The 55,052-nt window shown below is 68.4% G+C and carries 54 protein-coding genes, 4 tRNA genes and 1 pseudogene (1 of these 59 only partly in view); 44 read left to right on the top strand and 15 right to left on the bottom strand.

Annotated elements, in window-relative coordinates; translation table 11 throughout:
- From AC6CH2_RS04695 to asnB, 5 genes are all read left to right on the top strand, one after another.
- Window positions 1–227: the final stretch of an acyl-CoA dehydrogenase family protein gene (locus AC6CH2_RS04695; protein ID WP_435395671.1), read on the top strand. 937 nt of this gene lie to the left of the window's left edge; only the last 227 of its 1,164 coding nucleotides appear in the window; the start codon falls outside the window, past its left edge; its stop codon occupies window positions 225–227.
- 219 nt (window positions 228–446) lie between these two features.
- The gene (locus AC6CH2_RS04690) at window positions 447–1,001 is read left to right on the top strand and encodes a GNAT family N-acetyltransferase (RefSeq protein ID WP_498268125.1); all 555 of its coding nucleotides are present in this window, start codon (window positions 447–449) and stop codon (window positions 999–1,001) included.
- The gene (locus AC6CH2_RS04685; RefSeq protein WP_498268124.1) at window positions 965–1,639 is read left to right on the top strand and encodes a glutathione S-transferase family protein; all 675 of its coding nucleotides are present in this window, start codon (window positions 965–967) and stop codon (window positions 1,637–1,639) included. Before AC6CH2_RS04690 ends, AC6CH2_RS04685 begins: the two co-directional genes overlap by 37 nt.
- Window positions 1,640–1,734: 95 nt before the next feature.
- A complete protein-coding gene (locus AC6CH2_RS04680) occupies window positions 1,735–4,029 on the top strand; it encodes a thiamine pyrophosphate-dependent enzyme (RefSeq protein ID WP_498268216.1) in 2,295 nt (764 codons plus the stop codon).
- A gap of 5 nt (window positions 4,030–4,034) precedes the next feature.
- Complete coding sequence (gene asnB, locus AC6CH2_RS04675; RefSeq protein WP_498268123.1) at window positions 4,035–6,011, top strand: asparagine synthase (glutamine-hydrolyzing); 1,977 nt, start codon at window positions 4,035–4,037, stop codon at window positions 6,009–6,011.
- A gap of 133 nt (window positions 6,012–6,144) precedes the next feature.
- On the opposite strand, the gene ygfZ is transcribed toward asnB, so the two are convergent.
- Complete coding sequence (gene ygfZ, locus AC6CH2_RS04670; RefSeq protein WP_498268122.1) at window positions 6,145–7,020, bottom strand: CAF17-like 4Fe-4S cluster assembly/insertion protein YgfZ; 876 nt, start codon at window positions 7,018–7,020, stop codon at window positions 6,145–6,147.
- A 30-nt stretch (window positions 7,021–7,050) separates the two neighbouring features.
- Between ygfZ and AC6CH2_RS04665 the strand changes: the two genes are divergently transcribed.
- The 23 genes and pseudogenes from AC6CH2_RS04665 (at window position 7,051) to AC6CH2_RS04555 (ending at window position 26,488) form a co-directional block, all read left to right on the top strand.
- Window positions 7,051–7,239, top strand: a complete 189-nt coding sequence (locus AC6CH2_RS04665) for a DUF1674 domain-containing protein (protein ID WP_435395666.1) — start codon at window positions 7,051–7,053, stop codon at window positions 7,237–7,239.
- Between the two features lie 98 nt (window positions 7,240–7,337).
- On the top strand, window positions 7,338–7,733 hold the full coding sequence (sdhC, locus tag AC6CH2_RS04660; RefSeq protein WP_435395665.1) for a succinate dehydrogenase, cytochrome b556 subunit: 396 nt from the start codon (window positions 7,338–7,340) through the stop codon (window positions 7,731–7,733).
- Entirely contained in the window at window positions 7,730–8,125 is a 396-nt protein-coding gene (gene sdhD / locus AC6CH2_RS04655) for a succinate dehydrogenase, hydrophobic membrane anchor protein (RefSeq protein ID WP_435395664.1), read from the top strand. The genes sdhC and sdhD overlap by 4 nt, the downstream gene beginning before the upstream one ends.
- Before the next feature lie 42 nt (window positions 8,126–8,167).
- Window positions 8,168–9,922 carry a succinate dehydrogenase flavoprotein subunit gene (gene sdhA, locus AC6CH2_RS04650; protein WP_498268215.1) on the top strand — a complete coding sequence of 585 codons (1,755 nt, stop codon included), beginning with the start codon at window positions 8,168–8,170 and terminating at the stop codon, window positions 9,920–9,922.
- 81 nt (window positions 9,923–10,003) lie between these two features.
- Complete coding sequence (locus AC6CH2_RS04645) at window positions 10,004–10,786, top strand: succinate dehydrogenase iron-sulfur subunit (RefSeq protein ID WP_031371457.1); 783 nt, start codon at window positions 10,004–10,006, stop codon at window positions 10,784–10,786.
- 103 nt (window positions 10,787–10,889) lie between these two features.
- On the top strand, window positions 10,890–11,312 hold the full coding sequence (locus AC6CH2_RS04640) for an MAPEG family protein (RefSeq protein WP_498268121.1): 423 nt from the start codon (window positions 10,890–10,892) through the stop codon (window positions 11,310–11,312).
- Window positions 11,309–11,992, top strand: coding sequence for a hypothetical protein (locus AC6CH2_RS04635; protein WP_498268120.1), 684 nt, complete (start codon window positions 11,309–11,311; stop codon window positions 11,990–11,992). Before AC6CH2_RS04640 ends, AC6CH2_RS04635 begins: the two co-directional genes overlap by 4 nt.
- A 23-nt stretch (window positions 11,993–12,015) precedes the next feature.
- Window positions 12,016–12,291, top strand: a complete 276-nt coding sequence (locus AC6CH2_RS04630) for an FAD assembly factor SdhE (RefSeq protein ID WP_498268119.1) — start codon at window positions 12,016–12,018, stop codon at window positions 12,289–12,291.
- On the top strand, window positions 12,242–12,688 hold the full coding sequence (locus AC6CH2_RS04625; RefSeq protein ID WP_498268118.1) for a hypothetical protein: 447 nt from the start codon (window positions 12,242–12,244) through the stop codon (window positions 12,686–12,688). Before AC6CH2_RS04630 ends, AC6CH2_RS04625 begins: the two co-directional genes overlap by 50 nt.
- A gap of 194 nt (window positions 12,689–12,882) precedes the next feature.
- The gene (locus AC6CH2_RS04620; RefSeq protein WP_498268117.1) at window positions 12,883–14,127 is read left to right on the top strand and encodes a lipoprotein-releasing ABC transporter permease subunit; all 1,245 of its coding nucleotides are present in this window, start codon (window positions 12,883–12,885) and stop codon (window positions 14,125–14,127) included.
- A gap of 85 nt (window positions 14,128–14,212) precedes the next feature.
- Window positions 14,213–14,884, top strand: a complete 672-nt coding sequence (lolD, locus tag AC6CH2_RS04615; protein ID WP_498268214.1) for a lipoprotein-releasing ABC transporter ATP-binding protein LolD — start codon at window positions 14,213–14,215, stop codon at window positions 14,882–14,884.
- Between the two features lie 2 nt (window positions 14,885–14,886).
- Window positions 14,887–17,271 carry a DNA internalization-related competence protein ComEC/Rec2 gene (locus tag AC6CH2_RS04610; protein ID WP_498268116.1) on the top strand — a complete coding sequence of 795 codons (2,385 nt, stop codon included), beginning with the start codon at window positions 14,887–14,889 and terminating at the stop codon, window positions 17,269–17,271.
- A gap of 27 nt (window positions 17,272–17,298) precedes the next feature.
- A complete protein-coding gene (locus AC6CH2_RS04605) occupies window positions 17,299–17,961 on the top strand; it encodes a MotA/TolQ/ExbB proton channel family protein (RefSeq protein ID WP_435395590.1) in 663 nt (220 codons plus the stop codon).
- A gap of 11 nt (window positions 17,962–17,972) precedes the next feature.
- The gene (locus AC6CH2_RS04600; protein ID WP_498268115.1) at window positions 17,973–18,422 is read left to right on the top strand and encodes an ExbD/TolR family protein; all 450 of its coding nucleotides are present in this window, start codon (window positions 17,973–17,975) and stop codon (window positions 18,420–18,422) included.
- Window positions 18,419–20,167, top strand: coding sequence for a lipid A export permease/ATP-binding protein MsbA (msbA, locus tag AC6CH2_RS04595; protein ID WP_498268114.1), 1,749 nt, complete (start codon window positions 18,419–18,421; stop codon window positions 20,165–20,167). The genes AC6CH2_RS04600 and msbA overlap by 4 nt, the downstream gene beginning before the upstream one ends.
- Window positions 20,164–21,207, top strand: a complete 1,044-nt coding sequence (gene lpxK, locus AC6CH2_RS04590) for a tetraacyldisaccharide 4'-kinase (RefSeq protein WP_498268113.1) — start codon at window positions 20,164–20,166, stop codon at window positions 21,205–21,207. Before msbA ends, lpxK begins: the two co-directional genes overlap by 4 nt.
- Window positions 21,208–21,402: 195 nt before the next feature.
- On the top strand, window positions 21,403–22,194 hold the full coding sequence (kdsB, locus tag AC6CH2_RS04585; protein ID WP_498268112.1) for a 3-deoxy-manno-octulosonate cytidylyltransferase: 792 nt from the start codon (window positions 21,403–21,405) through the stop codon (window positions 22,192–22,194).
- 2 nt (window positions 22,195–22,196) lie between these two features.
- Window positions 22,197–22,673 (top strand): low molecular weight protein-tyrosine-phosphatase, encoded by a 477-nt coding sequence (locus AC6CH2_RS04580; RefSeq protein ID WP_498268111.1) that lies wholly within the window; start codon window positions 22,197–22,199, stop codon window positions 22,671–22,673.
- Window positions 22,674–23,015: 342 nt separating this feature from the next.
- Window positions 23,016–24,863: pseudogene (gene uvrC / locus AC6CH2_RS04575) on the top strand (excinuclease ABC subunit UvrC); the annotation flags it as partial.
- 92 nt (window positions 24,864–24,955) lie between these two features.
- Complete coding sequence (gene pgsA, locus AC6CH2_RS04570; RefSeq protein WP_031371443.1) at window positions 24,956–25,531, top strand: CDP-diacylglycerol--glycerol-3-phosphate 3-phosphatidyltransferase; 576 nt, start codon at window positions 24,956–24,958, stop codon at window positions 25,529–25,531.
- A gap of 126 nt (window positions 25,532–25,657) precedes the next feature.
- A tRNA-Gly gene (locus AC6CH2_RS04565) sits at window positions 25,658–25,733 on the top strand.
- A 133-nt stretch (window positions 25,734–25,866) separates the two neighbouring features.
- Window positions 25,867–25,940 (top strand) — tRNA-Cys (locus AC6CH2_RS04560).
- 461 nt (window positions 25,941–26,401) lie between these two features.
- A tRNA-Leu gene (locus AC6CH2_RS04555) sits at window positions 26,402–26,488 on the top strand.
- A 131-nt stretch (window positions 26,489–26,619) separates the two neighbouring features.
- Here AC6CH2_RS04555 and AC6CH2_RS04550 read toward each other — a convergent pair.
- Entirely contained in the window at window positions 26,620–27,165 is a 546-nt protein-coding gene (locus AC6CH2_RS04550) for a GNAT family N-acetyltransferase (protein WP_498268110.1), read from the bottom strand.
- A gap of 5 nt (window positions 27,166–27,170) precedes the next feature.
- The gene (locus tag AC6CH2_RS04545; RefSeq protein WP_498268109.1) at window positions 27,171–27,737 is read right to left on the bottom strand and encodes a helix-turn-helix domain-containing protein; all 567 of its coding nucleotides are present in this window, start codon (window positions 27,735–27,737) and stop codon (window positions 27,171–27,173) included.
- Between the two features lie 366 nt (window positions 27,738–28,103).
- On the opposite strand from AC6CH2_RS04545, the gene AC6CH2_RS04540 reads away from it, so the two are divergent.
- The 3 genes from AC6CH2_RS04540 (at window position 28,104) to AC6CH2_RS04530 (ending at window position 30,570) form a co-directional block, all read left to right on the top strand.
- Complete coding sequence (locus AC6CH2_RS04540) at window positions 28,104–28,628, top strand: hypothetical protein (RefSeq protein WP_498268108.1); 525 nt, start codon at window positions 28,104–28,106, stop codon at window positions 28,626–28,628.
- Between the two features lie 7 nt (window positions 28,629–28,635).
- The gene (locus tag AC6CH2_RS04535; RefSeq protein WP_498268107.1) at window positions 28,636–29,007 is read left to right on the top strand and encodes a hypothetical protein; all 372 of its coding nucleotides are present in this window, start codon (window positions 28,636–28,638) and stop codon (window positions 29,005–29,007) included.
- 201 nt (window positions 29,008–29,208) lie between these two features.
- Window positions 29,209–30,570 (top strand): S8 family peptidase, encoded by a 1,362-nt coding sequence (locus tag AC6CH2_RS04530; RefSeq protein WP_498268106.1) that lies wholly within the window; start codon window positions 29,209–29,211, stop codon window positions 30,568–30,570.
- Between the two features lie 69 nt (window positions 30,571–30,639).
- Here AC6CH2_RS04530 and AC6CH2_RS04525 read toward each other — a convergent pair whose 3' ends face one another.
- Window positions 30,640–31,728: a M35 family metalloendopeptidase gene (locus AC6CH2_RS04525; RefSeq protein ID WP_498268105.1), complete on the bottom strand. Its 1,089-nt coding sequence runs from the start codon at window positions 31,726–31,728 to the stop codon at window positions 30,640–30,642.
- A gap of 233 nt (window positions 31,729–31,961) precedes the next feature.
- On the opposite strand from AC6CH2_RS04525, the gene AC6CH2_RS04520 reads away from it, so the two are divergent.
- Window positions 31,962–32,627 carry a hypothetical protein gene (locus tag AC6CH2_RS04520; protein WP_498268104.1) on the top strand — a complete coding sequence of 222 codons (666 nt, stop codon included), beginning with the start codon at window positions 31,962–31,964 and terminating at the stop codon, window positions 32,625–32,627.
- A gap of 50 nt (window positions 32,628–32,677) precedes the next feature.
- Here AC6CH2_RS04520 and AC6CH2_RS04515 read toward each other — a convergent pair whose 3' ends face one another.
- Window positions 32,678–32,971: a hypothetical protein gene (locus tag AC6CH2_RS04515; protein ID WP_498268103.1), complete on the bottom strand. Its 294-nt coding sequence runs from the start codon at window positions 32,969–32,971 to the stop codon at window positions 32,678–32,680.
- Window positions 32,972–33,194: 223 nt separating this feature from the next.
- Between AC6CH2_RS04515 and AC6CH2_RS04510 the strand changes: the two genes are divergently transcribed.
- The 5 genes from AC6CH2_RS04510 (at window position 33,195) to AC6CH2_RS04490 (ending at window position 37,680) form a co-directional block, all read left to right on the top strand.
- Window positions 33,195–34,016, top strand: a complete 822-nt coding sequence (locus AC6CH2_RS04510) for a right-handed parallel beta-helix repeat-containing protein (RefSeq protein ID WP_498268102.1) — start codon at window positions 33,195–33,197, stop codon at window positions 34,014–34,016.
- A gap of 233 nt (window positions 34,017–34,249) precedes the next feature.
- Window positions 34,250–35,233, top strand: a complete 984-nt coding sequence (locus AC6CH2_RS04505; RefSeq protein ID WP_498268101.1) for an NAD-dependent epimerase/dehydratase family protein — start codon at window positions 34,250–34,252, stop codon at window positions 35,231–35,233.
- A gap of 621 nt (window positions 35,234–35,854) precedes the next feature.
- Window positions 35,855–36,421: a hypothetical protein gene (locus AC6CH2_RS04500; RefSeq protein ID WP_498268100.1), complete on the top strand. Its 567-nt coding sequence runs from the start codon at window positions 35,855–35,857 to the stop codon at window positions 36,419–36,421.
- Window positions 36,421–37,122, top strand: coding sequence for an SDR family oxidoreductase (locus AC6CH2_RS04495; RefSeq protein ID WP_498268099.1), 702 nt, complete (start codon window positions 36,421–36,423; stop codon window positions 37,120–37,122). The genes AC6CH2_RS04500 and AC6CH2_RS04495 overlap by 1 nt, the downstream gene beginning before the upstream one ends.
- Window positions 37,123–37,290: 168 nt before the next feature.
- Window positions 37,291–37,680, top strand: a complete 390-nt coding sequence (locus AC6CH2_RS04490; RefSeq protein ID WP_498268098.1) for a nuclear transport factor 2 family protein — start codon at window positions 37,291–37,293, stop codon at window positions 37,678–37,680.
- 169 nt (window positions 37,681–37,849) lie between these two features.
- Here AC6CH2_RS04490 and AC6CH2_RS04485 read toward each other — a convergent pair whose 3' ends face one another.
- Window positions 37,850–38,197: a hypothetical protein gene (locus tag AC6CH2_RS04485; RefSeq protein WP_435395613.1), complete on the bottom strand. Its 348-nt coding sequence runs from the start codon at window positions 38,195–38,197 to the stop codon at window positions 37,850–37,852.
- 263 nt (window positions 38,198–38,460) lie between these two features.
- Here AC6CH2_RS04485 and AC6CH2_RS04480 point away from each other — a divergent pair, with 263 nt between their 5' ends.
- The 4 genes from AC6CH2_RS04480 (at window position 38,461) to AC6CH2_RS04465 (ending at window position 43,379) form a co-directional block, all read left to right on the top strand.
- Window positions 38,461–39,528 carry a diguanylate cyclase gene (locus AC6CH2_RS04480; RefSeq protein WP_498268097.1) on the top strand — a complete coding sequence of 356 codons (1,068 nt, stop codon included), beginning with the start codon at window positions 38,461–38,463 and terminating at the stop codon, window positions 39,526–39,528.
- A 172-nt stretch (window positions 39,529–39,700) separates the two neighbouring features.
- Window positions 39,701–40,990 carry a nucleotide sugar dehydrogenase gene (locus AC6CH2_RS04475; protein WP_498268096.1) on the top strand — a complete coding sequence of 430 codons (1,290 nt, stop codon included), beginning with the start codon at window positions 39,701–39,703 and terminating at the stop codon, window positions 40,988–40,990.
- Window positions 40,991–41,149: 159 nt separating this feature from the next.
- A complete protein-coding gene (locus AC6CH2_RS04470) occupies window positions 41,150–42,772 on the top strand; it encodes an FMN-binding glutamate synthase family protein (RefSeq protein ID WP_498268095.1) in 1,623 nt (540 codons plus the stop codon).
- A 361-nt stretch (window positions 42,773–43,133) separates the two neighbouring features.
- Window positions 43,134–43,379, top strand: coding sequence for a hypothetical protein (locus AC6CH2_RS04465; protein ID WP_498268094.1), 246 nt, complete (start codon window positions 43,134–43,136; stop codon window positions 43,377–43,379).
- 714 nt (window positions 43,380–44,093) lie between these two features.
- On the opposite strand, the gene arsC is transcribed toward AC6CH2_RS04465, so the two are convergent.
- From arsC to AC6CH2_RS04450, 3 genes are all read right to left on the bottom strand, one after another.
- Entirely contained in the window at window positions 44,094–44,459 is a 366-nt protein-coding gene (gene arsC, locus AC6CH2_RS04460) for an arsenate reductase (glutaredoxin) (RefSeq protein WP_498268093.1), read from the bottom strand.
- Between the two features lie 200 nt (window positions 44,460–44,659).
- Window positions 44,660–44,734 (bottom strand) — tRNA-Val (locus tag AC6CH2_RS04455).
- Window positions 44,735–44,875: 141 nt separating this feature from the next.
- Complete coding sequence (locus tag AC6CH2_RS04450) at window positions 44,876–45,730, bottom strand: hypothetical protein (protein ID WP_498268092.1); 855 nt, start codon at window positions 45,728–45,730, stop codon at window positions 44,876–44,878.
- Window positions 45,731–45,910: 180 nt separating this feature from the next.
- On the opposite strand from AC6CH2_RS04450, the gene AC6CH2_RS04445 reads away from it, so the two are divergent.
- On the top strand, window positions 45,911–46,315 hold the full coding sequence (locus AC6CH2_RS04445) for a phasin family protein (RefSeq protein ID WP_498268091.1): 405 nt from the start codon (window positions 45,911–45,913) through the stop codon (window positions 46,313–46,315).
- Between the two features lie 112 nt (window positions 46,316–46,427).
- Here AC6CH2_RS04445 and AC6CH2_RS04440 read toward each other — a convergent pair whose 3' ends face one another.
- Genes AC6CH2_RS04440 through AC6CH2_RS04430 form a run of 3 tightly spaced genes read right to left on the bottom strand, consistent with a single transcriptional unit; the run spans window position 46,428 to window position 47,995 of the window.
- Window positions 46,428–47,027, bottom strand: coding sequence for a dihydrofolate reductase family protein (locus AC6CH2_RS04440; RefSeq protein WP_498268090.1), 600 nt, complete (start codon window positions 47,025–47,027; stop codon window positions 46,428–46,430).
- 49 nt (window positions 47,028–47,076) lie between these two features.
- Window positions 47,077–47,703, bottom strand: coding sequence for a TetR/AcrR family transcriptional regulator (locus tag AC6CH2_RS04435; RefSeq protein ID WP_435395622.1), 627 nt, complete (start codon window positions 47,701–47,703; stop codon window positions 47,077–47,079).
- Window positions 47,704–47,737: 34 nt separating this feature from the next.
- Window positions 47,738–47,995 carry an acyl-CoA-binding protein gene (locus AC6CH2_RS04430; RefSeq protein ID WP_408953445.1) on the bottom strand — a complete coding sequence of 86 codons (258 nt, stop codon included), beginning with the start codon at window positions 47,993–47,995 and terminating at the stop codon, window positions 47,738–47,740.
- 152 nt (window positions 47,996–48,147) lie between these two features.
- On the opposite strand from AC6CH2_RS04430, the gene AC6CH2_RS04425 reads away from it, so the two are divergent.
- Window positions 48,148–50,136 carry an SDR family oxidoreductase gene (locus tag AC6CH2_RS04425; protein ID WP_498268089.1) on the top strand — a complete coding sequence of 663 codons (1,989 nt, stop codon included), beginning with the start codon at window positions 48,148–48,150 and terminating at the stop codon, window positions 50,134–50,136.
- 461 nt (window positions 50,137–50,597) lie between these two features.
- Here the strand turns inward: AC6CH2_RS04425 and AC6CH2_RS04420 are convergent, their stop codons facing one another.
- From AC6CH2_RS04420 to AC6CH2_RS04410, 3 genes are all read right to left on the bottom strand, one after another.
- Entirely contained in the window at window positions 50,598–51,623 is a 1,026-nt protein-coding gene (locus AC6CH2_RS04420; RefSeq protein ID WP_498268088.1) for a restriction endonuclease, read from the bottom strand.
- A 379-nt stretch (window positions 51,624–52,002) separates the two neighbouring features.
- Window positions 52,003–52,605 carry a phasin family protein gene (locus AC6CH2_RS04415; RefSeq protein WP_435396872.1) on the bottom strand — a complete coding sequence of 201 codons (603 nt, stop codon included), beginning with the start codon at window positions 52,603–52,605 and terminating at the stop codon, window positions 52,003–52,005.
- Window positions 52,606–52,761: 156 nt separating this feature from the next.
- The gene (locus AC6CH2_RS04410) at window positions 52,762–54,072 is read right to left on the bottom strand and encodes a patatin-like phospholipase family protein (RefSeq protein ID WP_498268087.1); all 1,311 of its coding nucleotides are present in this window, start codon (window positions 54,070–54,072) and stop codon (window positions 52,762–52,764) included.
- A gap of 93 nt (window positions 54,073–54,165) precedes the next feature.
- Here AC6CH2_RS04410 and AC6CH2_RS04405 point away from each other — a divergent pair, with 93 nt between their 5' ends.
- Window positions 54,166–54,981 (top strand): DUF8198 family protein, encoded by an 816-nt coding sequence (locus tag AC6CH2_RS04405; protein ID WP_498268086.1) that lies wholly within the window; start codon window positions 54,166–54,168, stop codon window positions 54,979–54,981.
- Window positions 54,982–55,052: the final 71 nt, after the last annotated feature.

The following is a 55,052-nucleotide window of genomic DNA, read 5'->3' as shown; positions in this document are numbered from 1 at the left end:
GCAACATGCAGCCGACCCAGGTCAGCCTGGCGAAGTGGAACAACTGCCGCATGGCCATCGACATCGCGCGCGAATGCCGCGACCTGCTCGGCGGCGCCGGCATCACCACCGAGCACGCGGCGATCCGTCATGCGCTGAACCTGGAGTCGGTGATCACCTATGAAGGCACCGAGACCGTGCACCAGCTGGTGGTCGGCCGCGAGTTGACCGGGATCAGCGCGTTCTGAGTGTTCGCTCCGTTTCCCGGGAGCTGGCGGTACTTTACTTCTCCCGCACGCGGGGGGAGGTGGCCCGAAGGGCCGGATGAGGCGCATGCGGTCCGGCGGCCTTGCACGCAGCCGACGCAGCCGACGCAGCCGGATCGCGCCCCTCATCCAACCCCTCTCTCATAAGCGGCGAGGGGCTACGACATGGCGAAGCTGGCGCAAGGGGAGAACCGAGCCGTGATGACGATTCCCGACATCGAACTGGAAACGCCGCGCCTGATCCTGCGCCCGCCGCGCCTGGACGATTTCGACGCCTGGGCTTCTTTCATGGATGCCGGCGACTACCTGCGCTACATCGGCGGGCCGCAGCCGCGGTCGGTCGCCTGGCGCGGCCTGATGTCGGTGATCGGTTCCTGGGCCGCGCTCGGCTACGGGTTCTTCTCGGTCTACGAAAAAAGCTCCGGGCGCTGGGTCGGCCGCCTCGGCCCCTGGCAGCCGGAGGGCTGGCCGGGCACCGAAGTGGGCTGGGGCATCGTCGAGAGCGAAGGCGGCAAGGGCTATGGCACCGAGGGCGCCGCCGCGGCGACCGACTGGGCGTTCGAGCATCTCGGCTGGAACGAGGTCATCCACACCATCGACGCCGACAACGCGCCGTCCAAGGCCGTGGCCGCCAAGCTCGGCTCGCGTTACCTGCGCCAGGATCGCCTGCCGGCGCCGGCCGACATGGAAGTGGAAGTCTGGGGCCAGACCCGCGAGGAATGGCGGGCGCGCCGCCGCTCGGGAACCGTCGCGTGATCACCGTTCACGGTTTTTCGCCCTCGGGCAATTGCCATAAACTGCGCCTGTTGCTCGAACAGCTCGGCGAACCTTACGCCTGGGTCGAAGTCGACAGCAGCCGCGGCGAAACCCATACGCCGCAATTCCTCGCTCTCAATCCCAACGCCAAGGTGCCGGTCGTCGAGTTCGACGACGGCCGCACGCTGAGCGAATCCAACGCGATCCTGTACTACCTCGCCGACGGCAGCCCGTTCCTGCCGAGCGACCGCTGGCAACGCGCGCAGGCGCTGAGCTGGATGAACTTCGAGCAGTACAGCCACGAGCCCTGCATCGCCGTGGCCCGTTTCATCGCCGGCTGGACCCCACTGGATTCGCCGCGGCGCGCCGAGCTGCCGTCGCTGCGCGAACGCGGCCATCGCGCGTTGGCGGTGATGGAGCGGCACCTGCTGTCGTACGATTGGTTCAGCGGCCCGGCCTACGGCATCGCCGACATCGCCTTGTTCGCCTACACCGACGTCGCCGGCCACGGCGGCATCGAGCTGGCGCCGTATCCGGCGATCAATGCCTGGCGCGCGCGGGTGCGCGCGACGCCGGGCTTCGTCGCCTTGCCCGATCCCGACCCGCAGGCGGCGCAGCGCATCGCGCAGACGCCATGACGGGTCCGGCCTGATTCTTCCTTGATGAGCCGGCCCGGCGACGGGCGGCGGAGTGTTCGATGTCAGCGCAACTGCAGTCTTCGATCTTCAACCACATGCCGAACTTCAACGCGGTGCCGAGCCCGATCCCGGCACGCATGAAGGGCCTCAACCGGGCCGAAATCTGCGACGCCAATTTCGTCGAGTTCGTCAAACAGTGGGACGGGCGCGCCGATGCGCGGCCGGCGCCGGACGAGGCGGTCCTGCCGGGCAGCGCGCTCGACGCGCGCGGCTTCCGCGAGTTGTTCGAGTCGCAGCTGATCAGCCGCCACCTCGACCTGATGGCGCGCGTGCTGCGCGTGCAGAACAAGGTCTTCTACACCATCGGATCCAGCGGCCACGAAGGCAATGCGATGGTCGCGCGGCTGACCCGCCACACCGATCCGGCGTTCCTGCATTACCGCAGCGGCGGCTTCATGGCCGAGCGGTTCCGCAAGCTGCCCGGCATGGACCCGGTGATGGATTCGGCGCTGAGTTTCGCCGCCAGCAAGGACGACCCGGCCTCGGGCGGCCGGCATAAAGTCTGGGGCAGCAAGCCCTTGTGGGTGCTGCCGCAGACCTCGACCATCGCCTCGCACCTGCCCAAGGCGCTCGGCACCGCGGTCGCGATCGAAACCGGCCGCCGCCTCGGCCACGCCTTGCCGATCCCCGACGACAGCATCGCCATCTGCTCGTTCGGCGATGCCTCGGCCAACCACGCCACTGCGCAGACCGCATTCAACGCCGCCGCCTGGACCGCCTACCAGAAGCTGCCGGCGCCGGTGTTGTTCGTCTGCGAAGACAACGGCATCGGCATTTCGGTCAAGACCCCGGGCGGCTGGATCGCCAACCGTTTCCGCAACATGGACGGCCTGGATTATTTCGCCGCCGACGGCCTCGACCTGGCCAGCGGTTACGCCGACGTGCAACGCGCGGTCGAACATTGCCGCCGCAGCCGCCGTCCGACCTTCCTGCACCTGCGCACGACCCGGATCATGGGCCACGCCGGCACCGACTTCGAGATCGAATGGCGGTCGTTCGAGGAATTGTGCGCGGTCGAAGCCAGCGACCCGCTGCTGCGCTCGGCGGCGATCGCGCTCGAGTCGGGGCTGATGTCGAAGCAGGACGTGCTCGACCTGTACGAGGCGACCCGCAAGCAGTGCTTCGCCGCCGCCGAGGAAGCCGACCGCCGGCCCAAGCTCGACCGCCTCGACGAGGTGATAGCGCCGCTGGCGCCGTACTCGCCCGAAGCGGTGCAGCGGGAAGCCAAGCGCGCCGATTTCGACGAGCGGCGCCTGCAGGTATTCGGCAGCGAGGCCAAGCTGCCCGAACAACAGCCGCCGCGCCATCTGGCGATCCAGATCAACAACGCCCTGCACGACTTGTTCGCCAAGTATCCGGAAACGCTGCTGTTCGGCGAGGACGTGGCGCAGAAGGGCGGCGTCTACACCGTCACCAAGGGCTTGCAGAAGGCGTTCGGCCCGCGCCGCGTGTTCAACACCCTGCTCGACGAGACCATGATCCTCGGCATGGCCCAGGGCTTCGCCAACGTCGGCCTGATGCCGATCCCGGAGATCCAGTACCTGGCGTATTTCCACAACGCCTGCGACCAGATCCGCGGCGAGGCGGCCTCGCTGCAGTTCTTCAGCAACAACCAGTACCGCAACCCGATGGTGGTGCGCATCGCAGGCCTGGGCTACCAGCGCGGCTTCGGCGGGCATTTCCACAACGACAACTCGATCACCGCCTTGCGCGACATCCCCGGCCTGGTGGTCGGTTGCGCCTCGCGCGGCGACGACGCCGCGACCATGCTGCGCACCCTGACCGCGCTGGCCAAGGTCGACGGCCGCGTTTCGGTGTTCCTGGAGCCGATCGCGCTGTACATGACCAAGGATTTGTACGAAGCCGGCGACGGCGCCTGGCTGACTTCGTATCCCAAGCCCGACGAGGCGATGATTCTCGGCGAAGGTCGCGTGTATGCGCCGCAGGACGGCAGCGGGGGCGACGACCTGGTGATCTTCAGCTACGGCAACGGCGTGCCGATGAGCCTGCGCGCGGCTCGCGAGATCGAGAAGCAGCACGGCTGGAAGGCGCGGGTGATCGACCTGCGCTGGCTGGTGCCGCTCAACGATGCCTACATCGCCGAACAGGCGCGCGGCGCCAGGCGCATCATCGTCGTCGACGAAGGCCGGCGCAGCGCCGGCGTCGGCGAGGGTGTGATCACCGCCCTGGCCGAGGCCGGTTTCGGCGGCGTGCCGTTGCAGCGCGTGGTCGGCGTCGACACCTACACGCCGCTGGCCGGCGCGGCCTTCCTGGTGATCCCCGGCGAAGACGACATCGTCCGCGCCGCCGACGCGCTCGCGAAGGGCTGACGGCCATGTGCGGACTGGCCGGCCTGCTGTGTCCGCGCACCGATATCGGCCACGAGCATCTGCTCGAACTGGCCGGCGCGATGGGCGAGGCCTTGCGTCACCGCGGTCCCGACGACGACGGCGTCTGGGCCGACGCCGCGCACGGCATCGCCCTGGCTCATAGCCGGTTGAGCATCCTGGACCTGTCGCCGCTGGGCCATCAGCCGATGGCTTCGGCCGACGGCCGTTACGTGGTCGCCTACAACGGCGAGGTCTACAACTTCGCCGCCCTACGCGAGGAATTGCTCGAGCGCGGCCATGCCTTCCGCGGGCACTCCGACACCGAGGTGTTGTTGGCCGCGGTGGTGGAGTGGGGCGTCGAACACGCGGTGGCGCGCTGCAACGGCATGTTCGCGATCGCTCTGTGGGATCGCCGCGAACGGGCGCTGTGGCTGGCCCGCGACCGGGTCGGCAAGAAGCCGCTGTACTACGGCTGGGCCGGCGACAGCCTGGTGTTCGGTTCCGAACTCAAGGCCCTGTGGCGACACCCGCAATTCGACAACGGCGTCGACCGCAACGCGCTGGCGCTGTTGCTGCGCTACGACTACGTGCCGGCGCCGTACGCGATCCACACCGGCACCTTCAAGCTGATGCCGGGCACCTTGCTGCGTTTCGACGCGGCCGCGGTCGCGCGCGGCCCCGCCGCGCACGATCCCAACCGCGACCAGCACCGGTACTGGCATGCGCGCGAGCGCATGGCCGCGGCCATCCGCCATCCGTTCGACGGCGACATCGACGCCGCCGAGGAACGGCTGGACGAGCTGCTGCGCGACGCGGTCGGCCTGCGCATGGTCGCCGACGTGCCGGTCGGCGTGTTCCTGTCCGGCGGCACCGACTCGTCGGTAGTGACCTCGCTGATGCAGGCGCTGAGCGCGAAGCCGGTGCAGAGCTTCACCATCGGCTTTCAGGGCTCGCACCACGACGAGGCGCCGCTCGCGCTCGAAGTCGCGCGTCACCTGGGCACCGCGCATACCGAGCTTTATGTCAGCGGCGCCGATGCGCTGGCGGTGGTACCGCGGCTGCCGGCGATGTTCGACGAACCCTTCGCCGACGCCTCGCAGGTGCCGACCGCGCTGGTCTGCGCGCTGGCGCGCAGCCAGGTCACCGTGGCGCTGTCGGGCGACGGTGGCGACGAATTGTTCTTCGGCTACACGCGCTACGAGCGCGCCTTGCGCAACCTGCGCCTGCAGCGGCGCGTGCCGGCGCCGTTGCGGCGCTGGCTGGCCAAGTCCGCGAGCGGCCATGGCGAGGCCTCGCGCGCCGGCGGTTTCGCCGCGTTCGCCGCCGAGATGGGCGCGCAGGGCATCGGCGATGTCTACCGCAACCGCATCGTGCGCTGGCGTTTCCCGCAGGCCGCGGTGCCCGGGTCGAAGCTGCCGGCGACGATGTACGACCTCGCCGAGCCGCTGGGCGGCCTGGGTACGCCAGCCGACGCGATGATGCTGGCCGACTACAGCGTGTATCTGCCCGACGACCTGCTGTGCAAGGTCGACCGCGCCAGCATGGCGGTCGGCCTGGAAGCGCGCGCGCCGTTGCTCGACACCCACGTCGCCGAATTCGCCTGGTCCTTGCCGCTGCAGTTCAAGCGCGGCGACGGCGGCAGCAAGTACCTGCTCAAGCGCGTGCTCAAGCGCTACCTGCCCGACGCCATGGTCGACCGCGGCAAGCGCGGCTTCGGCGCGCCGGTGACCCAGTGGTTGCGCGGCGACCTGCGCGAATGGGCGGCGGCCTTGCTCGACCCGCAGCGCCTGCGCGAGGAAGGCTATCTGGACGCCGACCTGGTCGGCGGCCTGTGGCGGCAGTTCCAGGCCGGCGAACGCCGCTGGCATACGCACCTGTGGAACGTGCTGATGTTCCAGGCTTGGCAGGCGCACTGGAAAGCCGAGCGCAACGAAGTCGGGCGCTCGGTGTGGATGTCGACCACCGGCGAAGGCGGGTTGTAGCGCGAGCGCAAGCCAGGCCCATGGGGCAGGAGCGGCGCAAGCCGCGACCGCGAACCTCTGTAATGCCGGCGCCGCCGCCTGCAACCCCGCGATCGCGGCCTGCGCCGCTCCGACTATCGGTAGCGCAACTTCTTCAGCGCGCGAAACCGCCCAGCAGCGGCACTTCCTCGACCGCCTGTCCGCCGATGCTGAGCGCCTGGTCCGGGCGTTCCAGCGGCAGCACCGCCAGGGCCAGATGGGTTCCGCCGTCGCTGGCCGCGGCGACTGCGCTGCCGAGCGCCGCGCTTTCGCCGCGCACTTCCATGCCGGGCTCGACCGGGGCGGCCGCGGCGAACGCCGCCAGACCGCGCTTGGCCTTGCCGAGGAAATGGGTGCGGGCGACGATCTCCTGGCCGGGATAGCAGCCTTTCTTGACGCTGAAGGCGCGCAGGCGTTCCAGCGAGAGCTGTTGCGGCGTCCATTGCTCGGCCTGCGAGGCCGGCAGGCGCGGCAGGCCGTGGCGCAGGTCGGCCAGCGTCCACTGGGCGGCCGCGGCCGGGTTCTCGGGCGCCGCGCTTGCGGTGGCGAGGATGCGCAGGCTGCGCGCGCCGCCGTCGCCGCTGAGATCCAGCTCGAGGCCGTGGTCGTCGTCGCCGCCCAGCGCCGCGCTGCGCGCCTGCGCCGGCGCGGCCCAGCGGCCTTCGGCGCGCAGGTCCTCGCGCACGGCGATGACCACCTTGCTGCGGAATACGAATCGTTTCAGCGCCTCGGCGATCGCCGCGGCGTCGGCGTCCGGGACCAGCAGCCAGACCCGCTGCTCGGACAGCCGAAGCAGGGCGAATAGCGCAATCAGGCGCCCTTTGGGCGTCAGCCAGCCGCTCCAGTGCCAATGACGGTCGGCGAGCGTCTTCACGTCATTCATGAACTGAGACTGCGCAAAGGCTGCTGCGTCGCGGCCTTCGAGGGTGATCAGGCGTTGGCCGGGCAGGGTAAACGCCTGTCCGTGCAAGGGGTGCGGGTTGTCAGGCATGGGGGCCGGGAATTAATATTTAACGCTGTGATGATAGGCGAAACCACCCCGGAAGCACCTTCGGACCTCCAGTCCGAGACCCCGGCGACTCCCGTACCGGATACGGGAGGCGATTCGTCTTCCGCCAAGGACGCTCGCAAAGAGCACGGTGGTCGCGAGGGTCCCGAACCGACCCGTTACGGCGACTGGGAAAAGAACGGCCGCTGCATCGATTTCTGATCCGACGTCCGACCGCTACCCCTCACGCCTCCACCCCACGCAGCGCTCACACGCTCCCCCGCCACGCGGCGCCGCCGCCCAGCTGAGATTGCCATCGCATGGCGAACCGCGAACGACCCCTGTCACCGCATCTGCAGGTTTACCGCTGGCAGATACAGATGGTGACCTCGATCCTGCACCGGGCCACCGGTATCATCCTAGCCGTCGGCGGTCTGCTGATCGCCTGGGCGCTGGTGTCGCTCGCGGCCGGCCCCGAAGCCTGGGCCCGGTTCACCGCCTGCGCCCGCTCGCCGCTCGGCTTTCTGGTCCTGTTCGGCTGGACCTGGGCCTTCGCCTACCACCTGATCAACGGCATCCGCCATCTGGTCCAGGACGCGGGCTACGCCTACAAGGTCGACACCTTCGTGCGCAACGGCTGGATCAGCGTGATCGGCAGCCTGGTGCTGACGGCGCTGATCTGGATCGTCGCCATGATGTCGCGAGGTGCCGCATGAGCGCGAACGACAAGCGTCTGCGCAACCCGCTCAAGACCGCGCGCGGCCTGGGCTCGGCGAAGGACGGCACCCATCACTTCGTGGTCCAGCGCGTCACCGCGATCGCCCTGATCGCCCTGACCCTGTACCTGCTCGGCCTGATCGTGTCGTGGATCGGCGGCGACTACGCCGCGGTGCGCGCCTCGGTCGCGCATCCCTGCAACGCGGTGCTGCTGAGCGCGTTCGTGGTGGCGATGTTCTGGCACGCCAAGCTCGGCCTGCAGATCATCATCGAGGACTACGTCCACACCCCGGGGCTGGCGATCGCTTCCCAGCTCACGGTGGTTTTCGTTTGCGTACTCGCGGCTCTCGCCAGCGTGCTCGCCATCATCCGCATCGCGTTGGGAGCCTGAGTCGTGGCCTCTGCCTACAAGATTCAAGAACACAAGTTCGACATGGTCGTGGTCGGCGCCGGCGGCGCCGGTCTGCGCGCCACCTTCGGCCTGGCCCAGAAGGGCTTGAAGACCGCCTGCATCACCAAGGTGTTCCCGACCCGCTCGCACACCGTCGCCGCCCAGGGCGGCATCTCCGCCGCGCTCGGCAACATGGGCGAGGACGACTGGCGCTACCACTTCTTCGACACCGTCAAGGGTTCGGACTGGCTGGGCGACCAGGACGCGATCGAGTACATGTGCAAGGAGGCCATCCCGGCCATCATCGAGCTCGAGCACCAGGGCGTGCCGTTCTCGCGCACCGACGAGGGCAAGATCTATCAGCGCCCGTTCGGCGGCATGACCACCAAGTACGGCGAAGGCCCGCCGGCGCAGCGCACCTGCGCCGCCGCCGACCGCACCGGCCACGCCATCCTGCACACCCTGTACCAGCAGTCGCTGGCGCACGACGCGCAGTTCTTCATCGAATACTTCGCTCTCGACCTGATCATGGACGAGACCGGCGCCTGCCGCGGCGTGCTCGCGCTCGACATGGCCGAAGGCACCCTGCATCTGTTCCGCGCCCAGGGCACGGTGCTGGCGACGGGCGGCTACGGCCGCGCCTATTTTTCGGCGACCTCGGCCCACACCTGCACCGGCGACGGCGGCGGCATGGCGCTGCGCGCCGGCCTCGGCCTGCAGGACATGGAATTCGTCCAGTTCCACCCGACCGGCATCTACGGCGCCGGCTGCCTGATCACCGAGGGCGTGCGAGGCGAGGGCGGCATCCTGCGCAACGCGAATGGCGAGCGCTTCATGGAGCGCTATGCGCCGAGCGTCAAGGACCTGGCGCCGCGCGACATGGTCAGCCGTTCGATGACCATCGAGATCCGCGAAGGCCGCGGCGTCGGCGAGCACAAGGACCACATCCTGCTCGACCTGACCCACCTCGGCCCCGAAGTGATCCACGAAAAACTTCCCGGCATCGCCGAGTCGGCGCGCATCTTCGCCAACGTCGATGTGGAGAAGGAGCCGATTCCGGTCATCCCGACCGTGCACTACAACATGGGCGGCATTCCGACCAACTACCACGGCGAAGTCGTGCAGTTGAAGAACGGCAACCCCGATGCGGTCGTGCCGGGCCTGTACGCGATCGGCGAAGCGGCCTGCGTGTCGGTGCACGGCGCCAACCGCCTGGGCTCGAACTCGCTGCTCGACCTCGTCGTATTCGGCCGCGCGGTGGCCAACCGCTGCGCCGAAACCATCACCCCCGGCGGCGCCCACGCCCGCCTGGCCGGCGATGCCTGCGACGAAGCGCTGGCGCGCCTGGACAAGCTGCGCAACGCCACCGGCAGCACGCCGACCGCGGTCATCCGCGACAAGATGCAGCGCACCATGCAAGCCGACGCGGCGGTGTTCCGCACCGGCGAGACCCTGGCCGACGGCGTGCGCAAGATGCGCGAGATCCACGCCTCGTTCGCCGACGTCAAGGTCAGCGACCGTTCGCTGATCTGGAACTCGGACCTGATCGAGACCTACGAGCTGTCGAACCTGCTCGGCCAGGCGCTGGCCACCATCGTCTCGGCCGAGAACCGCACCGAGTCGCGCGGCGCCCACGCCCGCGAGGACTTCGCCACGCGCAACGATGAGCAGTGGCAGAAGCACACGCTGTGCTGGGTCGACGAGAAGGGTACGACCAGCATCGACTACCGTCCGGTGCACAACTACACCTTGACCGACGACGTCGCCTACGTCCCGCCCAAGGAACGCAAGTACTGATCGGCGCTACGGCGCGCAGTTCCGCTGCGCGCCATTCACGCAACCCACCGCAGTACTGCCGCAAGCCGAGAGATCGCCAGCATGGCCGAATTCGCTCTACCCAAGAACTCCCAGATCCAGAAGGGCCGTCACTGGCCGACGCAGGGCGCCAAGCAGCCGCGTACCTTCAAGGTCTACCGCTGGAACCCCGACGACGGCCTCAACCCGCGCGTGGACACTTATGAAGTGGACCTCGCGACCTGCGGCCCGATGGTTCTCGACGCGCTGATCAAGATCAAGAACGAGATCGACCCGACCCTGACCTTCCGCCGGTCCTGCCGCGAAGGCATCTGCGGGTCGTGCGCGATGAATATCGACGGCACCAACACCCTGGCCTGCACCCGCGCGATCACCGATTGCGACAAGCCCGAGGTGCCGATTTATCCGTTGCCGCACATGTCGGTGGTCAAGGACCTGGTGCCGGACCTGACCCACTTCTACGCCCAGTACGCCTCGATCCGCCCGTGGCTGCGCACCCAGAGCGCGACCCCGTCGGACCGCGAGCGCCTGCAGTCGCCGGAAGACCGCAAGAAGCTCGACGGCCTGTACGAGTGCATCCTGTGTGCGTGCTGCTCGACCAGTTGCCCGAGTTACTGGTGGAACGGCGACCGTTACCTCGGCCCGGCGATCCTGCTGCAGGCCTATCGCTGGATCATCGATTCGCGCGACGAGGACACCGGTGCGCGCCTGGACGATCTGGAAGATCCGTTCAAGCTGTACCGCTGCCATACCATCATGAACTGCGCCCGCACCTGCCCGAAGGGCCTGAACCCGGCGCAGGCGATCGGCGAGATCAAGAAGCTGATGCTGGCGCGTCGCGTCTAAGCCCGGACGCATTGCCCGGTTCCAACCCACGACGGCGCCTCGGGCGCCGTCGTGCCGTCCAGCCAGTCGCAGGCGGCGTATCCGCGCCGCCCGGGGGTGAGCGATGTACTCGAAGGCGATGTTGCTGCCGGTGCTGGCGATGGTCGCGCTGACCTGCGCGGTGTGGCTGCGCATGTACGCGGTGCGGATCGGCCAGATGCGCCGCGACCGCATCCACCCGCAAGCGGTGGCGACCTCGGCGCAGGCCGCCGCGCGGCTCACCGACAGCGCGGCGGCCGACAATTTCCGCAACCTGTTCGAGCTGCCGGTGCTGTTTTATCTGGCCGCGGTCGTGGCCGTGCTCGCCGGACTGGCCGACGGCGTCGCCCTGGCCCTGGCCTGGACGTTCGTGGTCCTGCGCATCGCCCACAGCGCGATCCATTGCGGCTACAACCGGGTCATGCACCGTTTCTTCGTCTACGCCGCCGGCGCGCTCGCGCTGTGGGCGTTGTGGATCCATCTCGCAATCGGAATGCTGAACTCATGAACGATTTATCCCGCGTGATCGCTGCGCGTTTCGTCCGCACCACGCTGGCCGCGCTGACCGCCGCCGCATTCTGCGCCGCACCGGCTTTCGCCGACACCGCCAAGGCCGCCGGCGCGACGCAGGGCGGCGCCCGCGTCGCCGATGCGCGTCAATTGCTGGAGACGATGGGGTACGCCGAAATCCTCAAGCAGGGCCTGAGCATGGTGTTCGGCCAGGCCCCGTCCAGCGGCGAAGCGCCGGACGAGGCCGACGATGCGCTGATGAAGCGTTTGTTCGACAGCTTGCCGGCCGGGCCCTTCCTCGAAGGCGCCTCCAGGCGTCTGGCGCAGAGCGCGAGCCAGGCCGAGGTCGACGAAGGCCTGGCCTACTTCCGCGGCCCGGCCGGACAGACCGAGCTGGCGTGCGTGCGAGACACCCTCGGCACGCCGACTACGCTCGATTGCATCCGCGAGCGCGGCGGCGACGCGCATCTGCAGGCGCATCGAGCGTTCGCCGAAACCTCGATCGAGGACAAGCTCGGCGGCGTCATGGGCGGCGACAGCGGCGATGCCGATTTCGCCGCGTCGGTCAAGCTCGCGCTCGAACAGGACCCGGCCCTGGCGAAGGAGCTGGACGCACATTGCCAGCGCGACCGGGCCGGCGTGTGCGAAATCGTGAAACCGGCCCGGGCCGCGCCCTGAGTTCGATGCGAGGAAGCGACGGGATGAGCGAAACCGGCGAAAGCCGCGAGGAACGCGACGAGGTCGAACTGCGCCGGTTGCGCTGGCGCTGCCGGCGCGGCATGCGCGAGCTGGACCAGTTGTTCGGGCGCTATCTCGACCGCGTCTGGAAGCAGGCTTCCGACGCCGAGCGCGGGGTTTTCCTACGGTTGCTGGAAACCGAGGACGATAAGCTCTGGCACTGGTTCATGGGCCACGAAGCCGCCAGCGATGCCGAACTCGACCGTCTCGTCCAATCGATCCGCGCCTTGCCGCCTTGAGTGGCGGCCGTCGCGCCTGCTCGCGGCGGCGCTGATCCTGCTGGGGCTGGCTGCGGCGTTGTCGCTGTGGCTCAGCGAGTGCCCACGCGCCGTGGCCGGGCCGCTGGCCGCGGTGGCCCTGGCCTGGGGCGTGTATTCGGCGTGGCGCGAGCTGCGCCGGCCGCCGCAGCGCCTGATCGTCGCCGGCGAGCGCGCCAGCCTCGACGAATGGCCGATCGCCGGGCTGCGCCTGCAGTGGCGCGGCTGGCTGGCCCGGCTCGATTTCACCGGCCCGGACGGGCGGGAGCGGCGCCTGCTGTGGTGGCCGGACCGGCTGGACGCCCGCGGCCGCCGTGAACTGCGGCTGGCCGTCGCGGTCTCAGCCCCTGCGCGCGATGTGCGTTCGATGGCACCATGAGGCGGATTCGAGATTCTCGGGACTCGGGACTCGGGACTCGGGATTCGGGGATTCGGGATTCGGGATTCGGGATTCGAGGCGGGAATCGGCAGTCACCAGACCATAGAGCACCGTTTGTCCATTCGCAGCCGGCATCACAGAGACAGAGCCCCACGATGAAAGCAACTTCCAACTCCATGGTCCCGGCTGCATAGATGTTCAAACCTATCTCCGTCGCCATCGGCTTGCGCTATCTGCGCGCCAAACGCCGTAACGGCTTCATCTCCTTCATTTCCCTGGCTTCGATCGCGGGCATCGCCCTCGGCGTGACCGCGCTGATCACCACCCTGGCGGTGATGAGCGGGTTCCAGCGCGAGATCCGCGACCGCATGCTGCAGATGGCCGCCCACGCCACCGTCAGCGCCTACGGCGAACCGCTGACCGAATGGCGGCTGGCGATCGACAAGGCCACCGCCGACCCGCGCGTGGCCGGCGCCGCGCCCTACATCGAAAAGGAAGCGCTGCTGTCGTCGACGCGGCAACAGCCGGCGATCATCCGCGGCGTCGACCCGGCCGAGGAAGGCAAGGTCTCGGTGCTCGCCGAGAAGATGGTCGAAGGCAAGCTGGACTCGCTGACCCCGGGCAGTTTCAACATCGTCCTCGGCAAGGAACTGGCGCTGTGGATGGGCGCCCAGGTCGGCGACAGCGTGGTGGTGATGACCGCCGACGGCCGCAGCACGCCGATGGGGGCGATGCCGCAGCTCAAGCGATTCACCGTCAGCGGCATCTTCGAGGCCGGCTACAACGAGTACGACAAGGGCCTGGCGGTGGTCAACATGCGCGACATCCAGCGCGTGCTGCGCATGGGCGATGGCGTTACCGGCGTGCGCCTGAGGCTGCACGACATGGACAAGGCCTGGGACGTCGCCCGCGATCTCGCGGTGGCGCTCGGTGGCCCCTATCGGGTCAGCGACTGGAGCAACGACAACGCCAACATGTTCCGCGCCCTGAAGATGGAGAAGGCGGTGATGGCGATCCTGCTGTCGCTGATCATCGCGATGGGCGCGTTCAACCTGGTGTCCTCGCAGGTCATGCTGGTCACCGACAAGCAGGCCGACATCGCGATCCAGCGCACCCTAGGCCTGACCCCGATGAGCGTGATGCGGATCTTCATGGTCCAGGGCACCCTGATCGGGATCATCGGCACGGTGCTCGGCGTGGTCGGCGGCATCGTCCTGACCCTCAACCTCGAACATATCCTCAAGGCCATCGAGACCGTGCTCGGCGTGCAGCTGTTGCCGGAAGACGTCTATTACATCACCGGCTTGCCGACCGACCTGCAGACCAGCGATGTGACCATCATCGCCTGCGTGGCGCTGGCGATGGCCTTCCTGGCCACGATCTATCCCGCCTGGCGCGCCGCGCGCACGGCGCCGGCGGAGGCGCTGCGCTATGAATAACCCTCAACACGCCGGCCTCGGCCATACCGTCGCCGGGCAAGCCTCCGCCGCCGACGACATCGTGCTGCGCTGCGACGGCCTGGCGATGACTTACTCGGAAGGCAAGCTGCACACGCCGGTGTTCCAGGGCCTGGAGCTGGCGGTGCGCAAGGGCGAGACGGTCGCCATTCTCGGCGCGTCCGGCGCCGGCAAGAGCACCTTGCTGCATCTGCTCGGCGGCCTCGACACGCCGACCGCGGGCGAGGTGTATGTCGCCGGCGAACGGATGAGCTCCCTGTCGGACCGCGCGCGCGGCCTGCTGCGCAATCAGGCGCTGGGCTTCGTCTACCAATTCCATCATCTGCTGCCCGAGTTCACCGCGCTGGAGAACGTTATGCTGCCGGTGCTGCTCGACGGCCGCAGCCGTTCGGCCACCACCAAACAAGCCTCCGAGCGGGCGAGGGCGCTGCTGGAATCGGTCGGCCTGGGCCATCGTCTCGATCACAAGCCCGGCGAGCTGTCCGGCGGCGAGCGCCAACGCGCCGCGGTCGCGCGCGCCCTGGTCAATCGCCCGGCCTGCGTGCTCGGCGACGAGCCGACCGGCAACCTCGACGAAAAAACCGCCGCGGTGGTGTTCGAGCTGATGCTCGCGCTCAACCGCGACCAGGGCACCAGCCTGGTGCTGGTGACCCACGACCGCCGCCTCGCGCGGCGCCTGGACCGCGTGCTGGAATTGCACGAAGGCAAACTGCGGCAACTGGACGCCGCCGAGGTGTAGACATGCACGACGCGGCAAGGACGCCGCCCTTCGGAAAACTCGTCGCCTGCGCATTGCTGACCGGCATCGGTGCCGGACTGGCCTTGCCACAGGCGTGCCCGTGGGGAATTTCGTTACCGATCCTGATCGTCGCCGGCATCGCCTGGTGGCGGCGGCCGCGCTGGCGCTGGCTCGCCGCGACGGCGCTGGGTTTCGCGCTCGCCAGCCTGCATGCGGTTCATGCGCTGAGCCTGCAGCTGCCGCCGGCCTGGGAAAAACGCGAGGTCGCGCTCAGCGGGCGGATCGTCGACCTGCCGCAGCACGAACCGCGCCGCAGCCGTTTCCTGTTCCGGGTCGACGACGATGCTGACCAGCCCGGACCCTTGCGCGGCCGTTTGGTGCGGCTGGCTTGGTACGACGATGAACTCGAACCGCGCCGGGTGCTGCGCGCCGGTCAGCGCTGGCGCTTCCAGGCGCGGGTGCGGGCGCCGCGCGGGCTGCGCAATCCGGGCGGTCCGGACGCCGAGAAATACGCCTTGATGCAGCGTCTGGCCGCGAGCGGTTATCTGCGCGAGCCGCAGCGTGCGCGGCGGTTGGCCGAGGCGAGCGGGCTCGATGCATGGCGCGAATCACTGTCCGACCGCATCGCCGTCGCGGTGCGATCCCCGGCCTCGCGTTTCGTGCGCGCGCTGGCGCTCGGCGATACCCGCGGCCTGGACGAACGCGACTGGAGCGTGCTGCGCGCCAACGGCCTGACTCACCTGATCGCGATCTCGGGCTTCCACGTCGGCCTGGTCGCGGGTTTTTTCGCCTTGTTCGCGGGCCGGCTTTGGCGAGTGTTTCCCGCGCTGGGGCGGCGCTGCCCGGGGGTGGTTGCGGCGGCGCTCGCGGCGATGCTCGGCGGTCTGGCCTATGCGGCGGCGGTCGGTTTCGCCCTGCCGACCGTGCGCACCTGGCTGATGATCGCCCTGGTCGCGGCGCTGCGGATGTCGCGGCGGCCGTTCCATGCCTTCGATGCCTTGGCGATGGCGGCGATCGCGATGGCCGTGTCCGATCCGCTGGCCGTGCTCGGCGCCGGGTTCTGGCTGAGTTTTCTCGGTGTGGCCTGGTTGCTGTGGTGCCTGCCCGATTCGATGGCGGCGACCGGCTGGCGCGACCGGTTGCGCGGGTTCCTGGGCGCCCAGGGCGTGGCGAGCCTGGGTTTGCTGCCGGTGTGCGTGCTGCTGTTCGGCCAGGCCTCCCTGGCCGGGCCGTTCGCCAACCTGATCGCGGTGCCGTGGTGGAGCCTGGTGGTGGTGCCCCTGGCCTTGCTCGGTACCGGGCTGGAAGCGATCCATGCCGGCGCCGGCGAATTCGCCTGGCGCTGGGCCGCGGCCGGTTTCGAGCTCAGTTGGCCGTTGTTCGAGTCGCTGGCCGACAGTGGCCTGGCGCTGTGGTGGTTGCCGGAACCGGCCTGGTTCGCCTTGCCCTTGGCGATGCTCGGCGCGTTCTGGTTGCTGCTGCCGCGCGGCGTACCGGGCAAGGCCCTGGCCTTGCTGCTGTGGTTGCCTATGTTGTGGCCGGACCGCCGCCTGCCCGCGCCGGGCGAGGCCGAGCTGATCGTCATCGACGTGGGGCAGGGTTTGTCGGTGCTGGTGCGCACCGCGCACCACAACCTGTTGTACGACGCCGGGCCTGCGGTGCGCGACGGATTCGACGCCGGCGAGCGCGCGGTGGTGCCGGCCCTGCATGCGCTCGGCGTGCGCCGCCTCGACCGCGTCGTCGCCAGTCACGGCGACAACGACCACGCCGGCGGCCTGGCCAGCGTGCTGCGGTCGTTTCCGGCACCGGAGGTGTCGGCGCCGCCCGAGGTCGGCGGCGAGGCGATGCGTGGCATCCGCACTCGTGCCTGCGAGGCCGGGCGCGAGTGGCGGTGGGACGGCGTGCGCTTGCGCTTCCTGCACCCGCCGGCTCATTTCCCGTACCTGGGCAACGAATCGAGCTGCGTGCTGCGGGTAGAAAGCCGCCACGGCACCGCGCTGTTGACAGGCGACATCGGCGAAGTGGTCGAGCGCGACCTGGTCCGGCGCGCCGGGGCCTCGGCGCAGGACCGGCTGCGCGCCGAGGTGGTGCTGGTCGCCCACCACGGCAGCGGCGGTTCCTCCGACCCGGGCTTCGTCGCCGCGACCGGCGCCCGCCACGCTCTGGTCTCCAGCGGCCACGGCAACCGCTTCGGCCACCCGCGCGCGGACGTGCTGGAGCGCTGGCGGCGCGCCGGCGCCGCCACTCGCGATACCGCCGCCGATGGCGCCCTGCGGGTGGGGCTGCGTGCCGGAGGCACCGCCGTGGAAACGCGACGCCAGACACACCCGCGCCTGTGGGATGCGACCCGGCATGCGGGCGCTGGGCTATCCTATCGGCCAGATTGATGTCGGCCACGGGCCGGAGGTTCGCGAGTGCTGGAACTGGTCAAGGCCGGCGGTTGGCCGATGATTCCCTTGTTGATCCTGTCGGCGGTGGCGCTGGCGATCATCATCGAACGCCTCTGGACCCTGCGCCGCAGGGCGGTGCTGCCGCCGCAGCTCGGCCAGGAAGTACGCGCCTGGGCCGCGACCGGCAAGCTCGACCCGGCCCACATCGAGTCGCTGCGCGCGACCGCGCCGCTCGGCGAGCTGCTGGCCGCCGCGCTCGACGTTCGCCATCGTCCGCGCGAGGACATCCGCGAGCGCATCGAGGACGTCGGCCGCCACCTCGTGCACCGCATGGAGCGTTACCTGAACACGCTCGGCACCATTTCCGCGGCCGGCCCTTTGCTCGGGCTGTTCGGCACCGTGGTCGGCATGATCCAGATGTTCATGGTCATCAACGACCACGGTATCGGCGACGTCAACCAACTCGCCGGCGGCATCGGCAAGGCGTTGATCTGCACCGCGACCGGCATGATCGTGGCGATTCCGGCGCTGATGGCGCACCGCTGGTTCCGCGGCCGCATCGCCGAATACATCGTGGCGATGGAGCACGAGGCGATCGCGCTGGTCGACGTGCTGACCCCGGGCACGCCCGAGTCGCGCCAGCATGAGGCCCGCGCGCCGGTGCGCCTGGCCGGCCAGGCCGGCTGAGGCGCCGACGCATGCGCATCCGCGACCATCGCGTAGACGACGAGCCCGAGATCAACCTGGTGCCGTTGATCGACGTGATCCTGATCCTGATCATCTTCTTCGTCGTCACCGCTACCTTCGACGCGCGCTCGGTGCTCAAGCTCGAACTGCCGCGCGCCACCGGCGAGCCCTCGGGCGATGCCAGCAAGGCGCTGATCGTGCTGGTCAACGCCGAAGGGCGCTATTTCGTCGGCGACCGCGAGGTGCTGCGCGACGATCTGGAATCGCTCAAGACCACGATAGCGGAAGTCGCCGGCAGCGACCGCGACCGCGCCGTGATGCTGCGCGCCGACGCGCGCACCCCGTACCAGGCCGTGGTCACCGTCTACGACGCGCTCGGCCAGCTCGGGTTCCGCCGGATCATGAGCGCGACCGCGCCGCCGCAACCAGGCGCGCAGTCCGCCGCGGGGACGGTGCGGTGACAGCCGCCGCATCGCCCTGGCAGACCTACCGCCGGTTGCTCGAATTCTCGCGTCCCTACCGCGGACTGCTCTGGATCGCCGCGCTCGGCATGGTGATCGAAGCCGGCGCCGGCGCCGGTTTCACCAAGATCATGGAACCGATCATCAACCAGACTTTCATCGCCAAGAATTCGGCGTTGGCGGTCTGGCTGCCGGCGGCGATCGTCGCCTTGTTCGTGCTGCGCGGCGTGGCCGGTTATCTCACCGACTACTACATGGCCAAGTCCGGTCGCGGGGTCGCCCGCGATCTGCGCGTGAAGGTGCTCGGCAAATACCTGCGCCTGCCGGGTTCGCGCTTCGACACCGAACCGGTGCCGTCGATGCTGGTGCGGCTCGGCTCCGACAGCGACCAGGTCGCGCAGGCCGCGGTCGACGCGCTCAAGGTCATGGTCCAGCAGTCGCTGCAGGCGCTCGCCTTGCTCGGGGTGATGATCTGGACCAGCTGGCAGGTCACCATCGCGGTCGCGGTGATGGCGCCGCCGCTGGCCTGGGTCATGGACAAGGTCGGCCGCCGTTATCGCCGCATCAGCCACAAGATCCAGGAAAGCGGTGCGCAGCTGCTGTTGGCCGCCGACCAGGCGCTGTCGAACCAGCAGGAAGTGAAGGTCTACGGTGCGCAGCCGAGCGAGCTGACCCGCTACGGCGCCATCGCCGACGACTACCTGCGCCTCAGCCTCAAGGTCGAGTCCACCCGCAGCATCGCCTCGGCCATGGTTCAGCTGATGGGCTCGATCGGTCTGGCCTTGTTGCTGCTGGTCGCCAGCCACGAAGCCTTCGCCGGGCGCCTGAGCGCCGGCGGTTTCGTCGCCCTGATGATGTCGATGATGGCGATGATCCCGGCGCTGCGTCAGCTGACCAACGTGCAGAACATGCTGCAGCGCGGCCTGGCCTCGGCCGAGCGCTTGTTCGACGTGCTCGACGCCGCCGACGAGCTCGACGAAGGCACCCGCGAACTCGCGCGCAGCCAGGGCCTGGTCGAGTTCCGCGAGGTCACTGCGCGTTATCCGGGGCAGGACCGTCCGGCGCTGTCGGACATCAGTTTCGTCGCGCGTCCCGGCACCGTCACCGCTATCGTCGGCCGCTCCGGCAGCGGCAAGTCGACCCTGATCAAGCTGATCCCGCGCTTCTACGACCCGGAGGCCGGGCAGATCCTGCTCGACGGCCATCCCGTGCAGGACTACCGCCTGGCCGACCTGCGCCGCCAGATCGCGCTCGTCGGCCAGCAGGTGATGCTGTTCGACGGCACGGTCGCAGCCAATGTCGCCTACGGCGAATTGCAGGACAGCGAGGCCGAAGCGCTGCAGCGCGCGGTCGGCGGCGCCAATGCGAGCGAATTCATCGAGCGCCTGCCGGAAGGCATGAACACGCCGATCGGCGCCAAGGGCGGCAAGCTCTCCGGCGGCCAGCGCCAGCGCCTGGCGATCGCGCGCGCAATGCTCAAGGACGCACCGATCCTGATCCTCGACGAAGCCACCGCCGCGCTCGACACCGAATCCGAACGCCTGGTCCAGGACGCGCTCGAACGGTTGATGCCGGATCGCACCACCCTGGTCATCGCCCATCGCTTGTCGACGATCGAACACGCCGATCAGGTGCTGGTGCTCGACCAGGGCCGCATCGTCGAGCGCGGCAGCCACAGCGAATTGCTCGCCCAGGGCGGTCTGTACGCGCATCTGCACCGCATGCAGTTCCGGGAAGCCGAATGAGCGGCGCCTCGGATCGGCAGCCGCACGTGCCGGCGTATTGGTACGGCGATGTCCCGGTGCCCGCGCATGCGCGCCTGCTCTCGGGCCTGTACGGCGCGGTCACCGACCTGCGCCGCACCCTGTACCGCAAAGGCCTCAAGCGCCGCCGCCACCCCGGCGTACCGGTGATCGTGGTCGGCAACATCACCGCCGGCGGCGCCGGCAAGACGCCGCTGACGATCGCCCTGGTCCAGCGCCTGAAGCAGGAAGGCTGGAACCCGGGCGTCGCCAGCCGCGGTTACGGCCGCGACGATATCGCCACGCCGCTGTGGGTCGAGCGCGACACCGATCCGCGCGTGGGCGGCGACGAGCCGGTGCTGATCGCGCGCCGCACCGGCGCCAAGCTGCGCGCCGACCGCGACCGCGCCGCCGCGGCGAAAGCCCTGGCCGAGACCGGTTGCGACATCGTGATCTGCGACGACGGGCTGCAGCATTACCGGCTCGCCCGCGACATCGAGATCGAAGTCGTCGACGGCCGCCGTCGCTACGGCAACGGCCAGTTGCTGCCGGCGGGGCCGTTGCGCGAGCCGCCCGAACGCGGCGCCGAATGCGACTTCCGCGTGGTCAACATGCCCAACCTCAGCGGCGACTGCGCCGCGGCGACCACCGGCTTCGGCGAATGGCCGATGCGCTTGGTCGCCGACCAGGCGCTGCCGCTGCTCGGCGGCCGGCCGCTAAGACTCGACGCCTTCGTGGGCCAGCGCGTGCACGCGGTCGCCGGCATCGGCGATCCCGAGCGCTACTTCGCCATGCTGCGCAGCCTCGGCATCGCCATCGTGCCGCACGCCTTCGCCGATCATCATCGCTATAGCGCCGCCGATTTCGAGTTCGGCAGCCGCCTGCCGGTGCTGATGACCGAAAAAGACGCGGTCAAGATTCCGTTGGCGGGCGAGGGCGCGTTCGCCTCGGACCTGCACTACAGCGTGCCGGTCCGCGCCGAATTGCCGGAAGCGTTCTGGGTCTCGCTGCTCGACAAACTGCCGGCGCGCGCCGCGCGCTGAGGCCAAGGCGCCGTGTCGGCCTGGCGTGAGCGGCCCGACCTAAGCCGGCCGGCCCCAAGCCGACCTAAGCTGGCCCGCCCCAAGCTGGCCCGAGCTAGGCTGGCCCGAGCTGGGCCGGCCTGACATAAACTCGCCCCGCGCCGCACGCGCGGCACATCGAATCTCTCGCGGCCTGCCGCGACCGTTGGAGCGTACATGAGCCAGGATTTCGTCGTCGCCATTCCCGCCCGTTACGCCGCCTCGCGCCTGCCGGGCAAGCCGCTGCGCGAACTGGCCGGCGAACCGCTGGTGCTGCACGTCGCCCGCCGCGCCCTCGCGGCCGGCGCGCGCGAGGTCTGGGTCGCGGCCGACGACGAGCGCATCGCCCAGGCGTTGAAGGACAGCGGCGTGCAGGTGGCGATGACCTCGACCGCACACGCCTCGGGCACCGACCGCCTGGCCGAGTGCGCCGACATCGCCGGGTGGCGCGACGACACCGTGATCGTCAACCTGCAGGGCGACGAACCCTTCGCGCCGGCCTCGGGCATCCTCGCCACCGCGACCGCGCTGCGCGACAGCGGCGCCGAGATGTCGACCCTGGCCGCGCCGATCGACGAGGTCGCGGTGCTGTTCGATCCGAACGCGGTCAAGCTGGTGCGCGCCGGCAACGGCGATGCGCTGTATTTCAGCAGGGCGCCGATTCCGTGGCCGCGCGACGCCTTCGCCGTCGACCGCGAGCGCATGCCCGGCGGCGGCGAATGGCTGCGTCACATCGGCATCTACGGCTACCGCGCCGGTTTCCTGCGCAAGTTCGCCAAGCTGCGCCCGGGCCGGCTCGAACAGATCGAGTCGCTCGAGCAACTGCGCGCGCTCGAAGCCGGCTACCGCATCGCAGTCGGCATCACTCCGGAGCCGTTCCCGCCCGGCGTCGACACTCCCGAAGACCTCGCCCGCGCCGAAACGCACCTGGCCGGCAACCGGGCGGGCGCGGCGGGCGAGGGCGGCTGAGCATGCGCCTGCTGATCGTCTGTCTCGGCAACATCTGCCGCTCGCCGGTCGCCGAGGGCGTGCTGCGCGCGCGCATCGCCGCCTCGTCGGTGGCCGGGCGGGTCGAGCTCGATTCGGCCGGCACCGGCGACTGGCACGTCGGCGAGCCGCCGGACCGGCGTTCGATCGCCAACGCCGCCGGACACGGCATCGATATTTCCGGCCTGCGCGCGCGCCAACTCGCCGCATCCGACTACCGCGACTTCGACTGGCTGCTGTGCGCCGATCGCGCCAACCTGCGCGATGTCCGCGCCCGCGCGCCGCGCGGCGCCAAGGCCCGCAGCGCGCTGCTGCTCGATTGGTGCGGCCTGGAAATCGAGGGGGAAGTGCCCGATCCCTACACCGGCGGGCCGGCCCAGTTCGAGCACGTGTTCCAGTTGCTCGACCGTGCCGCCGACGGCGCGATCGCGCGCCTGCGCGAAGAGCTGCGCTTGCGCTGATCGCGCTCGCGGCAGGCGCAGGGCGGCCGTCGCCCCTGGCCGCGCCTTGCCGAATGCCGTCGTTGCCTTGCCGCGGCGAGCGCCGAGCGGCCGCATTCGACGATTCGCGAGGCATTCAGTCCGATGTCGGGTTCGGGCCGGGGCATTCGGTCCCAGAGCCCGGTTCCGGCCCTTGCGCTCGCGCATAATCAACCCAATCCAGAAACCGGCCCTTCGCTCCGCTTTCCCCGATCCGCCGATGCCCGCCTCCGCGCCCGCCCGTTCGAACGTCCCCCACCGCGCCTGTGCCGGCGCGCGCGGCGTTGCCGTATCCGCCCGCGCCCGCCCGCAAGCGAGGCTCTCGTGACGGCCGCCCCCCAATCCACGGCGTTCGACGGCAAGGCCTTCGTCAAGCATCTGAGCACCGCGCCGGGCGTGTACCGCATGATCGGCGCCGACGACAACGTGCTCTACGTCGGCAAGGCCGGGGCGCTGCGCAACCGCGTATCGAGCTATTTCAACGCCACGCCCAAGTCGACCCGCATCATGTCGATGCTGGCCCAGACCGTGCGCATGGAGGTCACGGTCACCCGCACCGAGGCCGAGGCGCTGATCCTCGAGAACCAGCTGATCAAATCGCTCAAGCCGCGCTACAACGTGCTGCTGCGCGACGACAAGAGCTATCCCTACGTCCTGATGACCCAGGAGGCTTGGCCGCGCATCGCCATGCACCGCGGTCCGCGCGCGATCCCCGGGCGTTACTTCGGCCCCTATGCCAGTGTCGGCGCGGTGCGCGACACGCTCAATCTGATGCACAAGCTGTTCCGCCTGCGCAGCTGCGAGGACAGCGTGTTCCGCAACCGTTCGCGGCCCTGCCTGCAGCACCAGATCGGTCGCTGCAGCGCGCCCTGCGTGGGCCTGGTGCCGGCGCGCGACTACGCCGAGAGCGTGCGCCGCGCCGGCCTGTTGCTGGACGGGCGCAGTGACGAGCTCACCGACGAGCTCGGCCGCAGCATGGAAGAGGCGAGCATGCGCCTGGATTTCGAGGACGCCGCGCGCCTGCGCGATCTTATCACCGGCATCCGCACTCTGCAGGCGCGCCAGTATGTCGATGGCCGCGCCGCCGATCTCGACGTGCTCGCGGTGGCGATGCAGGGCGTATCGGCCTGCGTACTGCTGCTCGCGTTCCGCGACGGCCGCAACCTCGGTACGCGCGCGTTCTTTCCCAAGACCAACGGCAGCGACAACCCCGAGGAAGTGCTGGCCGCGTTCGTCTCGCAGTACTACGCCGAGCAGCCTCCGCCGCGCGAAATCGTGCTCGACCGCGACCTGCCCGAGCGCGAGCTGCTCGAACACGCGCTGTCGAGTTCCGGCGAGCGCCGGGTCCAGATCAAATGCAACGTGCGCGGCGAACGCGCCGGTTATCTCGACATGGCCCGGCGCAACGCCGAACTCGCGCTCGGCACCGAACTCACCAGCCACGCCGCCCAGCTCGCCCGCGCCGAAGCTTTGCGCGACCTGCTCGGGATGCCGTCGCTGCCGTCGCGGATCGAGTGCTTCGACATCAGCCACACCATGGGCGAGGCCACCGTCGCCTCGTGCGTGGTGTTCGATGCCGAAGGCCCGGTGCGTGGCCAGTACCGCCGCTACAACATCACCGGCATCGTCGAGGGCGACGACTACGCGGCCATGAACCAGGCGATTTCGCGCCGGTTCCGGCGCGCGGTCGAGGAAAACGGGGTGGTCCCGGACGTCCTGCTGATCGACGGCGGGGCCGGGCAGGTGGCCCAGGCCCGCGCCGCGCTCGACGAGCTCGGGGTCGAGGGCCTGATCCTGGTCGGCGTGGCCAAGGGGCCTGCCCGGCGCCCCGGCGAGGAGGAATTGCTGCTCCCGGACGGCCGGACCGTGCGCCCGGGCGCCGAATCGCCGGCCCTGCAGTTGGTCCAGCAGGTTCGCGACGAGGCGCACCGTTTCGCCATCACCGGCCATCGGGGGCGTCGCCAGAAGGCCCGCAACAGCAGTAGGCTGGAAGACATTCCCGGTATCGGGCCGCGTCGGCGCGCTAATCTGTTGCGGCATTTCGGTGGTCTGGGCGGCTTGAAGGCCGCCGGGGTCGAGGAGATCGCCCGGGTCGAGGGAGTCAACGAAGCCCTGGCCGAGCGCATCTACGCCGCCTTGCACGGGCTGGACGCACCCGCCGAGGCGGCGGGCACGGGCGCTGGCAACAAGGTCGCCGCTGCGGCGGCGGGCGGCAAGAAGCAGGGGGCCGCGGCCGCGGCACCCGATCCCAAGCGGAGTGAAGGATGAAGTTGACCATACCCACCATGCTGACTCTGGCCCGGATCGTGCTGATCCCGGTGCTGGTGGTGGTGTTTTTCCTGGACTATCCGTGGACCAATTTCGCCGCCGCGTTCATTTTCGCGTTCGCCTCGATCACCGACTGGCTCGACGGCTGGATCGCGCGCCGCTACGACCAGTACTCGGCGTTCGGCGCCTTTCTGGACCCGGTGGCCGACAAGCTGATGGTCGCGGTGGCGCTGCTGCTGATCGTGCAGAAACATCCGACCGTGTGGATGACCTTGTGGGCGGCGGTCATCGTCGGCCGCGAAATCGCGGTGTCGGCGCTGCGCGAGTGGATGGCCGAGCTCGGCCAGCGCGCCGCGGTGAAAGTGGCCTCGATCGGCAAGATCAAGACCATCGTGCAGATGGTCGCGCTGGTTTGCCTGCTTTATCAGGAGCGCGTGTGGGGCTTGCCGATCTTCGGCATCGGCGAATGGTTGCTGGCCGCGGCGGCGTTGCTGACTTTGTGGTCGGGACTAGCGTATTTACGCGCGGCATGGCCTATAATGCGCGAGGACGCCAACAAGCCCACGAACTGATCGCATCGGTTCGGCGCGAACGAAGCCTTGGCAGGCGACGAACGCATCGGGGACTGAATCGCTTCCAGGCATCGAAAAAAAGTAGTTGACACTTTTCTTTCGATCCCTAAAATATCGCTTCCTTCAGCGGGAATAGCTCAGTTGGTAGAGCACGACCTTGCCAAGGTCGGGGTCGCGAGTTCGAGTCTCGTTTCCCGCTCCAAATTAGAGGACCTCCGGTAACGGAGTCATCCTCAGAAACAAAACCCCGCCCGCGGGGTTTTGTTTTTTCAGGTGAAGGCTTGCCGCGATTGCAAGCCGACGCAGCCGCAGGCAGTATGCTGTGGCAAGTCACCGGCCGGGTGGCAGAGTGGTTATGCAGCGGACTGCAAATCCGCGTACGCCGGTTCAATTCCGACCTCGGCCTCCAATTCGAAAACGACCAGGGCGACCTGGTCGTTTTTTTTGCGTCCGGCGTTCGCGCGAGTCGTCCGAAGCCGGACGGTCGCGCGGCGGCGTCGCAGTCTGGGTTCGAGATTGCGCCGCGCGCAGTCCAGGCCGGCTTGATCCATGCGGGCGCTTTCGCGGGCGAGCGCGCCGCGTTTGCCCTTAGGCGGCCCCGGGACCGGCGCGCATCGACGATCGCGAACATCCGCAGTGAGCCGTTTCGCCGCGACGGCATGGCGGATTCGACAGGCAGAGTATTCGGATCGGATGATCGAGCGGGGCAAGTCGTCGCGACACGATCGCAAGCGCATTGCCGTCCCATTCCCAGGTAGAGACGAGTGCGCCCCCATCGGCATTGCCCGAGACAAGCCAAGCCGCTGCGAAAGGCGCTCTTGGTGTCGTGCCGCGCACGGCTGTCGTAAGCTATCGCCGTCACCGCATCCTGCCCGGATGGCGAAATCGGTAGACGCAGCAGACTTAAAATCTGCCGGGGGCAACTCCGTGCCGGTTCGATTCCGGCTCCGGGCACCAACGCGCGGTTTCGGGAAAACCTTTGGATTTGCGCTCGCGCACAGGTTTTTTCACGCACCGCGTGCGATATCGCGCTTGGCGCGCTCGCGCGACGCGGACACTCGGTAACGAAGCGGCCGCGCCGGCTCGGCTCAAACCCTTTTCCAGAAAATGATCGTCCCGGTCAGCCCGCCATGCGGCTTCAGGGCGTAGTCGGGGATTTCGCCGGCGCGGACGTAGCCCAGTTTTTCGTACAGGGCCGAAGCGCCTTCGTCGGCCGCGGTGTCGAGCACGAGCAGGCTGCGCCGATGCTCGCGCGCCCGCGTTTCGGCGGCGCGCACCAGCGACGAGGCCACACCGCGGCCGCGATGGCCGCGGCGCGTCATCAGCTTGGCGATTTCGGCCCGGTGCGGTTGGTTGGGCGGGCAGTCGAGCAGCAGGCTCACCGTGCCGACGAGCCGGTCGCGATCGAAGGCGCCGAGCACGATGCGCGTGCCGAGATCGGCCGCCGCCAGCGCGTTGCGCCAGAACGCCTGCGCCTGCTCCGGCGGCAGCGGATGCATGAAGCCGACCGAGCCGCCGTGAGCGACGACCTCGATCAGCAGTTCGCTCAGCATCGAGTGGATTTCGGCCGAGGACGACAGCGGCCTGATCTCGATGGCGTGCCGGTCGGCGATGGACGTTTCGGTGGCGGGCATGCGGCTCAGCTCCTGGCCAGGACGACGAGGTAGGTGCAGGGCTTCGGGGTTTCGTTGGCGAGCACGACGTCCGACGGTGGGCCGAAGCCGAGGCAGTCGCCGGCCTGCAGGCGATAGGTCTCGCCGCCTTCGACGATGCTGAGTTCGCCTTCGACCACCCGGATGGCCTGGCGTATGCGCGCATAAGACGAGGCGGGCAGGGACACGCGCCTTCCGGGCGGCATCTCGACCTCGACGATCTCGACCGGATGGTCGGGACGGACGAAGACCTGCTTGCGGCGGTATCCGGTGTCCGGGTCGCGCCAAACCGGTTGCGCGTCGGCGCGCGACAGCCGGCCGGCATCGCCCTCGGCGCGCAGCAGCAGCCCGGCCAGGGTCAGGTCGAAGGCGCCGGCCAATCGCACCAGCAGGGCCGCGGTCGGGCTGGTTTCGCCGCGTTCGATCTTGCTGATCGCGGCTTTCGACACCTCCGAGCGGGCGGCCAGTTCGGACAGCGACCAGCCGCGGGTTTCGCGCTCCAGGCGTATCCGGCGGGCCAGTTGGCGGCTCGATTCATCCAGTAAAGTAGTCATTTGTATCTTTTACTGGACGATAATGGGGAGCGTCAACCGCTGCCGGGTAGGGCGCGCCGAGGACTTCAACGGAACCAGGATCCGCTGAGAGGTCCGTGCAGCAAGCCGATGCGTGCATCCGGGCGATGAGTCGAGTTCGCCTACGCCGAGCCAGACTGCCCTTGGACCCCATCGAGCCCGGCGACGACGGGTAGTGCGGTTCACGTACGGCTAACGCTTAGGGGCGCAGGCTGGCGCGTCACCACGACGCAATGTCGTATTCAGCCATTCAGGCGCAGAAGATTCCTTTCCTTCCGCATCAGCTTCGCACTCCCGCTTCCGGCGTGTGCACGGTCTTGGTCGTTTATCGCGTCGCTGGAGACCGGAGTGAACGATCGGCACGACCAGCGTTTGCGGATCCCGCATCCGTTGTTCGCTGCGGCCTCGGCCGCAACGCCGGCGCGCCGGGTCGAAGAATCAACGATCCAACAACAAGCGGGGCGGCGGACAAATCTTCGCCGTCGTTTAGGTGCGAGCCAGGGAGCCGGCGGTGCAGGACTGGGAGTCCGTCACCGCCGCAGCGGCTCGCGATGGAATCAGCCGGGCGCAACGCAAGCCGTTCGCCGTGTGCCGGAGAGGCCGATGCAAGAGAACGTCGAATGGTTCTATTTCACCCTGGGTAACGGCCAAAGCATCGGGCCGCTGCAGTTGCGGCGCATCTGGATGGAAGCCTGCAGTTCCACCAATGTCAGCGTTCACCGCACCCATCGTCTATTGCTGGGAAAGCAGACCGCGATCTATTCCCTGCGCGCCTCGCCCAGGCTCGGGGATCTGCGCATCGTCGAGTCGCGCCTTCGCCGGCTGCTGGACGATTCCAGGCTCAGCAGTGTTTTAACTTTCGTGTCGCATTGAGGTTTTCATGCAGCTTATGTTCGACATCGCCGTTGGCAAATGCGAATCCATCGACCAATCGTCGGTAACCGTTCGCCTCGACAGCGCCATCGTCAGTCGTCTCATCCCCGGCCGTGCCTGGAGCCGTTCCGGCACCAGCATCCTCAAGATCAGCCTGCGCCTGTGCAGCGAACGCAGGCCGCCCAGGGTCGGCAGCGAGACTTTCCTGCAGCGCGAAGCGCTGTTGCGCAATCCGCTGGCCAGCCTCGATCTGCTCGGCGACGGCGAGTTCACCCCGGTCAGGCTGCGCGCGCTCGGCACCGATACCGACCCGCAGTTGCCCGAGGCGGTGCCGGTGAGGGCCAAGGCCGCGGCATCGCGCCCGCGCAAGGACGCCTGATTCCAGGCTCCAGATTCCAGACCGGCCGCATCGCGGCCGCGACCCGCCCAGGGCGCCATCCCTAGCGAATTCGCGCCCGGATTCAGTCAATTCAGTGTTTGCTGCAATGCAGCATGTGCGTGACCGATTTGGCACATACATTCGTTTGGCGACCCCGCGGTCGCCAGCCAATAGCTGAAGCCAACACTGAAGGGGCAGCCAATGGAATCCTCGTTTCGTATCGCTTTGCTGTGCGGCGCGGTGCTGTCTGCGCTCGGCGCCTCTTCCGCCGTCGCCGGCGGCAGGCCGGACCTGGTCCTGGCCGGGCTGAAGGCCGGTCGTGCGCATCAGCCGGGAGAGCTGCTGGTGAAGTACCGCGACGGCAGCACGGCCGCGCAACGGATTTCGGCCCGTCAGGCATTCGGGCTGCAAAAGCTCGAGATCCTGCGCGGCGGCAATTCCACGCGCGGCGAGCTGGCCCTGATGCGGGTGCCGGCCGGACGCGACCTGGCGGCGACCCTGTACGAACTCGGCAAGAACCCGAGCGTCGAATACGCCGAACCGAACTGGCAGTACGTACACCAGGCCAGCTCGAACGATACCTATTACACCAACGGTTCGCTGTGGGGCATGTACGGCTCCGGCACGAGCCCGGCGAACGCATACGGTTCGCAGGCCGCTGTCGCCTGGGCCGGCGGCCATACCGATTGCAGCAACGTCGTCGTCGGCGTCATCGACGAAGGCTATATGTATTCGCATCCGGATCTCGCCGCCAACGTCTGGACCAATCCCTACGATCCGGTCGACGGCGTCGACAACGACGGCAACGGCTATATCGACGATGTGCGCGGCTGGGACTTCGACGGCAACGACAACCAGGTCTTCGACGGCGCCGGCGACGACCACGGCACCCACGTGGCCGGCACCATCGCCGGCACCGGCGGCAACGGCCAGGGCGTGGCCGGCGTGTGCTGGAGCGGCGTCAAGCTGATCAGCGGCAAGTTCCTCGGCCGCCGCGGCGGCACCACCGCCAACGCGATCAAGGCGGTCGACTACTTCAACGACCTCAAGGCGCGCCACGGTCTGAACATCGTCGCGACCAACAACTCCTGGGGCGGCGGGCCGTTCTCGCAGGCGCTGCAGGACGCGATCGGCCGCGCCAATACCGCCGGTATCCTGTTCGTGGTCGCGGCCGGCAACGCCGGCGTCAACTGCGAGACCTCCGACTGCTACCCGGCCGAGTATCCGAACCCGAACGTGCTGTCGGTGACGGCGCTGCGCTCGAACGGCACCCAGATCTACAGCTACGGCTCGACCACCATCGATATCGGCGCGCCGGGCTACGGCATCTGGTCGACCGTACCGGTGTCCTCGAAGGGCAGCGTCGTGCCGAGCTATGCGAGTTACAACGGCACCTCGATGGCGACGCCGCATGTGACCGGTGCGGCGGCCTTGTATGCGTCCTCGCATCCGGGCGCGACCGCGGCCGACATCAAGAGTGCGATCATGAGTTCGGCGATCGCGACGCCGTCGCTGAGCGGCAAGACGGTGAGCGGCGGGCGCCTCAACGCCGCCGGTTTCTGATTCAGGCGTCTGTCGAGCGATAACCGAAGGCCCCAGGAAACCGGGGCCTTCTCGTTGCCGCGCTAAAACTCAATTCTGCGCCGGCGTGTTTTCGGCGAAGTACTCGTGGCTGTCGGCGTTGTCGAGCGCGTTGGTCGGGTTGCTGATCGCCAGACTCTTCGCGCCGGCCTGCCCGTAGACATGATCGTCGGTACCGGCGACGGCATCGAAGTGGCTCATCTCGTGGATCAGGGTGCCGGCCTTGGAGTCGGTGCCGGTCAGCGATGCGCTCCAGAACGCGCGGCAGACGTAGATCTCGTAAGGCTGGTTCGGATAGACGTAGGCGTAGTACTTCTGGTTGCAGCCGCAGTTGACGGTGATCGCGCCGTTGCTCTGGTCCATGGCGGCGTCGATGGCGACGAAGTGCTGGCTCGCGGTGCCGTAGCGCTGCGAGGTGTAGGCGCCGAACCAGGTGGTGTAGCGCGGGCCGACGGTGCCGGCGCCGAGGTAGCTCTTGGCGTTCTCCGAATACCCGCGCGCTGCGGCGATGGCGCTGCCGATGGTGTCGATCTGGGTCGCGTCGCAGCTCTTGTAGGACACGCCATCGACGACGCTGCCGCCGCCGCCCGGCTTGCCCTTGGCGCTGCTCTCGCCCTTGCCGTTGACCCACAGGCTCAGCGGAGCGCTCTTGGCGACCAGCGGCAGGCCGTTGTCGTGGCGCAACAGCTTGCCGTCCGACAGCGACGCGAACTGCAGCGGCGACTCCAGGTTGACCACGTACCGGCCGCTGCGCGAGAAATCGTAGGCCTGCGACAGATCGACCACGCTGCGCAGGGTTTCGCCCGCGCGCAGGATCGCGAAGTCGGCCGCATCGGGCAGGCCGCGCTTGATCATCGGGCCGTTATAAGCCACCGCCACGCCGTCGCGGCTGATGGTGAACAGCTTGGATTCGGCGAGATTCGAGGGCAGTTGCCATTTGGGCACGCGGGCGGTGTGGCGGCTGGTATTGGTGACGGTGACTTCGACCTGGCCGTCGAAGTTTCCGTCCTGATCGGCGACGGCCATCAAGCCGATGCGCAGCGGGTTGTTCTTTTCGTGCGGCGGCGCCGCGGTGACGGAGGCGATCGCGCCGGCGAGAACGACGCTGCCCGCGACCGCGGACATGAGACTGATTTTCATTCAAAAATCCCCGGGGGTGGACCAAAGTGTCCGGCAGGCCGGACGCCTCCACGTAACCAGAATGCCTACTTGAATGCATTGTGCGTCGCATCACGCTTTACTGGGTCGGGGTTAAGGGGCGCGGCGGATACTGCGCTCGAAGGCCTGGCGAAACCGTATGCTCGGCGCCTTCATCCGGACATCACGCGCGACCAAGACGAGGTGCTGCAATGAAAGACATGAAGCGAGCGGGTATGGCCCTGCTGCTGGGCCTGAGCCTGGCGGGGGCGGCGCAGGCACAGACGGTCGGCTACAACATTCGCACCGGCGACGTCTGGGTCGATACGCGGCTCGGCGAGATCAACGACTACGGTCGGCGGTATCGCGAGCCCTTCGTCAGCGAGATCACCGGTTATTACGGCGCGCCGCGTTCGCTGATCGACGAGTTGCTCGATCGCCGCGGCTGGTCCCCGGGCGATGTTTACTACGCCTGCGCCATCGCGCGTTCGCTCGGCGTGCCGTGCCTGAACGTCGTGCGCGAATACGACCGCAACCCCGGACAGGGCTGGGGCGCAGTCGCCCAGCGCATGGGCATCAAGCCCGGTTCGCCGGCTTTCCACGCGCTCAAGCGCGGCGCCGTCGGCACCTACGATCGCTGGGGCTATCCGATCAATGTGAACCAGTCGGTGCACGTCGATTGGGCTCAGCACGGCCCCGGCAAGGGCAAGGGCAAGTCCAACGGGCCTTCCGGCGGCAAGAAGCACGGCCCCGCTTCCTCGCACTCCGATCACCCGAGCTCGAAAGGAAACGGCCGCGGCAACTCCGACAAGGGCGGCGGTCATGGCAAGGGGCAGGGCGGCGACAAAGGCCACGGCGGCGGCAAGGGCCAGGGCAAAGGAAAGGACAAGGGCCACGGCTGACTCGGGCCGGTAAGAAAAAACGGACCCGAGGCGTCGGCCTCGGGTGTCGTTCACTGCAACCGGCAAGACTGTGCCAGTAGCTGAAATTTTTCGGATTTAGGGCGCGGCTCTCCTGCGATGCGCAACCGAAGCGCCGCGCCGAGGCTATCGCCGCGATGCGCGAGCGCAGTCCCGATTGATCGAACCCAGATGCAGCCGCAACGGCATGCGCGCCCGAACGCCGTCGCGATACCGCCCCGCTTCTTCAAATAGACGCCGACGACGCGCGCCGTCGCGGCGCCTGCGACGCCGGTCGGCGATTCTGTCCCGGTCGCGATGCAGGCAGGCCGGAGAGACGGCTTCATTCGCGGTCGACGCCAGGAATCACGCATTCGACAGGGAAGTCGGTATCGAACGCCATGCTTCCGGCGCGCCGCAGGTCCAGGGACGACTGCCGGCCTCGCCGGCCTGCTTCATCACGACATTCCACCCAACGCAGGACGCGGCATGCCGCCGCGTGTTCCTGTGCAGCACGACGGGCGCGTTTCGCGCAGCCGTCGTTTCATCGGCGCTCTTAAAAGGATATTCATGCGCTCCATTCTGCTTTCCAGCCTGGCCCTGTCGGCCGCGGTATTCAGCGCGAACGCGTTGGCTTGCGACACCATCGTCACCTCGGCCAATCCGCATATCACCGAGCCCGGCAAGTACTGCCTGACCAGGAATCTTGACGTCCCGCTGCACATCAACGGCCACGACATCGAACTCGATTGCAAGGGCCGGACCTTGGTCAACCCGGACCCGAGCGGCAACGGTTTCGCCGCGATTGCGGTGGATTCCTGGTCCAAGGTGACTGTGCGCAATTGCCGCATCGAGGGTTATCCGCTCGGTATCCATCTGCGTACGAGTTCGGGCGATCAGTTGCTCAACAATACGGTGGTGCGTCCGCGCGATGCGGGCTTCATGATCCTGGGCCACAACCTGCCGGAAGGCGACGGGGCCCGGGTGATCGGCAATCGCGTCCTCGACTACGGCAATCAGGCCGTTGCGAGTTGGCGCGAAGCCATCCGGGTCATGAGCGCGCCGCGCACTGTAATCACCAATAATGTGATCGCCGGCTACCATGGCGGCGGCCTGCTCGTCGACGCTTCGGCCGACGTGCAGGCGACCGGCAATCAGTTCCTCGATTTTCCGGACGCCACCCACCGGATCATCGAGCTGCGCGAGTCGCCGCGGGCGCGACTGGTGCACAACTCGATCATGTTGCGGACGCGTTCGGGCCTGCAGGGATTGATCGGCGGTGCCGGTGCGACCTGCATCGAGAACATCGCCATCAATACCGTACGCTCGGGCTTTTCCGAGTGCGCGGTCTCCCGTTACAACGTCGAAGAGCCGGCGCCGTTCCTGCCGTAACCTGTGCCGTAAACCATCGGCGATGGATCGCTGCTGTAAGCCGATACGAGAACAATGCCGGCGCCGCATTCGCGGCGCCGGCTGCGTATCCCGGCGATTTCTCTCGATGCCATCGCGACACAGGCCGGCACGCCGCATGGCGCCGGATTCGCGGCCTTGCTAGGCTTTACGCATCCATCCAGGCCCGGACCGCCATCGCTGCGGCGGGCGCGCGTCGCCAGGAGTCCGTCCCGATGTCCATCCTCGTCACCGGCAGTGCCGGCCACCTCGGTGAAGGCCTGATGCGCCGACTGCGCGCGCAATCGCGCGACGCGGTCGGCATCGACCTGAAGGCCTCGGCCTTCACCGATCGGGTCGGTTCGATCGCCGACCGCGCCTTCGTCCGCGACGCCATGCAGGGCGTGCGCGCGGTGGTGCATGCCGCGACCCTGCACAAGCCGCACGTCGCCACCCATCGCTATCAGGACTTCATCGACACCAACGTCACCGGCACCCTGGTGCTGCTCGAGGAAGCGCTCGCGGCCGGCGTCGAATCCTTCGTCTTCACCAGCACCACCAGCGCGTTCGGCGCGGCCTTGAAGCCGGTGCCCGGCGGTCCGGCGACCTGGATCACCGAAGCAGTGACGCCGGTGCCGAAGAATATCTACGGCACCACCAAGATCGCCGCCGAAGGCCTGTGCGAGTTGTTTCATCGCCGGCATAAGTTGCCGGTGCTGGTGCTGCGCACCTCGCGCTTCTTTCCCGAGGACGACGACGATGCCTCGGTGCGCGAGGTCTATCCGGCGGCCAACGTCCAGGCCAACGAGCTGCTGTATCGGCGCGCCGATATCGAGGACATCGTCGACGCGCATCTGCGCGCGGTCGAACGCGCCCCGGCGCTGGGCTTCGGCCGCTACATCGTGTCGGCGACCACGCCGTTCGGCCGCGACGATCTGCACGCCCTGCGCGAGGATGCCGCGGCGGTGGTGGAGCGGCTGTTCCCCGATTGCCGCGCCTTGTACGCGGCCAAGGGCTGGCGGCTGTTTCCGCAGCTCGACCGGGTCTACGTCAACGAGGCCGCCCGCCGCGACCTGGGCTGGGAGCCGCGTTACGGTTTCGCCTACGTGCTCGACTGCCTGCGCGCCGGCATGGACTTCCGCAGCGCGCTCGCCCACGAGGTCGGCGTGAAGGGCTATCACGACCGCGTGTTCGAAGGCATGCCGTACCCGGTGGCTTGAGACGACGGAAGTCCACGCGTAGGGCGGTGCGTGCCGCGGCACGGCATCGCGAGCGGCCGCGTATTAACCTGGGCCGGAGAGATTACGGTCGCGACTTGCGTCGCTCCTACCCAAGCGCAGATGGACCGCCGAAGCCCAGGGGTAGGGCGGTGCGTGCCGCGGCACGGCATCGCGAGCGGCCGCGTATTAACCTGGGCCGGAGAAATCACGGTCGCGACTCACGTCGCTCCTACCCAAGCGCAGATGGACCGCCGAGCCCAGGGGTAGGAGCGGTGTGAGCCGCGACCACGGCATCGCGAGCGGCCCCGTATTAACCTGGGCGGGAGAAATCACGGTCGCGACTCACGTCGCTCCTGCCCGAGAGCAATGCCGGCATCCTTTGCGGCGTGATTGGCCGCGTTTTCATGCGATTGCCGCGCCGGGTAGGGAAAACCGCCGTCAGCTGGCTAGAATGCGGGTCATCGCGTTCGGAGCTGTGCGGCAGGTAGGCCTCGTCGCCGACGCTCCGGCCGCCGTCGATTGGACGCAGCGCCGAGGAGTAGACGAGATGGCGATCGATTCTGGCCGGCCTTCGCCGCAGCGGCCCGGTACCCGCCGAACGGCCGCGGCTGCCCGCGTTTTATGAGCTGGACCGCATTGATCTGCCTGGGGGCCAGCGACGGCCCGCGCGTGGAGAATCTGTTGCTGGCGGCGGCGCAACTGCGGACCGAGTTCGACGTTGCACCCGATGCGCGCGCCACGGGTGCCTGTTCGGAGCTGTTCGGCGACCGCCATCGCCTCCATCGCGGCGGCGCCACGGTCAATTTGATGCTGGCGCTGCAGGTCGCGCCGCGATGGTCGATCGAGAGCATGGAGCGTCGTTTCAAACAGATCGAGGCGGCGTTCGGGCGCGAGCGCGACCCGCAGCGCGTGCTGCCGGTGCCGCTGGATATCGATCTGGTCGGCAGGATCGACGGCGAGGTGCAGTGGCAGGACCGCTACGACCCGGCCCGGCCGTATCTGTTCCATGGCCTGCACCAACTGCCATTGCCGCTGTTGCGCAAAGCGCTCGACGCCGTCGCCTTGCAGCGCGGCTTCCGTCCCGAACACAATGCGATGGGGTTCTATCCCCTGGCCGGAGCGGATTTCGTCGCAGGTTTCCTGCACGCCCAGCCCGAGCCCGCCACCGCCGCTCAGGAGGCCCGCTGATGTCCGATCGCGTCACTTTGGTTACCGGCGCTTCGCAACGGATCGGCCGGGCCATCGTCGAGGCCTGCCTGCAACGCGGCGAACAGGTGGTGGCCCATCGCCGCCGCGCCGCTGCGGCGCCGGCGCCATACTCGGCGCCGGTGCACGAATGGAGCTGGGACATGACCGAGCCGCTGCCGGCGTTGCCGTCGGTGCCAGTCACCGACCTGGTGCTCAATGCCTCGCTGTTCGAGCGCGGCCATGCCTGGGGCGACCTCGGCGCCGGCGATACCGACGAGGAGCGCGAGCGCCTGGAACGGCATCTGCGGGTCAACCTGATCGCGCCCTGGGTGCTGGCGATCGGCCTGCACCAGCGGCAACCGCTGCGTTCGGTGGTGATGATGCTCGACACCTACCTGGACCGTTCTTTCGCCGGCCATGCCGCCTATCAGGTCAGCCGCGCGGCCGGGGCCGGCATGGTGCGCGCGCTCGCCGCCGAGCTCGCGCCGACCCGGGTCAATGCGGTCGCTCCGGGCACGGTACTGCCCTCGGCGCGCGACCCGGCCGAACGCGCCGAACAGGAGGACGCGATCGCCGCGCGCACCGTGCTCGGCCGCATCGGCACGGTCGAGGCGGTGGTCGAGGCGGTGCTGTACCTGCGCGATGCCAGCTACAGCACCGGCGAAATCCTGCGCATCGACGGCGGCCGCTTCAAACTTTGAGTGGGCAAACTTTGAGTGGGCACTCTGAGCGCCGCAGCGCCAAAGCCCGCCTGCGGCGGCCGGCGTTGCAATAGCGCGACAGCCCGGTCCACCGGTGCGATCGCGGCGCTGCCGGGCGCTCGCCATAATCGCGCATCGCCATTTCGCGATGCCGCCGGCGAAGACCGAATGAGCGCTGCCCATAGCCACGACTACGACGCGGTCGTTGCGACCCTCGCGGACTATTTCGACGGTCTGTACCACAGCGACACCGCCCGATTGCGCCGCGCCATGCATCCGCAGGCGCACTACGTCTGCGCGACCGACGGCAGCCTGCTCAAGCTCGACATGGAAGCGTATTGGGCGCGGGTCGACCAGCGCGCATCGCCGGCGAGCCAGGGGGCGGCACGCGAGGACAAGATCGTTTCGCTCGAATTCGCCGGCCCGGTCACCGCGTTCGCGCGCGTCGAATGCGCGATCCCGCCGAAACGCTTCATCGACCTGCTGACCCTGATCCGACTCGACGGCCGCTGGCAGATCATCTCGAAGGTATTTCATTACGAGCTCGACCCGGCCTGATCCGGCATTCGTCGGCGCGGCCCGATGGGTTGTCGAAGGCAAAACTCATGATCGGACCGAGACCGGCGAGCTTGGACGCGGCGGACAGCGCGGGTCGAGACGCCCGCGCAGCCGAACACCCGGGCGCTCGGCGCTCCGGGATGCGTGTCGGGCAGCCCTGATGACCCGCTCAGGGTTGAGCGGCGAGTTCCGCCATGCGGCGTTCGATGCGCAGTTGCGCGGCGTCGGCGTTCTCTTTGGCGCGTTGCCAGGCCGAGCGGGCCGCGTCTTCGGCCTGTTCCCAGTTCAACACCGAGCCCAGGCGGATGCGTTGGTAGCGCGCCGGCAGGTCCAGGCGGGGATCGTCGAAGTCGCGGTCGGGGTGCTCGAGGTGGGCGGCGATGCCGACGTAGAACGCCGGTGCGTAATCGCTGAACCGCAAGCCATCGCGATAAAAGCCGGCGCTGCGGAACTGACTCGCCCAGTAGCTCAGGCCGGGCGTGGTCGGGGCGGGGCGGCCTTGCAAACTGGTCGTCATCATACGGGCTCCGCGCTGGAACCCCCTGTGCAGCGAATCTTGCCCGATCCCGGCGTTAGGTTTTTGTGTACGAAACGTTCACGCCACGCTGTCCGCGCGCCTGGCGCTGGTTCGGTCCCAAGGGCCGTCACCGCCGGTCATCGGAAACCCCGTTCGCGGCCCCGGCGCTTGCGCATTCGGGGCCGGGCGAGCAGGGTATGCTGGTGTTGCCGCAACCCCCCGGGCGGTACCCGTCTCGATGATCCAGGCCGCTGGGAGCGTGCGTGACTGGAACTGCCGACACCTCGTACGACCCGGCGCGAGCGACCGAGCATCTGCGGTTCGTGCGCCGCATCTACCAGATGCGCACCCTCGGTCTGGGGATGGGATTCTTCGCCGTCGCCGGGGTCCTGTACGAACACCACTCGAGCGCCTGGGTCTGGGCGCTGCTGTTCGCCAACGGCTATCTGTGGCCGCCGCTGGCCTACCTGATCGCCTCGCGCAGCGTCGACCCCGAATACGCCGAATACCGCAACCTGATGATCGATTCGGCGCTCGGCGGGATCTGGATCGCGGTGATGCATTTCAACGTGGTGCCGAGCGCTTTGCTGGCGGTGATGCTGTCCGCCGACAAGATCGGCGTCGGCGGTTGGCGTTTTTTCGTGCGCACCGCGACGGTGCAACTGCTGACCTGCGCCACGGTGTGGGCGCTGCTCGGCTTCCCGTTCGCGCCGGACAGCTCGATGCAGGTGATCCTGGCCAGCCTGCCTTTCATGTTCGTCTACCCGATGGCGATCAGCAGCGCGGCCTATGGCCTGGCGCGCAAGGTGGTGCGCCAGAACAAGCAGCTCGATCAGCTCAGCCGCACCGATCCGCTGACCGGCCTGCAGAACCGGCTGCACTGGGACGACTCGGCCACCGCGACCATGACCTACTGCGCGCGCTCCTCGAAGGGCGCGGCCCTGATCCTGATCGATATCGACCGGTTCAAGGAAATCAACGATTTCCACGGACACTTGGTCGGCGACGCGGTGCTACGGCGGGTCGCCGGCACTCTGCACGAGACGGTGCGCCTGACCGACACCGCCAGCCGCATCGGCGGCGACGAGTTCGCCCTGATCCTCATGGACACGGGCCTGGAGGCGGCGGTGGCGATCGCCGAACGCATCCGCAACGCGGTCGAGGACGCCCGCTTCGACGAGGCGCCGTCCTTGCGCTGCACGGTCAGCATCGGCGTGGCGACGACCGGGCCGAAGACCCTCAGCGCTGCGATGTGGATGCGCCACACCGACAACGCGCTGTATCGCGCCAAGCAGCTCGGGCGCAATGCGGTGGTGGTGGCCGAGGATTGAGCGGCCCGACAGGTGCCCGCCGCGGGCCAGACCGGCGGCGATCCGGGCGCGCGAGCCCGGCCGACCGGGCGACGGCGAAGGGCGACCGAGCGCACCGGTTTGCCAGTCCGGAAAGCGGGTCTCTAGAATCCAGGACCGGACCGCCACCACGGCGGCGCACCTAGGGCAGGGCATGACGCAGTACGAAGGCAGCATCGCGCAAACGCGCATCGGCGTGATCGGCCTGGGCTATGTCGGCCTGCCGCTGGCCCTGGAATTCGGCAAGCGCTACGACACCATCGGTTACGACACCAATGCCGTACGCGTGGCCCAGCTCAGCGTCGGCGAAGACCATCACCGCGAGAACGACGCCGACGAGATCGCCGCCTCGACCCACCTGCGCTTCACCGCCAGGGCCGCGGACCTGGTCGACCGCGACGTCTACGTGGTCACCGTGCCGACCCCGATCGACGAGCACAAACGCCCGGACTTCAGCCCGCTGATCGAAGCCAGCCGGGTCATCGGCGGCCTGCTCAAGCCCGGCGACACGGTGATCTACGAGTCGACCGTCTACCCTGGCGCGACCGAGGAAATCTGCGTTCCCGAACTCGAGCGCGCCTCGTCGCTGCGCTTCAACGTCGACTTCTTCGTCGGCTACAGCCCCGAGCGCATCAACCCCGGCGACCGCCGGCGCCGTCTGGTCGATATTCCCAAGGTGACCTCGGGCTCGACGCTGCAGACCGCCGAGCGCGTCGACGCGTTGTACCGCAGCATCATCCCGGCGGGCACCCACCTGGCCTCGAGCCTGCGCGTGGCCGAGGCCGCCAAGGTCATCGAGAACACCCAGCGCGACGCCAACATCGCCCTGATCAACGAATTCGCGCTGATCTTCCAGAAGCTCGGCATCGACACTACCGAGGTGCTGGAGGCGGCCGGCAGCAAGTGGAACTTCCTGCCGTTCCGGCCTGGCCTGGTCGGCGGCCACTGCATCGGCGTGGACCCTTACTACCTGATCCAGAAGGCGCAGAGCGCCGGCTACTATCCCGACATCCTGCTGGCCTGCCGGCGCATCAACGACGCCATGGGCAGCCACATCGCCTCCGACATCGTCAAGCTGATGATCCAGCGCGGCGTGGCCCTGGCCGGTTCGCGGGTCCTGATCCTGGGCATCACCTTCAAGGAAAACTGCGCCGACCTGCGCAACACCCGCGTGGTCGATCTGGCGCGCGAGCTCGGCGAGTACCGGGCCCAGGTGCAGATCTACGACCCCTGGGCCAATGCCGAGGAGGCGCGGCGCGAGTACGGCGTGGAAATGACCGATGCGCCGCAGGCGGGGGCCTACGATGCGGTGGTGGTGGCGGTCGCCCACGACGAGTTCCGCGCGCTCGGCGCCGCCGGCGCGCGCGCCTATGGCCGCCCGGGCGCCTTGTTGTACGACATCAAGAGCCTGTATCCGCGCGCCGAGGTCGACGCGCGGCTGTGAGCCGTGCCGGATATCGCGCCGGTGGAGCCGTGGTTGCGCCGCCACGGCTGCGACGGTGCGGCCCAGCCATGGCGCCGCGGCCATCCGCCCGGCCTCGTGCAGCGGTTGCGCACGCACAGGGTTATGCTCGCCCTCAGCTCGTGAACTGATCCGATCGCCATGCGCTACGCCGCTTATGCCGCCAGCCTGCTATTGACCTTGCTCTCGTTGCTGCTGGTGTTCCTGCACCATGGCGACTGGCTGTGGGGCGTGGTCGTGTTCGGCGCACTCGCCGCACTCGGCACCTGGGACCTGTTGCAGACCCGCAGCACCCTGCGCCGCAACTATCCGGTGCTGGCGCATTTCCGCTACGGCCTGGAGTCGATCGGCCCGGAGATGCGCCAGTACTTCATTGAGGCCGACACCGCCGAGGTGCCGTTCTCGCGCCAGCAGCGCGCCTTGGTCTACCAGCGCGCCAAGTCGGTCAACGACGTGCGGCCGTTCGGCAGCTTGCAGGACGTCTACGGCCTGGACTACGAATGGATCAATCACTCGATGGCGCCCACCGCGCACGTCTCGCACGATTTCCGCATCGTCGTCGGCGAGAACACCGCACATCCGTATTCGGCCAGCGTGTTCAACATCTCGGCGATGAGCTTCGGCTCGCTGTCGGCGAACGCGATCCGCGCGCTCAACCGCGGCGCCAAGCTCGGCGGCTTTTATCACGACACCGGCGAAGGCTCGATCTCGCCGTATCACCGCGAGAACGGCGGCGACCTGGTCTGGGAAATCGGTTCGGGCTACTTCGGCTGCCGCGACGAGCGCGGGCTGTTCGACGAGGCGCGCTTCGCCGCCAACGCCGGCGACCCGCAAGTCAAGATGATCGAGATCAAGCTCTCGCAGGGCGCCAAGCCGGGCCATGGCGGCGTGCTGCCGGCGGCCAAGGTCAGCGCCGAGATCTCGGCCACGCGCGGCGTGCCGATGGGCCAGGACTGCGTCTCGCCGGCCGCGCACACCGCCTTCGATTCGCCGCAGGGCCTGCTGCATTTCGTCGCCCGCCTGCGCGAGCTGTCGGGCGGCAAGCCGACCGGCTTCAAGCTGGCGATCGGCCATCCCTGGGAATGGTTCGGCATCGCCAAGGCCATGCAGGAGACCGGCGTGCTGCCGGACTTCATCGTCGTCGACGGCGCCGAGGGCGGCACCGGTGCGGCGCCGGCGGAATTCATCGATCATGTCGGCGTGCCGATGCACGAAGCCCTGATGCTGGTCCACAACACCCTGGTCGGCCTGGAGCTGCGCGACAAGATCCGGATCGGCGCGGCCGGCCGCATCACCAGCGCCTTCGACATCGCCCGCACCCTGGCGATGGGCGCGGACTGGTGCAACGCCGGACGCGGCTACATGTTCGCCCTGGGCTGCATCCAGGCGCAGAGCTGCCACACCGACCGTTGCCCGACCGGCGTCGCGACCCAGGACCCGAGCCGCTGGCGCAAGCTCGACGTGCCGGACAAGGCCACTCGCGTATTCCACTTCCACGACAACACCCTCAAGGCCCTGCGCGACCTGCTGTGCGCCGCCGGCCTGAGCCATCCGGCCGAGATCGGGCCCGAGCATATTTTGCGTCGGGTCTCGCCGACCGAAGTGCGGTCGCTCGGCGCGTTGTACAACTTCCTCGCCCCGGGCGATCTGCTTGGGAAGATTCCGTCGCATGCGGTGTTCCAGTCGTTCTGGGCGAACGCGCGCAGCGATGCGTTCGCGGCGCCGGAGCGGTTGTTGGCGATGCGGGGCAGCAAGTCGATTTGAACAGGGCCACTCTTTATTTGGGAGCGACCTGAGTCGCGATCGCGGGACCCGCAGAAATAACAAGGCTGTCGCCGTTCTTCGAAGCGGCGTGTTTCCGCCAGGGTAGAAGCGGCGCGTGCCGCGACCGCGCTGGCCCGGTCGACGGTGTTGGTTACGGATTTCACGCCGCCTGGATTTCGATCTGTGCCGCTGCGAATCCATCCCTGTAGCAGCGACGTGAGTCGCGACGCGGGACGCGCAGAGATGACGAGGCTATCGTCATTCGCCGAGGCGATGTGCTTTCGCCAAGGTAGGAGCGGCGCAAGCCGCGACCGCCATGCCTCGATCTCGCTTCGCCATTGGGCCTGTCTGTAGGAGCGATGTGAGTCGCGACACGGGACGCGCAGAGACAACGAAGCTGTCGTCATTCGCCGAGTCGACGTGCTCTCGCCAGGGTAGGAGCGGCGCAAGCCGCGACATCGCCGTAACGGTCTTGCGGCGCATCGCCCGAACGAGCGAAATCAACATCAACATCAACATCAACATCAGGATCAAGATCAAACCCAAAGTTTCCGCCACTAAAGCGGCGGATTACTTTCTTTTGTCTAAAGCAACAAAAGAAAGGTAACCAAAGAAAAGTGCTTTTCCTTGAATCAAGGGCCCGCGCGAGCGGTGCTTCCGCAGGGATCTACATACGGGACGTCCCTGTCCCGATGAAAAACGGCCCGCATCCCTGCGGGCCGCCCTTCGGGTCTTTTCTTGCCTTCGCTAGTGCTCGGCTGCGCACAGCAAATGCAACGCAGCAAGGCATGGCGGCGAGTGAGGATGCGGTCGCGACTTGCGTCGCTCCTGCCCTGAAGCCGCTGCACCTGCGTGTCGCCCCGAATCTATCCCTGTAGGAGCGACGTGAGTCGCGACCGCGGGACGCGCGGAGATTTGAAGGCTGTCGGCATCCATCGAAGCGGCGCACTTGCGCCAGGGTAGGAGCGGCGCAAGCCGCGACATCGTTGCGGCGGCCTTGCGGCGCATGGATCGAGAAAGATCAAGATCAAACCCAAAGCTTCCGCCACTAAAGCGGCGGGTTACTTTCTTTTGTCTAAAGCAAGAAAAGAAAGGTAACCAAAGAAAAGTGCTTTTTCTTGAATCAAGGGCCCGCGCGAGCGGTGCTTCCGCAGGGATCTACATACGGGACGTCCCTGTCCCGATGAAAAACGGCCCGCATCCCAGCGGGCCGCCCTTCGGGTCTTCTATTGCCTTCGCTAATGCGGATCGGCGCACAGCAACAGCAAAAGCTTTACTGCAACTGCAACTGCAACTGCGCGGCGGGCTGACGTGCCTTGGCTCAGAGCAATTCCAGCACGCGCTCGGGCGGACGGCCGATCACGGCGCGGCCGGCGTGGACGAAGACGGGGCGTTCGATCAGGCGCGGGTGGGCGGCCATGGCGGCGATCAGTTGCTCGTCGCCGAGGGCGGGATCGGCCAGGCGGAGGTCGCGGTATTCGTCCTCGCCGCTGCGCAGCAGGTCGCGGGCCGGCAGGTCGAGCAGGGCCAGCAGTTCGCGCAGTTCGGCGACGCTTGGCGGGGTGTCGAGGTAGGCGATGACGGCCGGTTCGACGCCGCGCGCTTGCAGCAGTTCGAGGGCACCGCGCGATTTGGAGCAGCGCGGGTTGTGGTACAGGCGGGTCGGGGCCGGGTGGGCGTCGGTCATGGCGGGTCCTTACGGTTCGGTGCTGGCGCGGGCGAGGCCGGCAGCGCGGCGCATCGCAGGGCCGGCCCCTGGGTTGCTCGCGACGGGACGGCAGTGCGGGCGGGACGCTTCGGCGACAGGCGAAGCCGCGTTCGCCATCCATCCCGCTATGCCGGTCCGGAAACGAAAAAAGCCGGCTTGCGCCGGCCTTTTCGTGGAACTGGTGGGCGGTGCAGGGTTCGAACCTGCGACCCTCGCCGTGTGAAGGCGATGCTCTACCGCTGAGCTAACCGCCCGAGTCGAATCGGGCCGCAAAGTTTACAGGGGGACTCGCGGAACAGGCAAGCCTCTCGATGAATCCGCTGCCAGGACCGGGCCCTCGGCGTGCCGGCGGACCCGCGGCAGCGGCCGAACACCCCGCCAACCCCGGCCCGCGCTTACTCCAGTTGCTCCTTGGCATAGGCCGCATCCAGCGCTTCCATCGCGTCCAGCGGCTTGAGCTTGGCGGCCTTCTCGTACGCCGCGGCGGCGGCGCTTTCCTGCTTGTCGCCGTGCAGCAGCATCAGCACGTTGCCGTATTCGATGTGGGCGATCGGCGAGTCCGGGGTCAGCTTGACCGCGGTCTTGATGTGCTTCTCGGCTTCGGCGCCCTTGGCCCCGTAGGTCAGGCCGCCGATCATGCCGCCGATCTTGTTGATGATCTCGGCGTGGTACAGGGCCATCGCGGTATGCGCTTCGGCGTGCTTCGGCGACAGCTCCAGCGCGGTTTCGAGCGCGCTGCGGACCTTGCCTGCGATCCCGGCCTTGAGCGCCTTGGCGATGCTCAGGCCCTGGCTGTAGCGACCCAGGGCGAAGGCGTGGCGATAGTGGCTGTTGGCGTCCTCGGGCAGGGCCTTGATCGCGGCCTCGGCGAGCTTGGCGGCCTGTTCGAAACGGTGCAGCTTCTCGGCGTCGTCGTCGACGAGGTAGGTGGCGTGGATGCCCATGGCCTTGATCGCGACACCGGCGCCGACCGGGCCGAGCGCCTGGCCGGCGTCGAAGGCGGCCTTGAAATCGCCGCGGTGGAAGGCGCGCCAGGCGTCCTGCAGGGCGGCGGCGAGCGCGTCGGCATCCAAGCCCTTCGGGGCCGCCTTGCCGGCCGCGCCGATCAGCGCGCTGGCGCGCTTGGCGTCCGGGAAGGGCTCGGTGTCGCCGGCGTGCAGCTTGGGCCAGGCTTTCTTGAGGGCATCGCCGGCGTAGGCATAGCCCTTGGCGTCATGAGGAAACTTGGCCCAAGCGGATTTGGCAGCCATCTGCAGTCCTTGTCGACAGGTCGGGAAGGCAGCATCCCGCCGTCGCCGCGCCGTGGCAAGAGGGGCCGCGCATCGGCGCTCGCCGTCGGAAAGCTGAAGCGGCTAGTGTGATTGCTCGATGCGCCGACGCCACAGTGGCTTGGTGAAACCGCTCATCCGGAGCGGTCAGCGGAGCTAACGATGGCAGCAGTGAAACGCAAGAAACCGGCGGCGAGCGAAACCACGCTGCGCCATGTCTGGCTGGCCGGCCTGGGCCTGGTGGTGTTGGCGCGTCGCGAAGCGATCGCCGCGGCCGCCCGCGGCGTCGGCCGCGTCGACGCGCTGCAGCAGCGCGTGCGCGACCTCGCCGACGATGCGCGCAGCAACGTGCGCGGCGGCATCGAGAACGTGCGCGATCAGGTCGAGCCCAAGGTCGTCAAGTTCAGCGCCGAAGTCGAGGCCCGCCTCGCGCCGGTGCTGGACAAGCTGGGCCTGAAGAAGCCCAAGCGCGGCCAGCGCAAGGCCCGCAAGACCGCGGCGAAGAAGCCGCAGTCGCGCCGGGTGGCCGCGCGCAAGCCGGCGGCGCGCCGCGCCCGCCAGGCCTGATCGGGCCGCTCGCCAGAACCACGGCCGGTTCGCGGCGGGTTCGAACGAATCGAGAAAGGGCGCCGGTCGGCGCCCTTTCTGCGTCGCGACTCGCGATCGCATCGAGATCGCCTCAATCGGCGCCGGCGGACCGATAGCGTTCGACGACGATGCCGCAGTCGTAGGCCTGCGTGCCGATCAGGCGCAGGGCCAGGCCCCGCTCGGGGAAGATCGAGCGACCGGGGCCGACGGCGCTCGGATTGCGATAGAACTGGAACTCATCGACCAGTCCGGTGGCGGCCAGCGCCGAGGCGAAACCGGCGCCGCCGAAACACAGGATGTCGCCTCCCGGCTCGCGCTTGAGCGCCCCGACCTCGACCGACAGGCCGCGCGAGGCGACTCGGGTGCGAGGCCAGCGCGCGCCGTCCAGCTTGTCGGTGACCACGACCTTGTCCGCCTCGACCACCTTTTGGGCGAAGGCGTAAAACGGGTCGGCCGGGTAGCGCGCCGCCGCCGCGCGGGTCCAGTGGTCGATATAGCCTTGCTCGGCCATCGGCCGGCTCAGCACGATGCAGTCGGCCGCCGCGAAGCTGTCGTTGAAGGCCTGCTTGAGCGCATCGTCCCAAGGCCAGGCGCCGCTCCAGTCCCAGTTCCATAGCTGCCAGGCGATGCCGCTGTCGGCGCTGACGCGGCCGTCGACCGACATCTGCATCTGCACGATCAGCTTTCTCATCGGGTGCTCCACATGCGTCTGCAGGCGGAGGGCCTGAGCGCCCGCCGGTTCAGTCCAGATAAGCCCGGATCAAGGTGTTCAAATGCAGGCGTTCGGCGTCGCGCAGGAACGGCGCGAGCAGCATCATCACCTGGACGATGCCGTCGCGGATCGCCGCGTGCTCGTCCTTGTCGCCGCGCGCGGCGGCGTAGTTGAGCCAGAAGGTGGCGATGACCAGGACGTTGGTGGCGGTGGCGGCGAGCTCGTCGCCGGACGCGCGCATGACCCCGGCCTGCGACAGCCCGCGCATGACCATGTGGGCCTGTTCGTCGGCGCGCTTGAGGATCCGGGCGAAGCGCAGGCGCAGGCGGCGATTGCGGCTGAGGATCTCGACCAGGTCGCGGTAGAGGAAGCGGTAGTCCCAGATGCACTCGAACACCAGGTGCAGTTGCAGCCAGATGTCCTCGAGCCCGGGCAGGCGGCCTTGCGGCGCGGCCAGCGCGGCGTCCATGCGCTCCTCGAAGCGCGCGAACAGCTGCTCGATGATGTCGTCCTTGTTGCGGAAGTGGTAGTACAGATTGCCCGGGCTGATCTCCAGCTCGTCGGCGATGTGGTTGGTGGTGACGTTCGGCTCGCCCTGCGCGTTGAACATGGTCAACGCGGTGTCGAGGATGCGCTGACGGGTCTGTTTCGCCATCGGGCGTGCCGTGCAGGGGCGGGCGGGCGCGGCGTCAGCCGCGCAGTTTCTTGACCAGGTCGACGTACTTTTTCTGCGCGTCGGCCTGCGCGGTGCCCTTGAGCTTTTCCCAGGCTTCGTACTTGGCGGTGCCTACGAAGTCGAAGAAGCCGGGCTTGGGGCCGCTGACGTCGCCCTCGGCGCCCTGCTTGTACAGCGCGTACAGCCGCAGCAGGGTGTCGTTGTCGGGGCGGTCGGTCAGCGATTGGACGTCTTTGGCGGCTTGTTCGAACGCGGACTGGATATCGGACACGGCGAGCCTCTCCTGGCGCCAGGGTGAAGCGGCATAACAGCATGCAGGCCCGGGACGGTCAATACGGAAAGGAATTGTTCCGCGGCACGGGCTCTGGCACCGTAGCGCCATGCCGCCGCATTGGCGGTCGATCGGCCATCCAGGAGAGGGGTATGAGCTATTTCGTCACCGGCGCGACGGGTTTCATCGGTCGCTTCCTCGTCAGCAATCTGCTGAAACGCAAGGGCACGATCCACGTGCTGGTGCGCAAGGATTCGCAGAAAAAGTTCGACGCCACCGCAAAAAAGATGGGCTGGGACCTCAAGCGGGTGATCCCGGTTGCTGGCGACATGACCCAGGCCAAGTGCGGCCTGAGCGCCGCGCAGGTCCGCGCGCTCAACGGCAAGATCAAGCATTTCTTCCACCTGGCCGCGATCTACGACCTGACCGCCAGCCCGGCCGCGCAGCGCGCCGCCAACATCGACGGCACCCAGCACGCGCTGGACCTGGCCGCCGCGCTCAACGCCGGCTGTTTCCACCACACCAGCTCGATCGCCGCCGCCGGCATGTACCCGGGGGTGTTCCGGGAGGACATGTTCGACGAGGCCGAGGGCCTGGACGACCCCTACCTGCGCACCAAGCACGACTCCGAGGGCCTGGTGCGCGCCGAGAAACGGATCAAGTGGCGGATCTACCGCCCGGGCATGGTGGTCGGCCATTCCCAGACCGGCGAGATGGACAAGATCGACGGGCCGTACTACTTCTTCACCTTCCTCAAGAAGCTGCGCGAGATGCTGCCTCCTTGGATGCCGATGCTCGGCGTCGAAGGCGGGCGCATCAACATCATCCCGGTCGACTATGTGGTCGATGCGATGGACCACATCGCCCACAAGCCCAAGCTCGACGGCCACTGTTTCCACCTGACCGATCCGGAGCCGCAGCGCGTCGGCGAGGTGCTCAACACCTTCGCCCGCGCCGGCCACACCCCGGAGATGACCATGCGCATCGACGCGCGCATGTTCGCCTTCGTGCCCAGCAGCGTGCGCGGCGCGGTCGGCAACCTGCCACCGGTGCGGCGCTTCATCGGCATGTTGCTGCGCGACTTCAAGATTCCCAAGGAAACCCTGAAGTTCATCACCTATCCGACCCGCTTCGACAACCGCGAGACCGAGCGCGCGCTGCGCGGCAGCGGGATCAAGGTGCCGAGCCTGGACAGCTATGCCTGGCGCCTGTGGGACTACTGGGAGCGCCATCTCGACCCGGACCTGTTCATCGACCGCACCCTCAAGGGCAAGGTCCGCAACAAGGTCGTGGTGATCACCGGCGGTTCTTCGGGCATCGGCCTGGCGACCGCGGAGAAAGTGGCCGCGGCCGGCGCGGTGACGGTGATCATCGCGCGCGGCGAAGAGGAGTTGTTCAAGGCCCGCGACGCGATGAAGGCCGCCGGCGGCAAGGTCTTCGCCTACACCGCCGACCTGGCCGACATGGCCGATTGCGACCGCCTGGTCAAGCAGATCCTGGCCGAGCACGGCCACGTCGACATCCTGGTCAACAACGCCGGCCGCTCGATCCGGCGCTCGATCGAGCTCAGCTACGATCGTTTCCACGATTTCGAGCGGACCATGCAGCTCAACTATTTCGGCAGCCTGCGCCTGATCATGGGCTTCATGCCGAAGATGACCGAGCGGCGCAAGGGTCACATCATCAACATCAGCTCGATCGGCGTGCTGGCCAGCTCGCCGCGGTTCTCGGCCTACGTGGCCTCGAAAGCGGCGCTGGACGCGTTCAGCCGCTGCGCCCAGGGCGAGTTGTCGGGCAAGGGCATCAGCTTCACCACCATCAACATGCCGCTGGTGAAGACGCCGATGATCGCGCCGACCAAGATGTACGACAGCGTGCCGACCCTGACCCCGGACGAAGCCGCCGACCTGGTGGTCAAGGGCATCATCGAGCGTCCGACCCGCATCGCCACCCGCCTGGGCATTTTCGCCTCGGTGGTCAACGCGCTGGCGCCGAAGGCCTACGAGGTGGTGATGAGCACGGCGTTCGAGCTGTTCCCCGATTCGGCCGCGGCCAAGGGCGACCGCAAGGGGCTCAAGGACGAGCACGCCAGCAGCGAACAGATCGCGTTCGCGGCGCTGATGCGCGGCGTGCACTGGTAGGCGGTACGCGTTTGGCGAGCGGCGCCTGGCGCGCCGCGGGCAACGGGGCGGCTCAGGCCGCCCCGTTGCGTTTGCGCGCCGCGGTCCGTGCGGTCGCCCCTCCTACAAAGTGGATGGATCGACCCGAAGGCGTGTAGGAGCGGCGCGAGCCGCGACCGAGGTCCGGTTCGCCCGGGGTTGCCTCGCAGGCGAGGGTGCGTGTCGCGGCTCACGCCGCTCCTACAGAGTGGGATGGATCGACCCGAAGGCGTGTAGGAGCGGCGCGAGCCGCGACCGAGGTCCGGTTCGGCTTCGGGATTGCGTCGCAGGCGAGCTTACGTGTCGCGGCTTGCGCCGCTCCTACCTGGGCTCCTGCCCCGGAGCGATGGGCGGGTTCCCAGACGCGGCCCAAACGAACACGGCGCGCCGTTCGCCACGGCGCGCTGTTTCGGCTTGGATGGATTCGCTTCGGCGGGGCCGGATCAATAGGCCCGGCACTGGAAGAAGCGCACGCGGGCCTTGCTGCCCGGCGGCGGTTGCAGTTGCACGCGCGAGGAACGCAGGTCCGGGTAGGCATCGAGGATCGAGCAGATCCGGTCGATGTCCTGTTGCTGGGCATCGGTCAGGCGATAGATCAGCAGGTTCGACGGCGTCGACCACAGGGCGCGTTCGACGCCGTCGAGGGTCGAAATGCTGCGGATGACCTGGCCGCGTTCGGCCGCGGGGTTGCCGGCGGGTGCGGCGGCCGGCGGGCTGGCCGGTCGCGTCGCGGCGGCCGTGGCCGGTGCGGTCGCGGGCGGCGTCTGCGCGGCCGGCGCAGCGTCCGGTGTGGCGGCGGGCGCTGGCGTGGCCGCAGGCGGCGCGGCCGGCGCGGCGGCGGGCGTCGCGCTGTCGGATGGCGCCGGCTGCGACGGCGCCGCTTCGACCGGCGTGGCCTGTGCGGGTAAGGCGGCATCCGGCTCGCTGGAAACGAAGTGCGGCGCGACGAAGCCGGCGATCAGGCCCAGCACGATCGCCGCGGCCCAGGCGCCGACGATGGTGCCGATGCTGCGCTTCTGCGCGGCGGCGATGACTTCGTGCCGGGTCGAGGCCGGCAACTGCGGTTCGACCAGTTCCCACAGCGACTCGCCGCTGTACAGGTCCAGGCCGTTGGCGACGCGCTCTGAATTGCTGTCGAATCGCCCCGTGGTGACCATCATGCCGCCGGCGGCGCCGTTGAAGCGGACCGCATCGGCGAGTTCGGCCACGGTCGCCGCCGACACCCGGTAGTCGGCGTCGCCGAGCTTGCACGACAACAGCCAGGGCTTGCCGGCGCGCAGCAGGCGCAGCTCGGCCTGGGTGCCGCGGGCGAGGGACTCCTCGACCGATTCGGCTTCGAAGCCGCGCTCGCGCAGCGCTTCGACGATCAGGCGGGCGAACTCGCGCCAGCGCATCTTCGCCAGCCCGGCGATGCCGGTGGCGACTTCAGTGCGATGGCGGCGGTAGGACCACAGATAGGCGGTGGACACCAATCCGATCGTCAGTGCGACGGCGGCAGCAGCCCACAGGGAAAAACTCGACATGAAGCGCTAGGCCCATAAAAGACGCTGAGGATATACGGCCTGCGACATCTAGCACTTATGCGAACTGAGACGCCGTTCGCGAAATTGACGTGTTCGTCGTCGGCCGTTCCATCCAGAACGACGATTCGGTGTCAGCGTGAAGTCCGAGCCATGGCACGGCGAACGCGGCGCGTTCGGTGCCGGCATCGCGGCGATCGGGCTGCGGCGGCCGCGGGCACAAGAAAGCCCGCCAGTCCGAAACCGTAAGGGGAGGGAGCATACGGAAGCGCGGACTGGCGGGCTTAAACGATGCGCCGCGAGTAATCCGCGGCGCGGTAAAGCGCGGTTACGGTGCGACCGGCGGCTTCGGGCGCGCGATCGACTTGCGCGTGGCCTTCTTCGCCGCCGGCGCCTTCTGCGCCTTGGGCTTGGTCGGCGAAGCCTTCTTCGCGGTGGCCTTGGCCGGTGCCTTGGCCGCGGTGCGTGCGGACGGGGCGCTGCCGCCCTGGCGGCGCAGTTCGCGGGTCAGGGATTCGACGCGCTCGCTGAGGTCGGCCAGGTCGTCGCGGCCCGGCACGCCGAGCTTGACCAGGGCGCGCTGGACGCGCTCTTCGAACACCTTCTCGAGCCGGTCCCAGGTGTCGGACGCGCGTTCGCGCGCCTGGCCGACCTTGGACTCGACCGCATCGCGCAGCACGCCGGCCTGGCCGCCGGTGAACTTGCGTGCGGTCTGCTCGAGATTCAGGCCTTCCTTGACCAGGCCTTCGAACAGCTTGGTGCCCTCGGCCTGGGCGCGACCGAACGCGCCGACGCCGGCCAGCCAGATCTGCTGCGCGGATTCGCTGAGCGTCTTGGACAGGCGCTCGGCCTGGTCCTGCGCGCTGCCCTTGCCGGCGCTGCCGCTCTTGCCGGTGGTCTTCTTAGCGGTCTTCTTGAACTTGGCGGCCATGGACGTCCTGTAATGAGTGCTATCGCTGTGCACTCAAGATGGCCCCCCTGTCTAGAGTAATCACACCAACCGCGATCGAGAGCGAGAAGTGAGAAACGAGGAGTGAAAAACGAGTGAAAGCCGACTCGTTCTTGCTCGCTTCTCACTCCTCATCGCTCACTTCTCGCTCCTGGCCGCAGAGGCCGTCCTGCGCCGCCGAGGCCGCGGCTGCGCGACCAGCCGGTCGACGTCGTCCAGCGCACGCCGCAAGCGTGCGGTGGTCTCGGTATCGCGCCTGGGCGGGGTGATGCCGTCGAGGATCGAGCGCTGCCGGTCGGCGATCACGTCCCGGCGCAGGCGCAGGCCGTGCGCGGCGAGCACCGGTTCGAGCACGTCGGCGCGCAGGTGCAGGTCGGCCAGGGTGTTGCGGTAAGCGATCTCGCAGATGCGCTGGCGCGCCGAGAAGCTGAAGGCGTTGGTGAAGAACAACTCGCGGTCTTCGGCGTTGGGTTCGAACACCAGTTGGTCGATGTCCGGGTATTGCTGGGCGTAGCGGGCCAGGCCGACCTGCATGCGCGATTGCAGCAGGGTGCGGAAGGTCTGCGACAGCACCGCGGGCAGGCCGCCCGCGGCCAGGCTGTTGTCCTCGGCGACCGGCACGCCCTGGTTGTGGTTGAACGGCACCAGCGGGTTGATGCCGATCAGCAGGTCGATGCCGCGGTCGAGCACCACCGAGGCGTGCATGGTCCGGCGCAGCGCGCCGTCGACGAAATGGCGGCCGCGGATCTGCACCGGCGGATACAGCCCGGGCAGCGCGGCGCTGGCCTGGACCGCCTTGGAGATCGGCACGTCGCTCCAGTTGTCGCCGCCGAAACGGACCGCGTCGCCGCTGTCGATGTCGACCGCGACCACGTACAGCTCGGCGTCGAGTTCGCGGAAGTCGTTGCTGCGGCCGCGGCGGGTGAAGACCTCGCGCAGGAACAGCTCGACCTGGGCGTTGTCGAACAGGCCGTTCGGGATCAGGCCGCCGAAGCGGGTGATCAGGTCCGACCAGCGCGCCTCGAGCGGCGAGAACAGCAGTTCGCGCCACCACTCGGTCGCCAGGCGCGGAAAGCTCGCCGCGCGCTTGACGTATTCGAGAAAGGCCGGGCGCATGAAGGTTTCCGGACGGAACTCGACATCGGCGCTGTCGCCGGTGACGAAAATCCTGCACATCTCCGCGGTGTCCATGCGGTTGGCCAGGCCGGCGGCGAGGAAGGCGCCGCTGCTGACGCCGACGTAACAATCCAGGCGGGTGAGGTCGAGGCCTTCGATCGCTTCGTCGAGCGCGCGCAGGGCGCCGAGCTCGTACATGCCGCCGATGGGACCGCCGCCGGCGATGGCCAGGCCGATCTTCGGGGCCGAAGCTCCGGAGCCGGGAGCAGCTTGGGTGCCGTGGGCCGAACGTTTGCGGCTCGCCCGGTTCCGGGCGGAATGGAGTGACAGCATGTGATAGGCAGCACGGCCCGGACGGAATTGGTCGAGTGTAGCCCAGGACGGGCGGGGCACCAGGGGGGCGGGACTAAGGTCTGAGCCCGCTCGATGAATGCCGCATCGGTCGGGTCGTCGGTCGCCCCATCGCTCGCCCCATCGCTCGGCTTGCGGAGGCCGGCCGGCGCCGCGATCATTCCGGCGATGGCCAGGGCGACCGAACATAGCCAGCGTCTGGGGTGTCTGCTGGCCCGCCACCAGGCCCTGCACGATCCCGTGCGCGAACCGCGCAACCGGCTGCGCTGGCTGCCCGAACTGCGGCTATGGCAGGCGCGGCGCCTGGAGGCGAGCTTCGACCGCTTCCTGAGCGACCCGCGTCGGCGCCCGGCGGCGCAGTTCTTTCTCAGCGACGTTTATAACGACCGCGACTTCAGCCGCCGCGACGCCGACATCGCCAAGGTCCTGCCGATGATGCAGAAGCTGTTGCCGGGCTCGTTGCTGATTACGGTCGCCGATGCGATCGAGCTGGGCCTGCTGACCCACGCCTTCGACCTGCGCATGGCCGAGCGCCTGCAGGCGCTGGCGCCGCGCCGGCGCCGTCTGGACGGCCCGCTGTACGCGCGGACCTACCGCGCCTGCGGCCTGCCGCGGTTGCGCGGCCACCAGATCGACCTGATCGCCGCGGTCGGCCTGGGCCTGGGTCGGGCGGTGCGGACGCCGGGCATCCTGACCCTGCTCAAGCTCTCGCGCGGCCCGGCCAAGGCGGCCGGCCTGTCGGAGTTGCAGGGGTTTCTGGAGCGAGGCTTCGCCGCGTTCGGCCGGCTCGGCGACGTGCGCGAGTTCATCGCCGAGATCGAGCAGGACGAACGCGACATCGCCGAGCGGCTGTTCGCCGGCGAGGCCGATCCCTTTCCGAGCCTGGAGTGATGCGCGCCTGGACTGATCATCCTCCAGAGTGATCCGCGCCGGGATCGGCCGATGCGGCGACGGCCGTGCGG

It is taken from the genome of Lysobacter sp. GQ73 (genome assembly GCF_059758755.1).
The sequence above is the reverse complement of the archived record's forward strand: the minus strand, read 5'-3'. Positions and strand labels throughout refer to the sequence as shown.

Bases quoted from the DNA above. Each gene is read 5' to 3' on its own strand.
- AC6CH2_RS04500 (WP_498268100.1), top strand. From the start codon at position 35,855: ATGAGCTGGACCGCATTGATCTGCCTGGGGGCCAGCGACGGCCCGCGC.
- AC6CH2_RS04525 (WP_498268105.1), bottom strand. From the start codon at position 31,728: ATGAAAATCAGTCTCATGTCCGCGGTCGCGGGCAGCGTCGTTCTCGCC.
- AC6CH2_RS04645 (WP_031371457.1), top strand. From the start codon at position 10,004: ATGGCCGAATTCGCTCTACCCAAGAACTCCCAGATCCAGAAGGGCCGT.
- AC6CH2_RS04610 (WP_498268116.1), top strand. From the start codon at position 14,887: ATGCACGACGCGGCAAGGACGCCGCCCTTCGGAAAACTCGTCGCCTGC.
- AC6CH2_RS04495 (WP_498268099.1), top strand. From the start codon at position 36,421: ATGTCCGATCGCGTCACTTTGGTTACCGGCGCTTCGCAACGGATCGGC.
- AC6CH2_RS04505 (WP_498268101.1), top strand. From the start codon at position 34,250: ATGTCCATCCTCGTCACCGGCAGTGCCGGCCACCTCGGTGAAGGCCTG.
- AC6CH2_RS04415 (WP_435396872.1), bottom strand. From the start codon at position 52,605: ATGGCCGCCAAGTTCAAGAAGACCGCTAAGAAGACCACCGGCAAGAGC.
- AC6CH2_RS04545 (WP_498268109.1), bottom strand. From the start codon at position 27,737: ATGACTACTTTACTGGATGAATCGAGCCGCCAACTGGCCCGCCGGATA.
- AC6CH2_RS04640 (WP_498268121.1), top strand. From the start codon at position 10,890: ATGTACTCGAAGGCGATGTTGCTGCCGGTGCTGGCGATGGTCGCGCTG.
- asnB (WP_498268123.1), top strand. From the start codon at position 4,035: ATGTGCGGACTGGCCGGCCTGCTGTGTCCGCGCACCGATATCGGCCAC.
- AC6CH2_RS04600 (WP_498268115.1), top strand. From the start codon at position 17,973: ATGCGCATCCGCGACCATCGCGTAGACGACGAGCCCGAGATCAACCTG.
- AC6CH2_RS04635 (WP_498268120.1), top strand. From the start codon at position 11,309: ATGAACGATTTATCCCGCGTGATCGCTGCGCGTTTCGTCCGCACCACG.
- AC6CH2_RS04530 (WP_498268106.1), top strand. From the start codon at position 29,209: ATGGAATCCTCGTTTCGTATCGCTTTGCTGTGCGGCGCGGTGCTGTCT.
- AC6CH2_RS04665 (WP_435395666.1), top strand. From the start codon at position 7,051: ATGATAGGCGAAACCACCCCGGAAGCACCTTCGGACCTCCAGTCCGAG.
- AC6CH2_RS04405 (WP_498268086.1), top strand. From the start codon at position 54,166: ATGAATGCCGCATCGGTCGGGTCGTCGGTCGCCCCATCGCTCGCCCCA.
- AC6CH2_RS04515 (WP_498268103.1), bottom strand. From the start codon at position 32,971: ATGAAGCCGTCTCTCCGGCCTGCCTGCATCGCGACCGGGACAGAATCG.
- AC6CH2_RS04550 (WP_498268110.1), bottom strand. From the start codon at position 27,165: ATGCCCGCCACCGAAACGTCCATCGCCGACCGGCACGCCATCGAGATC.
- AC6CH2_RS04625 (WP_498268118.1), top strand. From the start codon at position 12,242: ATGCCGAACTCGACCGTCTCGTCCAATCGATCCGCGCCTTGCCGCCTT.
- AC6CH2_RS04490 (WP_498268098.1), top strand. From the start codon at position 37,291: ATGAGCGCTGCCCATAGCCACGACTACGACGCGGTCGTTGCGACCCTC.
- AC6CH2_RS04690 (WP_498268125.1), top strand. From the start codon at position 447: ATGACGATTCCCGACATCGAACTGGAAACGCCGCGCCTGATCCTGCGC.
- AC6CH2_RS04440 (WP_498268090.1), bottom strand. From the start codon at position 47,027: ATGAGAAAGCTGATCGTGCAGATGCAGATGTCGGTCGACGGCCGCGTC.
- ygfZ (WP_498268122.1), bottom strand. From the start codon at position 7,020: ATGCCTGACAACCCGCACCCCTTGCACGGACAGGCGTTTACCCTGCCC.
- pgsA (WP_031371443.1), top strand. From the start codon at position 24,956: ATGAAGTTGACCATACCCACCATGCTGACTCTGGCCCGGATCGTGCTG.
- AC6CH2_RS04470 (WP_498268095.1), top strand. From the start codon at position 41,150: ATGCGCTACGCCGCTTATGCCGCCAGCCTGCTATTGACCTTGCTCTCG.
- AC6CH2_RS04580 (WP_498268111.1), top strand. From the start codon at position 22,197: ATGCGCCTGCTGATCGTCTGTCTCGGCAACATCTGCCGCTCGCCGGTC.
- sdhD (WP_435395664.1), top strand. From the start codon at position 7,730: ATGAGCGCGAACGACAAGCGTCTGCGCAACCCGCTCAAGACCGCGCGC.
- AC6CH2_RS04510 (WP_498268102.1), top strand. From the start codon at position 33,195: ATGCGCTCCATTCTGCTTTCCAGCCTGGCCCTGTCGGCCGCGGTATTC.
- AC6CH2_RS04520 (WP_498268104.1), top strand. From the start codon at position 31,962: ATGGCCCTGCTGCTGGGCCTGAGCCTGGCGGGGGCGGCGCAGGCACAG.
- AC6CH2_RS04410 (WP_498268087.1), bottom strand. From the start codon at position 54,072: ATGCTGTCACTCCATTCCGCCCGGAACCGGGCGAGCCGCAAACGTTCG.
- AC6CH2_RS04485 (WP_435395613.1), bottom strand. From the start codon at position 38,197: ATGACGACCAGTTTGCAAGGCCGCCCCGCCCCGACCACGCCCGGCCTG.
- AC6CH2_RS04680 (WP_498268216.1), top strand. From the start codon at position 1,735: ATGCCGAACTTCAACGCGGTGCCGAGCCCGATCCCGGCACGCATGAAG.
- AC6CH2_RS04425 (WP_498268089.1), top strand. From the start codon at position 48,148: ATGAGCTATTTCGTCACCGGCGCGACGGGTTTCATCGGTCGCTTCCTC.
- arsC (WP_498268093.1), bottom strand. From the start codon at position 44,459: ATGACCGACGCCCACCCGGCCCCGACCCGCCTGTACCACAACCCGCGC.
- lolD (WP_498268214.1), top strand. From the start codon at position 14,213: ATGACTTACTCGGAAGGCAAGCTGCACACGCCGGTGTTCCAGGGCCTG.
- sdhC (WP_435395665.1), top strand. From the start codon at position 7,338: ATGGCGAACCGCGAACGACCCCTGTCACCGCATCTGCAGGTTTACCGC.
- AC6CH2_RS04630 (WP_498268119.1), top strand. From the start codon at position 12,016: ATGAGCGAAACCGGCGAAAGCCGCGAGGAACGCGACGAGGTCGAACTG.
- AC6CH2_RS04435 (WP_435395622.1), bottom strand. From the start codon at position 47,703: ATGGCGAAACAGACCCGTCAGCGCATCCTCGACACCGCGTTGACCATG.
- AC6CH2_RS04620 (WP_498268117.1), top strand. From the start codon at position 12,883: ATGTTCAAACCTATCTCCGTCGCCATCGGCTTGCGCTATCTGCGCGCC.
- sdhA (WP_498268215.1), top strand. From the start codon at position 8,168: ATGGTCGTGGTCGGCGCCGGCGGCGCCGGTCTGCGCGCCACCTTCGGC.
- AC6CH2_RS04445 (WP_498268091.1), top strand. From the start codon at position 45,911: ATGGCAGCAGTGAAACGCAAGAAACCGGCGGCGAGCGAAACCACGCTG.
- AC6CH2_RS04475 (WP_498268096.1), top strand. From the start codon at position 39,701: ATGACGCAGTACGAAGGCAGCATCGCGCAAACGCGCATCGGCGTGATC.
- AC6CH2_RS04685 (WP_498268124.1), top strand. From the start codon at position 965: ATGGCGGGCGCGCCGCCGCTCGGGAACCGTCGCGTGATCACCGTTCAC.
- lpxK (WP_498268113.1), top strand. From the start codon at position 20,164: ATGAGCGGCGCCTCGGATCGGCAGCCGCACGTGCCGGCGTATTGGTAC.
- AC6CH2_RS04535 (WP_498268107.1), top strand. From the start codon at position 28,636: ATGCAGCTTATGTTCGACATCGCCGTTGGCAAATGCGAATCCATCGAC.
- kdsB (WP_498268112.1), top strand. From the start codon at position 21,403: ATGAGCCAGGATTTCGTCGTCGCCATTCCCGCCCGTTACGCCGCCTCG.
- AC6CH2_RS04450 (WP_498268092.1), bottom strand. From the start codon at position 45,730: ATGGCTGCCAAATCCGCTTGGGCCAAGTTTCCTCATGACGCCAAGGGC.